The 57,671-nt window shown below is 38.1% G+C and carries 66 protein-coding genes and 1 pseudogene (2 of these 67 running past the window's edge); 66 read left to right on the plus strand and 1 reads right to left on the minus strand.

Features of this window, described 5'->3' with window-relative positions; translation table 11 throughout:
* From QPK24_RS11200 to QPK24_RS11335, 28 genes and pseudogenes are all read left to right on the plus strand, one after another.
* Window positions 1–418: the 3' portion of a GNAT family N-acetyltransferase gene (locus QPK24_RS11200; RefSeq protein WP_285748732.1), read on the plus strand. 68 nt of this gene lie to the left of the window's left edge; the window shows 418 of its 486 coding nt (coding positions 69–486); the start codon falls outside the window, past its left edge; its stop codon occupies window positions 416–418.
* A 327-nt stretch (window positions 419–745) separates the two neighbouring features.
* Window positions 746–1,660: an AraC family transcriptional regulator gene (locus tag QPK24_RS11205; protein WP_285748734.1), complete on the plus strand. Its 915-nt coding sequence runs from the start codon at window positions 746–748 to the stop codon at window positions 1,658–1,660.
* A gap of 229 nt (window positions 1,661–1,889) precedes the next feature.
* On the plus strand, window positions 1,890–2,429 hold the full coding sequence (locus QPK24_RS11210) for an ATP-binding protein (protein ID WP_285748736.1): 540 nt from the start codon (window positions 1,890–1,892) through the stop codon (window positions 2,427–2,429).
* 37 nt (window positions 2,430–2,466) lie between these two features.
* Window positions 2,467–3,213, plus strand: a pseudogene (locus tag QPK24_RS11215) (class I SAM-dependent methyltransferase).
* An 88-nt stretch (window positions 3,214–3,301) separates the two neighbouring features.
* Window positions 3,302–3,658 carry a VOC family protein gene (locus tag QPK24_RS11220; protein ID WP_285748738.1) on the plus strand — a complete coding sequence of 119 codons (357 nt, stop codon included), beginning with the start codon at window positions 3,302–3,304 and terminating at the stop codon, window positions 3,656–3,658.
* 49 nt (window positions 3,659–3,707) lie between these two features.
* Complete coding sequence (locus tag QPK24_RS11225) at window positions 3,708–4,325, plus strand: nucleotidyltransferase domain-containing protein (protein ID WP_285748740.1); 618 nt, start codon at window positions 3,708–3,710, stop codon at window positions 4,323–4,325.
* A gap of 47 nt (window positions 4,326–4,372) precedes the next feature.
* A complete protein-coding gene (locus tag QPK24_RS11230; RefSeq protein ID WP_285748742.1) occupies window positions 4,373–5,263 on the plus strand; it encodes a GNAT family N-acetyltransferase in 891 nt (296 codons plus the stop codon).
* A 47-nt stretch (window positions 5,264–5,310) separates the two neighbouring features.
* Entirely contained in the window at window positions 5,311–5,742 is a 432-nt protein-coding gene (locus QPK24_RS11235; protein WP_285748744.1) for an HIT family protein, read from the plus strand.
* A gap of 331 nt (window positions 5,743–6,073) precedes the next feature.
* The gene (locus QPK24_RS11240) at window positions 6,074–6,613 is read left to right on the plus strand and encodes a DUF4865 family protein (RefSeq protein WP_285748746.1); all 540 of its coding nucleotides are present in this window, start codon (window positions 6,074–6,076) and stop codon (window positions 6,611–6,613) included.
* Window positions 6,614–6,886: 273 nt separating this feature from the next.
* Window positions 6,887–7,375, plus strand: coding sequence for a GNAT family N-acetyltransferase (locus tag QPK24_RS11245; protein ID WP_285748748.1), 489 nt, complete (start codon window positions 6,887–6,889; stop codon window positions 7,373–7,375).
* 33 nt (window positions 7,376–7,408) lie between these two features.
* Window positions 7,409–7,831, plus strand: coding sequence for a 3-hydroxyacyl-ACP dehydratase FabZ family protein (locus tag QPK24_RS11250; RefSeq protein WP_407083011.1), 423 nt, complete (start codon window positions 7,409–7,411; stop codon window positions 7,829–7,831).
* 133 nt (window positions 7,832–7,964) lie between these two features.
* Window positions 7,965–8,474: an AAA family ATPase gene (locus QPK24_RS11255; RefSeq protein WP_407083012.1), complete on the plus strand. Its 510-nt coding sequence runs from the start codon at window positions 7,965–7,967 to the stop codon at window positions 8,472–8,474.
* Window positions 8,475–8,672: 198 nt separating this feature from the next.
* Window positions 8,673–8,846 (plus strand): hypothetical protein, encoded by a 174-nt coding sequence (locus QPK24_RS11260; protein WP_285748755.1) that lies wholly within the window; start codon window positions 8,673–8,675, stop codon window positions 8,844–8,846.
* Window positions 8,847–9,036: 190 nt separating this feature from the next.
* On the plus strand, window positions 9,037–9,462 hold the full coding sequence (locus QPK24_RS11265) for a YrvL family regulatory protein (RefSeq protein WP_285748757.1): 426 nt from the start codon (window positions 9,037–9,039) through the stop codon (window positions 9,460–9,462).
* A 778-nt stretch (window positions 9,463–10,240) separates the two neighbouring features.
* The gene (locus tag QPK24_RS11270) at window positions 10,241–10,741 is read left to right on the plus strand and encodes a GNAT family N-acetyltransferase (RefSeq protein ID WP_285748760.1); all 501 of its coding nucleotides are present in this window, start codon (window positions 10,241–10,243) and stop codon (window positions 10,739–10,741) included.
* Between the two features lie 21 nt (window positions 10,742–10,762).
* Window positions 10,763–11,698: a phosphotransferase enzyme family protein gene (locus QPK24_RS11275; protein ID WP_285748762.1), complete on the plus strand. Its 936-nt coding sequence runs from the start codon at window positions 10,763–10,765 to the stop codon at window positions 11,696–11,698.
* A 561-nt stretch (window positions 11,699–12,259) separates the two neighbouring features.
* Window positions 12,260–13,600, plus strand: a complete 1,341-nt coding sequence (locus tag QPK24_RS11280) for an MBL fold metallo-hydrolase (RefSeq protein WP_285748764.1) — start codon at window positions 12,260–12,262, stop codon at window positions 13,598–13,600.
* A gap of 15 nt (window positions 13,601–13,615) precedes the next feature.
* Window positions 13,616–13,828 carry a DUF3006 domain-containing protein gene (locus QPK24_RS11285; protein ID WP_285748765.1) on the plus strand — a complete coding sequence of 71 codons (213 nt, stop codon included), beginning with the start codon at window positions 13,616–13,618 and terminating at the stop codon, window positions 13,826–13,828.
* 312 nt (window positions 13,829–14,140) lie between these two features.
* Window positions 14,141–15,046, plus strand: a complete 906-nt coding sequence (locus QPK24_RS11290; protein WP_285748766.1) for a serine hydrolase domain-containing protein — start codon at window positions 14,141–14,143, stop codon at window positions 15,044–15,046.
* A 216-nt stretch (window positions 15,047–15,262) separates the two neighbouring features.
* The gene (locus QPK24_RS11295) at window positions 15,263–15,865 is read left to right on the plus strand and encodes a dienelactone hydrolase family protein (RefSeq protein ID WP_285748767.1); all 603 of its coding nucleotides are present in this window, start codon (window positions 15,263–15,265) and stop codon (window positions 15,863–15,865) included.
* A gap of 103 nt (window positions 15,866–15,968) precedes the next feature.
* Window positions 15,969–16,388 carry an HIT family protein gene (locus QPK24_RS11300; protein ID WP_285748768.1) on the plus strand — a complete coding sequence of 140 codons (420 nt, stop codon included), beginning with the start codon at window positions 15,969–15,971 and terminating at the stop codon, window positions 16,386–16,388.
* A 125-nt stretch (window positions 16,389–16,513) separates the two neighbouring features.
* Window positions 16,514–17,338, plus strand: a complete 825-nt coding sequence (locus tag QPK24_RS11305; protein ID WP_407083013.1) for a serine hydrolase domain-containing protein — start codon at window positions 16,514–16,516, stop codon at window positions 17,336–17,338.
* Window positions 17,339–17,432: 94 nt separating this feature from the next.
* Window positions 17,433–18,065, plus strand: a complete 633-nt coding sequence (locus QPK24_RS11310) for a hypothetical protein (protein WP_285748770.1) — start codon at window positions 17,433–17,435, stop codon at window positions 18,063–18,065.
* Window positions 18,065–18,331 (plus strand): hypothetical protein, encoded by a 267-nt coding sequence (locus tag QPK24_RS11315; RefSeq protein ID WP_285748771.1) that lies wholly within the window; start codon window positions 18,065–18,067, stop codon window positions 18,329–18,331. Before QPK24_RS11310 ends, QPK24_RS11315 begins: the two co-directional genes overlap by 1 nt.
* A 507-nt stretch (window positions 18,332–18,838) precedes the next feature.
* The gene (locus QPK24_RS11320; protein ID WP_285748772.1) at window positions 18,839–19,234 is read left to right on the plus strand and encodes a YobA family protein; all 396 of its coding nucleotides are present in this window, start codon (window positions 18,839–18,841) and stop codon (window positions 19,232–19,234) included.
* Window positions 19,235–19,307: 73 nt separating this feature from the next.
* Window positions 19,308–20,204: an AraC family transcriptional regulator gene (locus tag QPK24_RS11325; protein ID WP_285748773.1), complete on the plus strand. Its 897-nt coding sequence runs from the start codon at window positions 19,308–19,310 to the stop codon at window positions 20,202–20,204.
* Window positions 20,205–20,420: 216 nt separating this feature from the next.
* Window positions 20,421–21,254: an inositol monophosphatase family protein gene (locus tag QPK24_RS11330; protein WP_285748774.1), complete on the plus strand. Its 834-nt coding sequence runs from the start codon at window positions 20,421–20,423 to the stop codon at window positions 21,252–21,254.
* 72 nt (window positions 21,255–21,326) lie between these two features.
* The gene (locus QPK24_RS11335; protein ID WP_285748775.1) at window positions 21,327–21,797 is read left to right on the plus strand and encodes an NUDIX hydrolase; all 471 of its coding nucleotides are present in this window, start codon (window positions 21,327–21,329) and stop codon (window positions 21,795–21,797) included.
* On the opposite strand, the gene QPK24_RS11340 is transcribed toward QPK24_RS11335, so the two are convergent.
* Window positions 21,794–22,351 carry a 2'-5' RNA ligase family protein gene (locus QPK24_RS11340; RefSeq protein ID WP_285748776.1) on the minus strand — a complete coding sequence of 186 codons (558 nt, stop codon included), beginning with the start codon at window positions 22,349–22,351 and terminating at the stop codon, window positions 21,794–21,796. The two genes, QPK24_RS11335 and QPK24_RS11340, sit on opposite strands and share 4 nt — an antisense overlap.
* Window positions 22,352–22,572: 221 nt before the next feature.
* Here QPK24_RS11340 and QPK24_RS11345 point away from each other — a divergent pair, with 221 nt between their 5' ends.
* The 38 genes from QPK24_RS11345 to QPK24_RS11530 form a co-directional block, all read left to right on the plus strand.
* Window positions 22,573–23,043: a hypothetical protein gene (locus QPK24_RS11345; protein ID WP_285748777.1), complete on the plus strand. Its 471-nt coding sequence runs from the start codon at window positions 22,573–22,575 to the stop codon at window positions 23,041–23,043.
* Between the two features lie 85 nt (window positions 23,044–23,128).
* Complete coding sequence (locus QPK24_RS11350; protein WP_285748778.1) at window positions 23,129–23,695, plus strand: GrpB family protein; 567 nt, start codon at window positions 23,129–23,131, stop codon at window positions 23,693–23,695.
* Window positions 23,688–24,359 carry an HAD family hydrolase gene (locus tag QPK24_RS11355; RefSeq protein WP_285748779.1) on the plus strand — a complete coding sequence of 224 codons (672 nt, stop codon included), beginning with the start codon at window positions 23,688–23,690 and terminating at the stop codon, window positions 24,357–24,359. Before QPK24_RS11350 ends, QPK24_RS11355 begins: the two co-directional genes overlap by 8 nt.
* A gap of 13 nt (window positions 24,360–24,372) precedes the next feature.
* Window positions 24,373–25,131 carry a methyltransferase domain-containing protein gene (locus QPK24_RS11360; protein WP_285748780.1) on the plus strand — a complete coding sequence of 253 codons (759 nt, stop codon included), beginning with the start codon at window positions 24,373–24,375 and terminating at the stop codon, window positions 25,129–25,131.
* A gap of 146 nt (window positions 25,132–25,277) precedes the next feature.
* Window positions 25,278–25,475, plus strand: a complete 198-nt coding sequence (locus tag QPK24_RS11365; protein ID WP_285748781.1) for a hypothetical protein — start codon at window positions 25,278–25,280, stop codon at window positions 25,473–25,475.
* 154 nt (window positions 25,476–25,629) lie between these two features.
* Entirely contained in the window at window positions 25,630–26,172 is a 543-nt protein-coding gene (locus QPK24_RS11370) for a bifunctional GrpB family protein/GNAT family N-acetyltransferase (protein WP_285748782.1), read from the plus strand.
* Window positions 26,173–26,298: 126 nt separating this feature from the next.
* Complete coding sequence (locus QPK24_RS11375; protein ID WP_285748783.1) at window positions 26,299–26,787, plus strand: GNAT family N-acetyltransferase; 489 nt, start codon at window positions 26,299–26,301, stop codon at window positions 26,785–26,787.
* Window positions 26,788–26,884: 97 nt separating this feature from the next.
* Entirely contained in the window at window positions 26,885–27,280 is a 396-nt protein-coding gene (locus QPK24_RS11380; protein ID WP_285748784.1) for a group-specific protein, read from the plus strand.
* A 580-nt stretch (window positions 27,281–27,860) separates the two neighbouring features.
* A complete protein-coding gene (locus tag QPK24_RS11385; protein ID WP_285748785.1) occupies window positions 27,861–28,736 on the plus strand; it encodes a protein-tyrosine phosphatase family protein in 876 nt (291 codons plus the stop codon).
* A gap of 44 nt (window positions 28,737–28,780) precedes the next feature.
* Window positions 28,781–29,953, plus strand: coding sequence for an ABC transporter substrate-binding protein (locus QPK24_RS11390; protein ID WP_285748786.1), 1,173 nt, complete (start codon window positions 28,781–28,783; stop codon window positions 29,951–29,953).
* A gap of 52 nt (window positions 29,954–30,005) precedes the next feature.
* Window positions 30,006–31,859 carry an ABC transporter permease gene (locus QPK24_RS11395; protein WP_285748787.1) on the plus strand — a complete coding sequence of 618 codons (1,854 nt, stop codon included), beginning with the start codon at window positions 30,006–30,008 and terminating at the stop codon, window positions 31,857–31,859.
* Window position 31,860: 1 nt separating this feature from the next.
* A complete protein-coding gene (locus QPK24_RS11400) occupies window positions 31,861–33,009 on the plus strand; it encodes an ABC transporter ATP-binding protein (RefSeq protein WP_285748788.1) in 1,149 nt (382 codons plus the stop codon).
* Window positions 33,010–33,028: 19 nt separating this feature from the next.
* The gene (locus tag QPK24_RS11405) at window positions 33,029–34,447 is read left to right on the plus strand and encodes a phytase (protein ID WP_285748790.1); all 1,419 of its coding nucleotides are present in this window, start codon (window positions 33,029–33,031) and stop codon (window positions 34,445–34,447) included.
* Between the two features lie 103 nt (window positions 34,448–34,550).
* Complete coding sequence (locus tag QPK24_RS11410) at window positions 34,551–35,549, plus strand: LacI family DNA-binding transcriptional regulator (protein ID WP_407083014.1); 999 nt, start codon at window positions 34,551–34,553, stop codon at window positions 35,547–35,549.
* Between the two features lie 15 nt (window positions 35,550–35,564).
* Entirely contained in the window at window positions 35,565–36,464 is a 900-nt protein-coding gene (locus tag QPK24_RS11415) for a sugar phosphate isomerase/epimerase family protein (protein ID WP_285748793.1), read from the plus strand.
* A gap of 34 nt (window positions 36,465–36,498) precedes the next feature.
* Window positions 36,499–37,275 (plus strand): MgtC/SapB family protein, encoded by a 777-nt coding sequence (locus tag QPK24_RS11420; protein WP_285748795.1) that lies wholly within the window; start codon window positions 36,499–36,501, stop codon window positions 37,273–37,275.
* A gap of 54 nt (window positions 37,276–37,329) precedes the next feature.
* On the plus strand, window positions 37,330–38,130 hold the full coding sequence (locus QPK24_RS11425; RefSeq protein ID WP_285748797.1) for an HAD family hydrolase: 801 nt from the start codon (window positions 37,330–37,332) through the stop codon (window positions 38,128–38,130).
* Window positions 38,131–38,156: 26 nt separating this feature from the next.
* Window positions 38,157–38,954, plus strand: coding sequence for an inositol monophosphatase family protein (locus QPK24_RS11430; RefSeq protein WP_285748799.1), 798 nt, complete (start codon window positions 38,157–38,159; stop codon window positions 38,952–38,954).
* Between the two features lie 25 nt (window positions 38,955–38,979).
* Entirely contained in the window at window positions 38,980–40,854 is a 1,875-nt protein-coding gene (gene iolD / locus QPK24_RS11435) for a 3D-(3,5/4)-trihydroxycyclohexane-1,2-dione acylhydrolase (decyclizing) (protein WP_285748801.1), read from the plus strand.
* Window positions 40,855–40,898: 44 nt separating this feature from the next.
* Complete coding sequence (gene iolE, locus QPK24_RS11440) at window positions 40,899–41,831, plus strand: myo-inosose-2 dehydratase (RefSeq protein WP_285749273.1); 933 nt, start codon at window positions 40,899–40,901, stop codon at window positions 41,829–41,831.
* Between the two features lie 15 nt (window positions 41,832–41,846).
* Window positions 41,847–42,857, plus strand: coding sequence for a 5-dehydro-2-deoxygluconokinase (gene iolC, locus QPK24_RS11445; protein ID WP_285748803.1), 1,011 nt, complete (start codon window positions 41,847–41,849; stop codon window positions 42,855–42,857).
* Window positions 42,858–42,919: 62 nt separating this feature from the next.
* Complete coding sequence (locus QPK24_RS11450; RefSeq protein WP_285748805.1) at window positions 42,920–44,362, plus strand: CoA-acylating methylmalonate-semialdehyde dehydrogenase; 1,443 nt, start codon at window positions 42,920–42,922, stop codon at window positions 44,360–44,362.
* 217 nt (window positions 44,363–44,579) lie between these two features.
* Window positions 44,580–45,608 carry an inositol 2-dehydrogenase gene (gene iolG, locus QPK24_RS11455; protein WP_285748807.1) on the plus strand — a complete coding sequence of 343 codons (1,029 nt, stop codon included), beginning with the start codon at window positions 44,580–44,582 and terminating at the stop codon, window positions 45,606–45,608.
* A gap of 34 nt (window positions 45,609–45,642) precedes the next feature.
* Complete coding sequence (gene iolB / locus QPK24_RS11460) at window positions 45,643–46,452, plus strand: 5-deoxy-glucuronate isomerase (RefSeq protein ID WP_285748809.1); 810 nt, start codon at window positions 45,643–45,645, stop codon at window positions 46,450–46,452.
* 335 nt (window positions 46,453–46,787) lie between these two features.
* Window positions 46,788–47,771, plus strand: a complete 984-nt coding sequence (locus tag QPK24_RS11465; RefSeq protein ID WP_285748811.1) for a LacI family DNA-binding transcriptional regulator — start codon at window positions 46,788–46,790, stop codon at window positions 47,769–47,771.
* 200 nt (window positions 47,772–47,971) lie between these two features.
* Window positions 47,972–49,222: an MFS transporter gene (locus tag QPK24_RS11470; RefSeq protein WP_285748812.1), complete on the plus strand. Its 1,251-nt coding sequence runs from the start codon at window positions 47,972–47,974 to the stop codon at window positions 49,220–49,222.
* A gap of 12 nt (window positions 49,223–49,234) precedes the next feature.
* A complete protein-coding gene (locus QPK24_RS11475; protein ID WP_285748814.1) occupies window positions 49,235–50,716 on the plus strand; it encodes a glycoside hydrolase family 32 protein in 1,482 nt (493 codons plus the stop codon).
* Between the two features lie 220 nt (window positions 50,717–50,936).
* On the plus strand, window positions 50,937–51,650 hold the full coding sequence (locus tag QPK24_RS11480) for a metallophosphoesterase family protein (RefSeq protein ID WP_285748816.1): 714 nt from the start codon (window positions 50,937–50,939) through the stop codon (window positions 51,648–51,650).
* Between the two features lie 647 nt (window positions 51,651–52,297).
* Window positions 52,298–52,681: a hypothetical protein gene (locus QPK24_RS11485; RefSeq protein WP_285748818.1), complete on the plus strand. Its 384-nt coding sequence runs from the start codon at window positions 52,298–52,300 to the stop codon at window positions 52,679–52,681.
* A gap of 419 nt (window positions 52,682–53,100) precedes the next feature.
* A complete protein-coding gene (pyrE, locus tag QPK24_RS11490; protein ID WP_285748820.1) occupies window positions 53,101–53,658 on the plus strand; it encodes an orotate phosphoribosyltransferase in 558 nt (185 codons plus the stop codon).
* Window positions 53,655–54,143: a GNAT family N-acetyltransferase gene (locus QPK24_RS11495; protein WP_285748822.1), complete on the plus strand. Its 489-nt coding sequence runs from the start codon at window positions 53,655–53,657 to the stop codon at window positions 54,141–54,143. The genes pyrE and QPK24_RS11495 overlap by 4 nt, the downstream gene beginning before the upstream one ends.
* A 16-nt stretch (window positions 54,144–54,159) precedes the next feature.
* A complete protein-coding gene (locus tag QPK24_RS11500; protein ID WP_285748824.1) occupies window positions 54,160–54,732 on the plus strand; it encodes a GNAT family N-acetyltransferase in 573 nt (190 codons plus the stop codon).
* A gap of 32 nt (window positions 54,733–54,764) precedes the next feature.
* The gene (locus tag QPK24_RS11505; protein ID WP_407083015.1) at window positions 54,765–55,166 is read left to right on the plus strand and encodes a GNAT family N-acetyltransferase; all 402 of its coding nucleotides are present in this window, start codon (window positions 54,765–54,767) and stop codon (window positions 55,164–55,166) included.
* Window positions 55,167–55,283: 117 nt separating this feature from the next.
* A complete protein-coding gene (locus QPK24_RS11510; protein WP_285748828.1) occupies window positions 55,284–55,748 on the plus strand; it encodes a GNAT family N-acetyltransferase in 465 nt (154 codons plus the stop codon).
* Window positions 55,749–56,059: 311 nt separating this feature from the next.
* Window positions 56,060–56,593, plus strand: coding sequence for a DinB family protein (locus QPK24_RS11515; protein WP_285748830.1), 534 nt, complete (start codon window positions 56,060–56,062; stop codon window positions 56,591–56,593).
* Window positions 56,590–57,117 (plus strand): HAD-IIIA family hydrolase, encoded by a 528-nt coding sequence (locus QPK24_RS11520; protein WP_285748833.1) that lies wholly within the window; start codon window positions 56,590–56,592, stop codon window positions 57,115–57,117. The genes QPK24_RS11515 and QPK24_RS11520 overlap by 4 nt, the downstream gene beginning before the upstream one ends.
* 41 nt (window positions 57,118–57,158) lie before the next feature.
* A complete protein-coding gene (locus QPK24_RS11525; protein ID WP_285748834.1) occupies window positions 57,159–57,398 on the plus strand; it encodes a DUF3977 family protein in 240 nt (79 codons plus the stop codon).
* A 34-nt stretch (window positions 57,399–57,432) separates the two neighbouring features.
* A protein-coding gene (locus tag QPK24_RS11530) for a hypothetical protein (RefSeq protein WP_285748837.1) crosses the window boundary here: on the plus strand, window positions 57,433–57,671 show its 5' portion. Its footprint extends 16 nt past the window's final position; 239 of the gene's 255 nt are visible here — the first part of the coding sequence; its start codon is at window positions 57,433–57,435; its stop codon lies off the right edge, out of view.

Consider the following 57,671-nt stretch of genomic DNA (forward strand, 5'->3'; position numbering starts at 1 on the left):
TGCATATGATCTAACTGAGTTTAATAACACTGACATCGGGGAAGATGGACTTTTCCAAGTTACATTTAATTTTATGGATTGGTATAGTGAGCCGAATTACCATATGTATTTTATCCGATCAGATCGATCATTGGCTGGATTCGTAATCGTGAAGAAGATACAAGAAGAAAAAATATATTATTTAAATCATTTCTTTATACTTCGAAAATACCGGGCGTTAAAGATCGGGCAGCAGGCTGCATTCAAGGCATTTGATTCATTCAAAGGACATTGGCGAGTGAGTGAATTTGATTGGAATGTACCGGCACAGATTTTCTGGAAGAAAGTTGTGAGTCGTTATACGAGTAATCAATTTATAGAAACAAGAAGAAAAGATAACAAGGGACCAGCCCAAGAATTTACTAACCAAGTGCGTTAGTAAATGTTATTTGAAGTTGAGTAAACAACTTATATAGCAGGGGTGACAAGAAGTATTGATTATGATGTTTAGAGACTCTTTTTAAGAGGAGATTACCGTAATCATCTTTACAAATCAAGTGACGTTGCGGCCGAAGCTGTCGAACCTTTAAGTTAGCGATATGAATACGTTATAGAAAATCAGCTAGAAGAAATAGAGAAGGAAAATCGAAAGATGCAAAGAATTATTACGAAGTAATACTTTTCTAAGATCTGACATTTTTCTGCACGCAAAATCAGGCGGATTGATCTACCGAATGATATGCTCCTTTTGAAAGGAGGGATTGGCGTGGATTGGCTCCAGCGTATGAACCATGCTATTGACTACATTGAAGAAAACTTAGAAAGCGATATTGATTATGATCAGATTGCAAAAATTGCTTTATGTTCGGTTTATCAATTTCAACGGATGTTTTCATTTGTACTTGAAGTTCCTTTAGCAGAATACATTAGGCGCCGAAGACTTACACTTGCTGCCTTAGATTTGCAAAACAGACAGAATAAAGTGACAGATGTAGCTTTGAAATATGGATACAAAACTCCAGAATCATTTTCTCGAGCATTTCAAAATATGCATAACTTGACTCCTACATCAGCGCGCAATACCGGTTGTCAGTTAAAAGCCTATCCTCGACTCTCCTTTCAACTTATATTAAAAGGAGCTGTTGGGATGCATTATCGGATTGAGAAACGAGACGCTTTTCAAGTTTATGGGTTAGAAGATATATACAACTATGATAATATTGCGAATCAACAAGGAGAATCGATCCCTGAAGTCTGGCAAAACATAAACAAGAATGGTGAGCTCGATCGATTACTCCAGACGGTACCTGGAGATTGGCAGCACGAAGGCAATTTCAACAAAGAACTTGGAGCTGTTTTTGCATTCGATTCTTATAAGTTCACAAGCAATACGACTTTTCCTTATCTTATCGGGTGTTATCGATCGGAGAATAGCAAAGTTGATGGATATACCATTGTTGATGTTCCAGCATCTACTTGGGTAGTATTTTCAACATTAAGTGATGAGAATGAGAGTGGAAGATATGATTTGAGTACTTTAAAAAACAAAATATTTTCGGAGTGGTTACAAACATCAAAACTCAACATTTTAGATGGTGGAAATTTCGAAATGTATTGTACTAACAAGGACGGTTATGAGTACTGTGAACTATGGTATCGAATTGAGAGCAACAGTGAATAAAATAAGAAACAAATAAATCGCTCAGTTAATAAGCAAACTTGTATAATTTAAGTTAAAACCTCCCAAAAGAAGCAGTTAGATTGAAAAGCTTTTATGGGAGGTTTATTTATAATTTGCTATACACGAATTCACACCGAGGGCTATTACCTTTGATTTTTAAAAAGGAAAGTAGAAGTGGAATCTGACCGCTAGGCCTGCGAGTTTAAGCAAGTGAAGGGGTGAAGACGACATGAAGAATCGTATACATATTTTTGGTGCATCTGGGTCAGGAACATCAACATTAGGACAAGAATTATCAAAGCGGCTTCCACATGTCAACTTTGATAGTGATGATTATCTTTGGATCGAGAAATTTACTGAACAAAGAAAACCACCGGAAAGATTACACTCACTAACTCAAGATCTATCTGAGTATAATCAGTGGATTTTATCAGGTGCGATATGTGGTTGGGGAAACGCCTTGAAATCAAATTTCGATTTAGTAATTTTTCTCTATGTGCCTAAAGAAATCAGACTTCAAAGACTAAGGGAAAGAGAAATACATAGATATGGTAAAGATGTCTTACCTGGAGGATGTATGTACGAACAATCAAAGACTTTCTTAGAGTGGGCTTCCTTATATGATGAGGCTGGGTTAGAGGTAAGAAGTAAGAAGCTGCATGAAAAGTGGATGTCAGATTTAACTTGCCCCGTTCTAAGGATAGAAGGTAATAACTCTATTAGTGAGAGAGTAAACCTTGTTTTAGAATATTTGAATAATAACAAATGAGCAGTGATCAAAATTTATATAAGAGGAGTCCATCGGGATGAATAAGCATAGTGTTTATGAAACAAACAGCTCCTATTGGGATACAAAAGGAAATGTTTTTTTAGGAGCAATTGTACTTCCTTTTTATGGAGCATTTATCTCAGAAGAAAAATGTCAACTTTTTGGCGATGTATCAGGAAAAAAGATGTTAGAGATAGGCTGTGGTAATGGTCATTCTATGCAATATCAGGTGGAACGTAAAGCATCTGAACTATGGGGGATGGATATATCAGAAAAACAAATTGAAAAAGCTGATCAACATTTAACGATGTGCGGTCTTTCAGCGAAATTAATCTGTTCTCCGATGGAAGAAGAATGTAACATACCAGTGGATTATTTTGATTTTGTTTATTCGATTTACGCGATCGGCTGGACAACTGATCTTGAAGGTACTTTTCTCCGAATTGCTTCTTATTAAAAAAAAGACGGCATATTTATTTTCAGTTGGTCTCATCCCATACACAAATGTGTCGTTGAAGAAAATAATAGATTTGTTTTTAACAAGTGTTATTTCGATGAATCTTGGTACTCGGTATCTCCTGATTCTTGTCAAGGTGCGCTAACCTTATCTGATCGTAAATTATCAACTTATGTAAATGCGTTGGCAAAAGCAGGTTTTGTTATTGAACAAATGATCGAAGAAACTGACCACGAAATAATACAATTGCATGATGACAATAATGATTTTGTGAAAAGAGCAAAAATGTTTCCTGTAACCTTCGTTATCAAAGCAAGAAAACTATAAAATATGGAAGAAGTGGTCCTAGAGTTAGTTGCTTAGCGGCTCAGGAAAGGATGGCATCTAATAACAAGTTATTGAGGAGAGTGAAGATATGAATGTTATTTTAAGTAAGGCTGGAGCAATATTTATTCCTGTAACTAACATCATAGATGCACGAGAATGGTACTGTTCCATACTTAATCTTGAACCTAATTATGAAATAATCGCAGGTCATCTTTGTTGTATACCCTTCGATAACAATGGATTGAATCTTGTTCTTGACAGCCAGATATACAATGAAGAATCTATCTATAAGAATCCTGCTTTCCATTTCAATACTAATGACATACAAAAAGCTTATCAATTCTTAAGAGAACGCAAGGTCGAGTTTGTAACAGAAGTAGAGAACGGCCATTGGTTTAACTTCAAAGATCCTGATGGGAATTTATTAATGGTTTGTAAATGCTAGATTTGAAATCGGTCATCGCAGATACTAACAAAGAGAGAAGGAGGCCATTATGAAAGATAAGCTTTTCTTAGAAATTAAAGAATACTTAATATCTAAATATCAATGCCATACAGTTATTTTATATGGGTCGTATGCTACTGAAAGCTATGACGATGAAAGTGATGTTGACTTGGTTTGTTTTTATGATGAAGTAGAGAACAAGAATGATAACTCCTTTATTCTTAATAAACAGTTAGATGCATGGCTTTATAATACTGAGGAATTGAGTCACTCGGAGCAATTTTTGCATATTAGAGAAGGAATTCTTTTAATGGATGAAAGAGGACTAGGGAGGAAATTATTAGGGGAAATTGAACAACTCTATATAAAAGGACCTGACCCAATAAAAACTGATGAAGTCGAATTCTTAAAAAAATGGTTAGATAAAATGGTAAACCGCTCACTTAGAGGAGATTCTGAAGGGAATTATAGATTACATTGGTTGCTAAAGGACAGCCTTGAAATATACTTCAAATTGCAAAATAGATGGTATGTAGGTCCTAAGAAATCAATTCAGTGGTTACAAGAACATGACCAAAGAGCGTATACACTGTTCTCTAATGCTTTACATAGGAATGCTAGCAACAAAGATATCGAAATCTTAATTGATTATATTGTTAAAAACTAAATTTAGCTTATCAGTTATCAGCATCATTGTTGAAGGAGAGAACTTAGGTGGAAGATTTGGTAATTGAACTCTACAATCCTGAAAGGGACAGAACTTTAATAAAAGCGATGTTGAATGGAAATGAACAGTATGACGAAATTTTCAGAGCAAATGAAGGGGATTTTCAGGGGAATATAATTGTTGCGCGTTACAAAGGTGTAACTGTAGGTTTTCTTTCATTCGGTCCTTTTAGAAGACAAACCGTGACGACGATCTTTATCAGGCATGAATGTAGAAGAATGGGTATTGGCAGTGAACTTATGAAGAGAGCAAATCAATTGCTTTTAAAAAATGAGGAAGTAGAGCGTTCCATTGGAGTATGTGTGAATGGTGATCATTCTTCGCTGCAATTTATTTATAAGAATGGTTATTACATAAGTTATTCATCTTATATCATGGAACTAGAGGGAGAATTCCCTGCCGAAAATCAAGCTTTTATCAGACCCTATGAAGAAGATGACTACATTACATGTCATAATATTAGCGAATTAGCTTTTTTCAAAATGCATGAACATATAAATATGCTTCCGTCCTATTATTATCCTCCAAATGAAAGGGAGCGCCAGCGTTTTGCGGAAGACAGAACGAACAGATTCGTTATGCTGGTAGACGATGAAATTGTGGCAGTCGGAATAATTGACGGTAGTGAACTGAGTCATGTCTCCGTTCGTCCTGAACTTCAAGGGCGTGGATATGGAAGGACTTTTGTAACTTTTCTTGTTAACGAAATCAAGCGTCGCGGCGCAAAAACTGTGAAGCTTTGGGTACTCAAAGGTAATCCTGCAAAAAAATTATATGAAAGTCTTGGTTTTAGAGAAAAATCATTAAACCATTGGGTAACAAAATACTATAGACCCGACACCCGTTTAAGCAGACCTCCGAGTCACTTGTTGAGCTAATAGGTAAAAATTGAATTCGCCCATGTATCCTAAAGAAAGCGTTTTAAATGAAAGGGAGGTCAATGATGTGTTGTCTTGGATGCAAACTTGCAAATCATGTAATGGAAACAAATGTTGTCTATGAAGACGATTTAATTACTTGTATTTTGGACATTGACCCATTGAATGAAGGACATACGTTAATCTTACCAAAAAGACATTATAAAGATCTCGAAGAGATCGATAAGGTAACTATTATTTCCATCATGGACGCAGCAGTAATCATATCTATAGCTCTAAAAGAAATTTATCAACCTGATGGAATATCGACCATTCAAAATGGTGGGGAATTTAACGATTTAGATCATTATCACATGCATGTATTTCCAAGATACAAGAATGATGGATTTGGATGGGTAGAACCAATAAATAAATCTCAAACTCCATTGGACCAAGTAAAGGAAAGGATAGTTGATAAATTAAATGCAATTAGTATGTAAAACTGAAAGGAATTAAAAAATGAATCTCAGAATTCATTCAGGAAACGCACAGACAATGCGAATAAGTCTCTCTAACAATTGAAATAAGTAATAATCATGTCAAAAAGCTTTGTGAGAAATTAGGATTTGTTAATCAAAATATAGAGAACCAAGATGGCGAGATTATATATAAACTAAAGTTAAAGTAAACTATAAAGAACTTGTATTAGTTACTTTAAGAGGGCGTTACTCGTTCTTACGTCGTCGAAACTGCTCGTCAATCGCTACGGAATCTGTGACGTTGTATAACATAGTGAAGGCCGTGAAAATAATTCTGAGAGGATGAAGTAGGATGATAGCTATGCAATATAAGATCACATTACCAAGCGATTATGATATGGGGATAATCAGAGATAGAGTACAAAATAATGGTTATAAGACAGACGGTTTTGAGGATTTAAAGTCAAAACTATATCTTATAACAGAATTAGGAAACAACAAATGTTTACAAAATAGTTATTGCCCACTCTATCTTTGGAAGAATAGCAGCGGATTAAATAAATTCCTGTTTAACGGTTATTATGACAACATATTAAAATCCTTTGGATGGCAACATGTCAATATAGGAATCCCTTTGATCGACAATACTACTGATAAAATTAAAGAGAGTAAATACGTATTTGAAATTTCAAAAACAATACAGCCACAAGAAAGTTTGGATAACTTAACAGATATCATTCTAAATGAGATTCCTATGTTAGATCAAACAGAATATACAATAATATATAACCCAGATAAATGGGAGTATAGTGTGTTTTATTTTAACGAAGACGTTGATAAATTCGCCGATTTAAATGGAGTAGTGTATACCGTGCTGCATGTCTCTACATAGAATCTTCCTGTTTTATAAGCCATTAGGATTGTGGATTTAAGAACGTTATCCGAAAGTGACTAGAGAGATCATCATTAGTATATATTATCTTTCAGAAGCATTTGGAAATAGACCGAAGTACACTTCACTTATTGAACCTTGTATTCCTTTAGCCGCTGACATGCTCTATCGTATGGGAGTTAATAAGGAACATATTAATGATCTCAATACAGAAATATATAATAATGCAAGTATTAATATAACCGCAAAGAATACAATTCAAAGGAGAAATAAATGAGATATTCCATCAGACCTATAATAGAGAAAGATGTGCCTTTTTTATGGGATATGTTGTATGAATCATTATATGTTCCGAAAGGACGAGAACCTTTTAATAGAAATGTGATTAAGGAACCTTTTCTATCTAAGTATGTGGAAGATTGGGGTAGAGAAGGAGATCTAGGATACATTGCAGTAAATGATGAAGGATTGTCTTTAGGATCGATCACTGCTCGATTTTTTAATGAAGATAATAAAGGGTTTGGATATGCAGGTCATGATGTACCAGAGCTTGGTATGGCTCTGAAAGAGGAATATAGAGGAATAGGAATCGGAAAGGCACTGTTACAAATGATGATTGATGGGCTTAAGGAGAAGGAAATAAAGAAAGTATCATTAAGTGTAGATCCTGAAAATAGTGATGCAATGAAATTATATCGACGATTTGGATTTAAAGAAGTTGGCATGGTGGATACATCAATTACTATGGTTTTAGAGCTGTAATACAAAGAACGAAACAAATAACATGTAAGGAGCATACAGATGATCGATATTCAAAGCGTAATTCCACATCGATATCCATTTCTAATGATAGATCGAATTATAGAGATAGAAGAGAAAAGATGGGCTAAAGGATATAAGAATGTGACTGGGAACGAATGGTTTATTACTCAACCAAGTAATCGTATGCCAAGCATGATGATCGTGGAGGCATTAGCGCAATTAGGAGCATTTGCCTTAACCAGTAGAGAGAAGAATTTGGGTTTTCTTTCATCATTGAATGGTATAGAGTTCCTAGGTGATGCTTATCCAGGGGATCGAATTGAATTGTATTATGAAGTTGTAAAGAGTAGAAAAGGGTTTGTTTTGGGTAGAGGGGAGGCCGCTATCGGAGACCAAGTAATTATCAAGGCCGAAGAAATTATGATTTATATACAAACAGATAACAACATCAAATAACAATGTATTCATGCATCAAGGTTTCCTTCTTCTCAGTCTGAAGTGGAAAATTTCGAATGAGTATATACTAAAATAGGATACAACAGAAACTGAAAATATAACAAAGAGGGAATATTATGAAAAATGCAGTGTAATCTCTGGACCAGCCGGGGTAGGTAAATCTACAACATCGCGAAGACTTGTGGAGACGCTAAATAGAAGTGCATATATATCTGGAGATGCGATAAGTCATTTTCCAGTGAATGGTCGTGGTAAACCATGGCTTGATAAAAGTACTCTAGATTTAACATGGAAAAATATATTAAGCATAACTATGAATCTATTAGATTATAAATATGATGTTGTGATAGATTATGTCTCATTCCCTAAAGAAGTAAAATGGCTTGCATCAGGTTTGAATAATAGAGAAGTCAGAATTGTATATGTTGTACTTTTAGTAGATAAAGAAACGATAATTTTTAGGGATCAGTTAAGACCGGAAGAAGAGCGAATGGGAGAGCGAAGTTTGATTCTTTTAGATGAGTTTGAGAATGATTCTGAATTAATGGATGTTAACAAGCTCTATACACATGAATATAAAATAGAGCAATTAGCTGAAATTATAGATGGGATTTTGCAGGATGATAAATATATCCTTAGATAATTTGAAAAAGTAGATGTAAACAAGTTTGATATATGGATACAAAAACTTGGCAACAGCTATATTACGGCAGCCGATCAAAACGATCGGTTGCTTTTTTTGAAGCCAATAGGCAGTTTGAAGTAATTGAAAGAGTGAATTATGTTATAATATCCCAAATGATGTAAAAGGTAATATTTTTGAGCGAAGGGAGATAAATAAATGGAACATGATAAAGAAATTCAAGAGATTAAAGAGCGATTGAAAAATGTGGAGAGCCAACTCAAACAAAAATCACGATTTTCTGGTTTTTCTATTACTGTGCTAATCGGTATTGTCTTTGTCGTACTATTTTTAATAGCAGTAGGCTCATATCAATTTGTATCTGGAGGTTAAACTTTTATTAATAAAGTCTGTTATATAAGGCGTGAAAAGTCGTCAATAGGCGGCTTTTTTTATTTGATATACCCATTTGTATCCATGACAAATATATTAAATGTAATCTTGTTTCGACTCGACCATGGAATAATCCTTAGGGTATTAGTAGATCGGTATGGATAAGCAAGGAAGTAAGGGTGTGGGAAATATGAACAAGATGAAAAGAATAATGATTCCATTCGTTATTGTTCTCATTATCTTAGTAGGATTAACTATATTCGAATTTTTCGTTTTGCACTTGCTAGGTTTGCAGTATAAATCCGCTGGTGGTTTAATATTATTCTTTGTTCTATATCTACTCCTAGAAATACCTCTCTCATTGATTACAGATGCAATGCCTAAAGCATTAAAATCGGTGGGGATTATTAAATCAAGCAAAGGATGGTTACCCCTAACTTTGGATACAGGGTTGCCATTTATTTTAATCCTATTACTTGATGCCTTCATCAGCGATATAACGATAACATGGCAAGGAGCTATGATATTCTCATTAGTTACCGGAATCATTAGTAGGAAGGTAAAAGAGAGTGAAAAGGAGCCGCCAGTCTGGATAGTATTGAAATCGAAAAAATGAGAAGTGAAATAGAGTTTAAGGAAAAGTATTGATTATCATGATTAAAGCTAGGATTATTATCGAGTGAAAAGCGCTAATATGATCATAAATAACAAGTATGCTGGTCTACAATTCGAGGCTCTAGAATTCTCAACCTTGCGTTCTATTCCATCTTTTTTGTTTTCCATATGATTATGCTTAAAAATGTAACAAGAAATATACAGGCTAGAGCTAAATATAGGAATGAAAAGTCCCTGTTTTTAAAGTAACGAAATAAAAGCCCACCTCCGAATATTACAATACCCCCAACACTAACATGCATTAAATTATCGATCTTTTTCAATCTTTTACACTCTCCCCTAGCCTAATTATTTGTTCATTTGATCCATTATCTAATAAGATACTTTAAAATAGAAAGGTCGGATACCTTAGATATTAAGGAATTCGACTTTTTTGTTTAAATCTTTGGTAGGGCACATAGATTCTTTATAGAAAGAATCAAAAAACTCTATTAATTTTTATTCAACACATGAAAAATTCACAATAATATTAGCCGGAATCTAGATAACTTCCTACAAATCCAAAACTTTACGAGTATCTTGAAATGTATCAAATGCGATTTTGACAAAACCAAATATTGTAAAAAGACTGAAATGTAGTAAAATACTTATCAATACTCAGAGACACAAACGTTTCAGTCTCCCCCAGATACGAGTGTTTCTAACACAACTATTTACTTCGATGATCATGATCTAGAGGCTGCAGTGCAAAGACTATAAAACGAAAGAAGGATAACCGTATGCTTACAATTAGATTTGTCTCAAATGATGATATCCCACATATTCAATCGATCGCACGTGAAACATGGATTTTTACTTATGGAGACATTTACCCAATGGAATATATTGATCATTTTCTAAGTAAAGCTTATTCTTATGAGAATTTAAGCCTGTCGGTAGAGAGAGATCTTCACAATGCGAAACGGAGCTTCTTAATAGCGGAATTTAATAATGAAGTCGTTGGATATGCTCAAACAAGACAAGTGAATGAAGAAGATTATGAACTACTAAGAATCTATGTACGGCCTGGATATCATAAACAAGGAATAGGAAATGGATTCATTGAAGAATTTGTTCATGTTTTAAAACCGATAAAAAAACTATTTGCTTGGGTTGCGAAAGACAACCATATAGGAAGAGCATTTTATGAGAAAAAAGGATTTAAAGAGGTCGAAGAAAAGGTGGAAACAATAGATGGAAACAGTAAAATACAAACCAAATATGAATTGGAGATTAAATGATTATTAAGGAGGCTGTTCCTGATGGTTGAAAGATCTGTATTAAATCAGATTCTCGATTTATTAGGTTACACTTCATCAACGATTCGTTTGATTGGCGGATATTTTGACAACGTATATGAAATTGCTGCTGAATTTCCCTTGGTTATTAAGATCTTTAATAGGGAGATGAATAGCGAAGAAGATATTTTATCAGAGATTGAATGGACTCAGTTTTTAAGTAACCATGGTCTTAGTGTAATTGAACCTATATTAGTAAAAGGGCTTTACATAAACAATTTGTCCGAAAGTATGTTTTTCGTTGCTTATAAGAGAGCAAGGGGAAACCATATTGATATAAATAATAAAGAAGTATGGAATAGTAGATTATTTAACCTGTGGGGACAGGGAATGGGGACTATGCATTCTCTATCGAAGCTTTATAAAGGAAAGAGACCTGAATGGCACAAGCAAGAAATTTACCAAGTGAATTTGAAGGATCTAGATCCTAAGATTAATGATCTATGGAACAACTATCTTGCTGAATTAAAAACGATGAATACTTCTAAGGATATCTATGGAATCATACATGGCGATCTTCACCAACAAAATTTGCTATATGATAATGAGGAGGTAACATTTATTGATTTTGGAGATAGTGAATATGGTTGGTTTGCATATGACATAGCAATCTCCATATATCATGCTTCACAATCTATTGAAGAAAAAGAGAATAGATGTAAGTTTGCAACTTCATTTTGTCAATCATTCATTGATGGATATGCAAAGGTAAACTCTACGAGTGAAATAATCAATAAAATAGATTTTTTTATTAATTTTAGACATCTCTACTCTTATGTCTATCACAATCATTATTTAGATAAAACGAATATAAACATGAAACAATTAGATTATCTAGATAAAATGAAAAAGTCGTTAATTAATCAGACTTCATATTTTGAAAAATCGTTACTATTGTAGGCAGAAACACGTGATTTAGCAGCCATTGAATTCGGATAACATTATATACTTTTAATTTGAGACAACCTTCAGCGGATTAATTTATGTATCCAAAGCGTTATTTCTATACTAATAGGGATTGCGATAAAAGAAAGATTCGGTTCACATGACGAGGGAGTACTGTTTACAGATCATATATTTAGGAAATATCATAATTAGTGCTTATGTCTCTTTCCCCGAGATATAGGCATTTTTTTATGCAATGTCACTTTTATAACACAAACTAACACAGCAATTACGGAAAGTGTTTTTGTAAAAGATTATGCTACTCCTGCTGTTTCTGTCTGGGAGGATTAATAAAAAAGTGAAAGATACATACATTTTATATCTTGTAAAAAAATAAGCTTTAATGAAAGACTCTTCAAATTTTGAAGGGTCTATTTTATTTATCAATATTTCTTTGATGTGAAGTTATAAAATAACTACTTATTACAAACAGGTATGTAAATATTTAACTTACTTTTTTAAATTAAATATATAATAATCAGAATGTAACCAGTTAATAATGTATGGGGGATTTTTATGAGGAACATTGTATCAATTTTTAGGAAGAGTAATTTTTGTGTGTTCATTGTGTGTGCTGTCTTTCTATTTATTATCAGCGGTTGTGGATCTACAACACCACCAGAAGATAATAGCGAATCTATCTCACAGACAACAGATACACCAACAAGTATTGACGAGAATAATGAGCAAGTTAAAGATGATGATAAGAAAAAAGAAGAGACAGTCAACGATAAGGAACAGAGTTCTTCTTCAACAACATTAACAGAGGAAGATACTACAACAAAGAAGGAAACAACAAAAACGGAGACAACTACGCCTACACAAGCCGTTAAACCTACTTCAACCACTCCGAGTGGTAAGCTAACGGTTCACTATATAGATGTTGGACAAGGAGCATCGCAACTTATTCAAACACCTAGCGGCAAAACAATGCTTATCGATGGAGGCAATAACGATGATGAACAGCGTATGGTTAGCTACTTAAATAAACAGGGAGTAAAAAAAGTAGATGTTCTTATAGGAACACACCCAGATGCCGATCATATTGGGGGATTAGACGCAGTAGTGGATTCCTTTGATATTGGAAAAATTTATATGCCAAAGGTATCTTCTAACACGAAAACATATGAATCTTTACTGACTTCGATCAAAAATAAGAGTCTTAAAGTTACAACGGCTAAAGCAGGAATAAACATCGATTTGGATAATGAGATTGATATCAAAATGATTGCTCCTGTTAAGACGTATGATGATAAAAATGAAATGAGCGCTGTTGTTAAACTTACTTATGGAAACAACTCCTTTTTATTCACAGGAGACGCTGAGTCAGGCAGCGAAAGTGATATGATAAATAGCGGTGTAAACCTAAAATCAGATGTCTTGCTTGTTGGTCACCACGGTTCGAACTCATCGACTAGTCAAACGTTTCTAAATGCTGTTGATCCTACGTATGCTGTCATTCAAGTGGGTAATAATAGTTATGGTCATCCTACAGATAATATCTTAAACAGACTTAATAGTAAAAATATAAAAATATATCGTAATGATCTGCAAGGAACCATTATTTTTACGTCTGATGGGACGAACATTAAACCATCGGTAAGCGCGTGGAAATATACAGCAACAACTAATAAAGAAGAAACCCCTAGTGAAAGTACAAGTACTACAGTAACTAAAAAGGAACCTGCAGTATCATCAGACACGAAAACAGAAACAAAAACAGAATCGACTACAAGTGTTTACTATAAAAATTGTGACGCAGTAAGAGCGGCTGGAAAAGATCCGTTATACAAAGGTGACCCAGGATACAGTACAAAGCTTGATAGGGATAAAGATGGTATAGCTTGTGAAAGATAGATAGGAGGTCTTTACATGAAAGGTATCGTTGATCGGTTTGAAGGTGATTACGCGGTAATTGAGATAGATGGACAGACACATGATGTTTCTAAGTCAATTATTGATGCTTCTGTAAAAGTGGGGGATGTAGTTACTTTGGTAGAAGGAGTATGGAAACCTAATCCTACGGAAACAAAGCAACGAGAGAAGCAAATTAAGATGCTTATGGACGATGTTTGGGAAGATTAAACAAATATTTATAATTACAAATACTAACCCGATTTCATTTAGAAGTCGGGTTATTTGCTTTCAATGTTATCGGTAAAGAAACTATGTACTATATGAATTTTGAAGATAAAGAAAACCAAATATTGTTAAAACGTCAAACTGTAGTAAAATATTTATAGGTGCCTTTAGACATAATTCTCCAGTTTACAACTCGAGTCCATTATCTATGCGAACTGATTAGAAAGAGGACACGCTGGAGAATCTTCCCGATTCAGAGTTATGCTTCAGTGTTGTCCAATGTAGAAATATAATAATAAATGGAGGTCGAAAATCATGGCAGCACTAACGGATAAGTTTTCACCTTTAATTTCATATACAGAAAAAGCAAAAGTAAGGTTTGGGGCTTCCGCAGCATCTGTTGTGATCATCCAGGACAACAAAATTATAACGGAGTGGTATACTGGAGAACATCATTTTAAAAATGGAGCTCTCGTAGTAACAACGGATTCTATGTTTAACTTGTATTCCCTAAGGAAAACGTACGTTGGACTTGCGACAGCAATTGCTGTTGTAGAAAGTAGAGTATCTATTGACAGTAAAGTTTCTGACGTTCTAATAAACTTAACTGAATACGAGTTGGGGAACATCACAATAAGAGATTTAGCAACAAAATCAGGTGCCAAATATTTTGGATCGCATCGTGTTGAACGTGAGAAAGTAGCGTGTGATTTAATCAAAGAACTAACAGGATCTAATATTGCAGAACTAATTACAGAACGAATATGCAGACCAGCCGAGTTAACTAATACCGAGTGGGTTTCGATTCCTAAAGAAAAATTAGTTTGTGATTTTCAAGCTGCAGACGGCTATGCATCCGTTAGAATTGAGTCAAATGAAGGTCATGAAAGAAATCTGTATTCAAGTGCGAGAGACCTGGCAAGGTGGGGGGATTTGCACCTAAATAAAGGCTTTATAAATTCCAGTCAATTAGTACCTGCCACCGTATTTACACTCATTGAACAGTTGCGAATGGATACTGGAGACATGAAGCGGATTTTTGGATGGTACTATCAAGATCAGTGCTATTATGCATCAGGTGCAGCAGGTTGTCACTGTGTAATTGTGCCAGAGTTCAATGCGGTAGCAGTTCGGATGTTAAATAAATATACAGAAAACTACACACAAGATCAGAATTCGTTTAATGAAATCTTTTATAATTGCCTTCAAAGCATAAACTAGTTTATTTAGTTAGAAACAATCTAAGTTAATCTAAGGGAGGAATATTGGAATTTTGTGAGGACGATAAATAAAAGTCTACTATATTTATATATTACCTTTTCATAGAATCTTGGTCATAGTAACATATGTATACTGATTCATATAACAATGAATAAACGGTATTAAATATGCTTTATTGAAACCCCTTTCAAACCCTAGAGAAAGATGTGAAAGAAAATGAGCAGGAGAAACTTCGTCTCTAGCAGAGCTTTGGTCATTGTGCTTCATGAGATTTATGGAGTTAACGATCATATCCATTTTTTTAGTGAGATATTAATAAATGAAGGTTTTGATGTACTTATTCCAAACCTTATTCATAGGGATTCATTTTCTTATGATCTTGAGGATCTCGCTTATCAATATTTTATGAACGAGATTGGATTCGAGAAATCAGTAAGAGAAGTAGAGGAAATAATAAAAATAAATAAAGCGGAGTATGATCAGGTATTTATCATTGGATTTAGTATTGGTGCAACAATCGCTTGGATGTGCAGTGAATATGATATTAACGGAGTAATCGGGTACTATGGATCGAGAATTCGTGATTATAAAGAGATAGAGCCTAGATGTCCTGCGTTATTGTTTCTTTCCTCTAGAGAGAGATCATTTAATGTAATGGATTTAGAAATGGATCTGAAGAAAAAGAAGAATACGCTAATAAAGATTATTGAAGCTGAGCATGGTTTTATGAATCCATTCTACAAAACTTATGATTCCAATGAATGTAAGAATTGTGTTGAAATTAGTTTGGAATTTCTTAAGGCGAATGCAATTAGATAAAGGGAACCGGTTAAGAAAGTAAGTCTAATAAGAGAATACATATAACGAAATTGTATTGGAGACTACAAATGAAAATTTTCCTAAAGATGGAGTGATGCTGTATATGGAATGTTTGGGATGTAGGATCGCTAATAACATTGAACCTAATTTGAATATTGTTTATGAAAACCAACTTATTACTTGTGTGCTTGATATTGCGACCTTCAATGAAGGACATACCTTAATTCTCCCTAAAAAGCATTGCTTGGATATCGAAGATATGGAGCCAGAGACCGCTTATGCTATCATGGATGCTTCGAAAAAACTTTCAATTGTGTTGAAAAGCTTGTTTAAACCTGACGGTATAAGAATCTCTCAGGATGGAGGGAAATTTAACGATCTTACCCATTACCATATGCATCTCATTCCAAGATATGAAGGCGATGGATTTACCTGGGGCGAACCATTACACCCGCATGGAGCTGAAACACGATTAAGCTTAACCAAAGAAAAGATACTGAAGACATTAAGTGAGGAAGGATAAAAATTCTATTCCTTTAAAAGACAATCAATGTAGAAGTAAAGGAAAGTAGACAGAAGGAAGGTATCATCATTATTAACTTAGGTGAATTTGAAAAAGGGCTAAAGAAAAATAAAATTGAAAGTTGTATTGTCTACAAAGATAACTCCATATTATTTGAATATTATAGAAATCGAAAAATGAAAGATAAACAACACAAAGTAAATTCAATTACAAAGAGTGTTATGTCCGCATTGTTTGGAATTGCAATTCAGCAGGGTTATATCGAGAATGAAAACGTCCCAATATCGAATTACTTCCCTAACATTGATGATATAAAAAAAAGAATTACAATTAAACATCTGTTAACGATGTCCTCGGGGCTCAGGTGGCCTGGAAATGAAGCTATGATTCCAACAAAGAATTGGGTGAAGTTCATTCTTGAACAACCTGTTGAAACAGAGCCTGGAACGCAAATGAAATATAGCTGCGGAAATTCTCATCTACTTAGCGCAATATTACAGAAGGCAACCCAAATGAACACCGTGGTTTTTGCAAATAGAAACTTGTTTTTACCTTTAGGTATTCATGACTTTAATTGGTATGAAGATGCTCAAGGGATTGCAAAAGGCGGCTTTGGTTTGACGATGAAAATTGAAGATATGTTGAAATTCGGGGTCTTGTATATGCAAAATGGAAAATGGAATTCGGAACAATTGATTCCTGCTGAATGGATAGAAAAATCAATAACGCATAATCCTATTGCAGAATCATTGTACGGATATCATTGGTGGACAATGAACAGTAAGGAAGTCGATGGTGAAGAAGACAAAACGTTCTATGCTATGGGTATGGGAGGGCAATATATATTTGTTAATCAAAAAAGACGATTAGTTACCATATTTATAAGTAACTTATCTGATCATATCTCAAGCCCATTACAGTATTTTGAAAATTATATTTTGAATAAATAAGAGATTGATAAGTAAGTCAAAGAAGGCTTGCCAATTATATAACTCTAGAATGGATAGTTTTAGTTTATAACTTTTTAATTAAGGAGTTGTTGTATTGTCACATATAGATAAACTAGTTACTCAAGTTCTATTGGTCGTTAAAACTTTTGGATTAGAAGAAATTACACCTGTTATTCTAAGTAATGGAGGCAATCTGATTATTCATTTGGCTCCCTATCCCATTGTTGCCCGATTAGCCAATGTTATTTCACAGGAAGAAGCAAATATCGTATACAAGAGACTTAATCGTGAATTAAAAGTAGCACATCACCTTCAAATCAAGAACGTTCTCGTGATGTTACCTACTGAACTTATTGATGCAGGACCCCACAATGTTAATGAGACATGGATGACGCTTTGGAACTATGTACCTCCTATCGAGTTACAACGACCATCACCAAGTGAAAGCGTTGAACTCGTAAATAACCTTTCCATAGCAATGAAGGACTTTCTTGAAGAACTTCCTGTGCTTGGTGTTTGGGAACGGACTCGTCGATCGGCTGAGAGATTGATGAAGAACTCTGACCCACGTATACAATCCTTACTTGAAATGTTTCATGAAGTAGATAAAAAGATGGTATTAGAAACAAGTGTTTTAATACCATCCCATGGAGATGCCCACGTTGGAAATTTACTTCCAAGTGCGGAAGGCTGGATCTGGACGGACTTTGAGAGGATGTATCATTGATGCCCGCTTACTGGGACCTAGCATCATTTGTAGGTAATCTCGCCTTGTTTAATGGATTTCAAGATCCGACTTTTAGTTACATGTTGAGTAATAAAAAGGTTATTACGGATCCGAAAGCGTTTACTTTCGCCCTGACCGCCCGCATATTGATGTCTACACTCGGCAATCTAGATTACGCTTTAGAAGGTTATGGTAATTTGGAATTTGCTACTCAACAACTAGAACTCGCGGGTGATTTCATTAGTCAATTAGACCAAATTACTTGAAATTTATGATAAATGAAACGATTGAAAATTTGCTCCATTAATTAAATCTCCAACAAGGTTTACTTTAATCCCAATTTCGTAAAACCACTGATCGCTCTTTTAATTTTTTGTAATCATAATAATTGCCATCGACCATATTGTTAAACTGAAACTAAGAGAAATAAATATTCTCCTTGCTTGAGGCTGTTTTCCATCAAGTAAAAAGTAAAAAGAAATGTAAAGAAAAATAGGCAAAAGACATAATGCAAAAACGACTGCTGCGTTTACCAAAAAAATCATCCTTATCTAATTAGAATAAAGAGGTAATAGTACAGGAATTCCCTTTAAGAGTCCATGATAAATATGGAAAGGTAATTATAAAAAATAGATTACATAAGGAAACGAACCAGATGGAGATGGAGACGCTGCAACATTGGCGCTGATTAATTAATTAGTAATTATGTATATGGAGAAGTGCAGGAAATTGATAGTGCTAGTAAAAAGTAAGAGAAGGTGGTGATTCTCCATATGAAGAAATTCGTTGTTACTTTCTTGTTAGTACCCCTATTATTAAGCGGATGTTCATTAAATGAAGAATCCAGCAGTGAAGGCAGGCCAGACTCAACCAATGAGGAGGCTACTAGTCCTACAAATGCTACCATTATAACAGGATATATTATTGATAAAGAAAAAGAGCGGCTACTTGTTGTTGAAGGATTAGATGAGTCAGAATTTGATATCACTCAGCAGACAGTGGAGGAAATATTAACAATTGCTGATCCAAATGCAACTTGGGTTTCAATCGGAGATAATGAATACAATGACTTTAGCATCGGTGAACAAGTTAAGATCACAGTAGATGGGGGAGTAAACACATCGTTTCCTGCGCAAGCATCTGCTAAGAAAATTGAAAAAGTTAAATAAACTTTTTTGGGCATAAATTGTTGCGAAGTCTTTTTTCGCCTGGTCTATGATTTTATTTGAGAGGAGGGAATAGATGGAGTGGCTTGAGCGGATGAATCGTGAGGTAGACTATATTGAAGCAAATCTGGCAGGAGAGATCAAAATGAGCGAGGTGGCTCGCGTGGCCTGCAGCTCATCTTACCAGTTCCAGAGAATGTTTTCATTCATCACAGAAGTTACATTAGCCGAATACATTCGGCGGAGACGGTTGACGCTTGCGGCGCTGGAACTTCAGCAGGACGGAACAGCAAAGGTGATCGATATCGCGGTAAAATATGGATATGAATCACCAGTCTCATTTGCGAGAGCTTTTCAATCACTACATGGCATCACACCTGCAATGGCACGTCACGATGGGATTGAGATGAAAGCCTATCCGCGTCTTTCCTTCCTTATCACAATTAAAGGGGCAGAGGCAATGAATTATCGGATCGAGACAAAGGAAAGTTATGAAGTGTTTGGCATTGAAGGTATTTTCCGTATCGAAGGGGATGGTGATGCACCGCAAACGCCGGCTAAGTTGTGGGAGCAGAGCCATGCGAACGGAGATGTAAAGCGATTAGAATCTTGTGCAGGAGAACTACCGATGTTTGTTAGTAGAGATCTTCATTCGGTGCATGCCTTATGTAGTTACCGTAAGACGGGACCGGACACTTTTCCATACATGCTGTGCGCATTTAAAGATGAATCTAGCAACACGGAAGGGTATACCTCAGTAACTATTCCCGCGCTGACTTGGGCCATCTTTCCGTCAGATCCACATCCGTGGGACCAGTTTAATGAAACGATTGAGAAACTGTACCACCGTTTTTACACTGAATGGCTGCCGTCCGCAGGCTATGAGCAAGTTAAGGGAATGGAGTTTGAAATGTACGGTGAAAAAAATGGTCTTAACTATATCGAGCTATGGTTTGCGGTTCGTAAGGTGTAATTGAGGAACAGATGAAATGAGACGGATCATTCGTAGGATACTTTGCCTAGAAAGTTTCGAGCAGCCGCCTATTGGTAGTCACTAAATGATCCGGTGCGGGGATGGATTTGCAAGATGGATTTCGAAAAGGGATTAAGGATTATGCCCCTTCGGGGTCCGCTTTTTACCTAGATGATAGGAGCAAACTGCTGAAAATTAAAATGAATGAGGTGCATAATGGATTACAAGATTATTCAAAGTGCAAAAGAATTGTCAGAAAGAGTAATTCGCCAAGCAGGCCTGATTTCAAAAGAGAAATTTGATCATTTTGTAGAGCTTAGATCCAAAGATGAATTTGGAGATGTGGTTACTGAAGTAGACTACATAACGGAAGAAATTATAATCAAACAAATTGTTGCTGAATTTCCAAAACATCAGATTCACAGTGAAGAAGCAGGGATCATTGGTTCGGAAAGCGATTGGTTATGGTTAATCGATCCGTTAGATGGAACCAATAATTTTGCAATTGGCCTGCCCATTTTTACTACATCAATTACCTTAATGTACAAAAGAGAGCCTGTTCTTGGCGTGGTTTATGAACCATTAACAGATCGATTGTTTGTATCCGTCATAGGTAAAGGAACAACTTGCAATAATCGTCCAATCCAAATGAGTGCTATCTCAAATATATTTAAAGGAAATATAGGCTGGATTCAAGGTCATAAAGTGCAAAACGAGAGTAAGGCAGTCCATTTAAGACAATTCATTGATGTCAGGTTTAAGCGGATGATGAGGTTGTGGGCACCCACACTTCAATGGTGCATGCTTGCAAAGGGAGACATAGATGGAATTGTTCTTTACAATTCAGAAGGGGACGATCTGTATTCCGGCATCTTAATGGTAAAGGAAGCTGGAGGAATCGTAGTCGATTTTGATGGGAATCCATTTGTCGGCATGAATGAAGAACCATATATCATTGCTTGTCACCCAGATCATAAACAAGAACTATTAAGAATAGTAAGGGATGGGTTAAATTCATTCGAAAAAGGAACGGATATCGTTATTGGATAATAGAGTTTAATCAAAACGATTAAGAAAAAACGTAAAAGTCATATTGATCTAAAAAGAGGAGGCTCATATCATATGGGATATGTTGAATCGCTGAGAGAAATCGTTGGTAATACACCGTTAATTTTGGTTAGACCGAGTATACTGATCCTGAATAAGACGGGTGAGATTTTACTTGTCCGGTATCAAGATAACACATGGGGTGTGCCGGGAGGATTAATGGAACTAGGGGAATCAGTAGAGGAGTGCGCCAAGAGAGAAGTGGAAGAAGAAATCGGGTTACAAATAAAGAATCTTACATTGTTCGGTGTATTTTCAGGGAAGGAATTATATACAAAACTAAGAAATGGACATGAATATTACAATATTATTATTGGATATATCTGTACGGACTATGAAGGAGAAATTAAACCCGACGGAGCTGAAGTATTAGAAGCGAAATTCTATAACCTAGCGGCATTGCCTGATAGAATAGACCCATTTATAAAGAGCAAGATGAGTGAGTACGTAGGAAAAATTCAGAATATATTGAAATCGAAATGTTAGATAATGTCCAAAGTTTTCGTATGAATAGATGGTGACTTTATACATTTGTTATTCTCGTATATAGCGCTGGTTACTGATACTTCAACGATCATAGCAGTTATGTTTTTGATTCTTTTAGTACAGTAAATCATCGCTTCTTTTAATTTCTCATCGTTTAATCTATTTGCTATGGTACAGTGAGGTACCCAGTTATTAGGAAGATAGGGGGACTCAGCATTCAGTCGATAGTTTTCAAAAAAACGGTGATGATTAGCATGGAACGTTAAAAGTTCTATGGAAGGAACAGGGGAAAAGAATAAAATCCCTGTATTCAAAAATGTCCCTATTGAGTTCATCGTGATTGAAAGTTGTTTTTTAGATTCATAAAAGCAGTCAAAATCGCTTATGAATTGATCGATATCTATGTCAGAATCATAACCTGCGATCGTAATATGAGGTCGTCTATCTTGTACTTCTTCTGCATATTTGGAAATGGCATGATCGCTCAGCTCTTTCCAAACTTGCTTTATATAGAGCTCTGTATCCTGGTCAAAATGAGCAACTACACCGTACATCCCTATACCCCCTCAATACTACAATTCCTGCAATAAAGGAGTATTCAACAGCTCCACATAGCAATCCTGCCCGTTTAAAATGATAAGCAGAAAGACGAGGTTTGGCGTTCGTGTCGATCTTATTACCTGGAGTATAAAATCAAACTAAATCGAAAAACTAACCGTTAATCCTAATAAGAACCAAAACTTTCCTTAAGAAAAGACGGGAGACATAGATATCAATGAGTGAAGAATTTAATCATATTATCAATAAAAAATACCAAATCAAAATACTTAAAGCGGAGTACATACAAGTAACTTATAGTATTTTTTTAACTATTATGGTAGTGTTCACTTTTGGAATAAATGACTTATTAGGTGCTTTTTTTGTTGTTTTCGTACCTTTATATACCTTACTAAATATAGTGATGCTGTTAATGAAGATTTTAAGAAAAAATAATGAGCTGCAAATTAAAGAAGATGGAATTCAAATCAATCACATTGAAATACCAAAACAGAAAATCGAAAAGATTATCATCCAAGGCTATTTTGTACAGAGTGTCGGTATTAAGCTATATGGCAGAAAATTTGTTCCAATGAAGTTCCATTTTAGATTCAAGGCTCATGAAGAAGTTAGCATAGAAGAATTAAAACAGTGGGCGAGTATGAACCAGATAAAAGTAACTAGCGGGAAAATCTATAGACTGATCTAAATATCACTGGTATCAGATAACATAAGCCGTGATTACGGAACGAAATAAGAAATCTTCGCAGATACTAATGTAAAGGAGAATTTTGATGCTGAATCCAAAACCAGTAATTATTGAAGAATACAATGCAGAATGGCCAAAAGCATTCAAACAAATAGAATCAGCAATATCTGACGAAATGGATGATCTAGTAATACGAATCGAACATGTGGGAAGCACTTCAGTACCGGGTCTTGCAGCTAAGCCAATTATTGATATTGATGTAGTAATTAAATCTATGGACTACCTGCCAAAAATAATCAAAAAGTTAGATGTACTAGGATATCTACATGAAGGTGATCTAGGTATTAAGAATAGAGAAGCATTCGCAAGAAGAGATATTTATGTACCCTACAGTAGTGAAGGTAATGAGAAGTATGAACATCATTTATATGTATGCGATGAAGAAAGTGAAGAACTAAATAGGCATATTATATTTCGAGATACATTAAAAAATAATCCTCTACTAGTTTCTGAATATGCAAATTTAAAAATCAAACTGTCCAATAAATATACAAATAATCGCAAAGCTTATACCGAAGGTAAGACTGAGTTTGTAACGAAGGTAATGAAGGAATATGTTACGCCATATACCAAAGGAAGATTAGATGATTAAAGGAATTTTATTTGATTTAGATGGAACTTTGCTGGATCGGGATACGTCTTTACTTCGTTTTCTTGAAAACCAGTATGATCGTATTCATGCTTTTCATAAAGTTGAAAAACATATTTTTATAGAAAGATTTGTTCAACTGGATCAAAAAGGATATGTATGGAAAGATAAAGTTTATCAACAGCTCATAGAAGAAATAGGAATAGATTTAAGCTGGCAAGAATTATTAGAGGATTACGTAGAATCATTTCAAAATCATTGCATTGGTTTTTCAGGGCTATTTGAAATACTTGATTTCTTAAAAGAAAAGAACCTGAAGCTAGGTATTATTTCAAATGGGTATAGTCGTTTCCAGATGAATAATATTACAGGACTTAAGATTGGTCATTATTTTGACGAGATATTAATTTCTGAAACCGAAGGGCTAAGAAAACCGGATATTAGAATTTTCAAGACAGCATTAGACCGTTTACGATTAGAACCTAAAGAATCAATATTCTTAGGAGATCATCCAATTAACGATGTTGAAGCGAGTAATAACGCTGGTATGCTAGGTATATGGAAAGTAGATGACTTTTATGGAAGACCATCAAGTGAACATAGATCAATAAAAAGCTTGTTAGAATTAAAAGATATCCTCGTAAGCATTTCGAATGGATTAATATGATAGGAGGGTTTATATGAAAACCACAGATGCATTTTCGAAATCAGTCAATCAATATATGGACTACACTAAGATGCCATGGGGACAACTATTTTATCAAACAGCGTGGCACCAGATAGATAAATTTTTTATTGAACAACCACAATCCATTTTAGATATTGGTTGTGGTTTTGGGATATCTTCTAATGAGTATGCCCTAAGAGGCAATAATGTAACTGGAATTGAACCTACCATGCATATGATGGAAATCGCAAAGCAAAACTCACAGTCAGTCAATTATATATGTGATTCATACGAGAATATGGTTGGTAAAATCGGAAAATACAACTGGATCTTTTGTCACAATGTACTTGAATACGTTGAACAGCCAAGTCATTTTTTCCAGCTTATAAGTAATTGTCAGAGTGAAAATGGATTGCTATCATTAATAGCTCATAATCCAACAGCTAAAGTAATGAAAGAAGCAATTATCAATAAAGATCCTAAGAGTGCATTAGCTACTATTGGGAATGACAAGGATTACAGTAATGTTATACAGACGGATATCACAATATATACTTATAATCAGCTTTCATCTTGGTTATCCGAATCAGGATATGAAATTGTAGGTCGTTTTGGAATACATAACCTCTATGGATATATTAAAGATAATGATATAAAACAAAGTGAAGAATGGCATAACAAAATGATAACCCTAGAATTTGAACTTAGTTCCCACAGTCCGTATAGAGATATTGCCATATTTACACACATTATCGCAAAAAAGATAATTTGAATTATCTCTTAGATATAAGTGACTTCTACTAATAACCAATTCTCACGTTCTAAGTTGTTTTACTTTGAGCCTGCAGGAGTAATCGGTGAAGTTCACACTATTATTGTGTCGAAGGATGTTTTTTGAATAAAGGAGGAATCAAGATTGTGATTAGAGACGGTGAGAAAATAGTAGAGGTAGGGAAAGTCACCTCGACGACTGTGTTCAAGGTAAGTCCGGAACAGAAGGAAATACTCGAACGTCAGTCAGAAGTAAAACTCGAAAAGGCCTATAGTGAAGCGTTGACGAAAATTCGGGAGAGATACAATCAACGTATGAATGAAATTCGGAAAAACAATAAATGAATAAGGGATGGATAAAAAAGGAGAAATAGACGGTCCTTAAAGGCCTTTCTCTATGAGTCTTAAGAGATCGTGGATACAGAAACATTATCGGAATTCAAAGCAAATTGGATTGTAGGTATATTTCAAAAAGTTAATTCTAAAGGAGCATGTGTTAATGGAAGATCAATGGACAATTGCGAAATATAATTCGGAGTGGAAGCCGACATTCCTAACACTTGCGATGAAATTAAGAAATGTACTTGGCGAAGCAGCAGATCGTATTGACCATGTTGGTTCTACTTCGATTGAAGGAATGGATGCGAAACCTATAGTCGATATTCAGATCTCAGTCACAGACTTTGATAATGAGTCATTATACCGAGAACAGATTGAGAGTTTAGGGTTTGAAATGAGAAGAGAGAATCCAGACAAGAGGAAGAAATACTTTCGTGAACTCCCTGGAGAAACTAAACTGTGGGGGAAGGGAATAGAATTCAATGCTTCACTACATATGATTGGGTATGGAGCAAAGCAGTTAGGAATTACTATTTTTTACGCAGAAACACACGAAACAAATACACGAAGTAGAAGAATGCTCGAAAAGTTAGGATTTGAAGAAATAAGTAGAATTGGTTTTGAAGAATACTTAGGTAAGAATGAACAACTTATACAGTATCGATATGATATTTTAGATCATAAGAGTCAATTAGTATTTTAAAATTCTGAAAACGAGAAAAGCAATGACCGACTGCTTTATTATAGTGGAATTATTTACAGTAGTTAAAACAACAAACAAATTTATCTATCTACATGATATATAACTAAAAGCGAAAGAAGGAACAATATGATATCAATACATAGAGCTGAATATCATCAAAAAACAACGTTACGAAACTTAATTGAATTATATAAGTATGATTTTAGTGAATTTGATCCGGAGGATGTCAATGAGAATGGACTTTATGATTATATGTATTTAGATCACTACTGGACAGAAAAAGATAGACATCCTTATTTTATTCGAGTTGAAGGACTGCTTGCTGGATTTGTTTTGATAAGAGAAGTAGGACAGATTGACAGTACAATAATTTATTCAATTGCTGAATTCTTCGTAATGAAGAAATATAGAAAACAAGGAATTGGGCAATATGTGGCAGTTGAATTATTCAATAAGTACAAAGGATTTTGGAAGGTAGCTCAGATTGAATCAAATATACCCGCTCAAATATTCTGGAGAAAGACAATTGAGAGATATACAAATAATAATTATCAAGAAATTAGAGAAGGTGATTGGGAGGGACCGATCCAAACCTTTTCAACAGTAATCAAATAAAATCGAAGATGAAAGTATATTAATATCGGTACAAAATCTAATGAAGATATTTAGTAGATTAGATCATTTAATTCATTTATTCGAATCAGGAGTAATCATGAAAAAATTTTATATTGCATCAAGCTTTAAAAATATTGAAACCGTACGCACGGTAAGCGAGCGATTGAGACAAGAGGGATTTACTCATACATATGACTGGACTATTAATAACAATGTCAATTCAATTGAAGAACTTAGAGACATAGGAAAAAAGGAAATGGATGCAGTGATGGGTTCTGATTTTATTGTGGTTTTATTTCCAGCAGGTAAAGGAAGTCATGTCGAACTTGGCATCGCACTTGGGAATGGGATTAAAGCTTATCTCTATTCACAGAATGATGAGATTAACGACTTAGACAAGACAAGTACGTTTTATCATGTAGATGGAGTTTGTAAATGCAACGGAACCGTAGAAGAATTGATTCAAACAATATTGAAAGAACAATATAGATGAAAGTTACGAAACAACGATGTTAGCCTTCCTAAATGATCTAACAATTTATTAATGCACTAGACATGTTCTAAGTAAGAATGATGATAACAATATTATATTTAGTTATGTGAGAAGAAGGAACATTACCTCTGCTTATAAGCTCTTGTGCTCGTTCTGCTCAAAACATATCGGGGAAGCTAAATTAATGACAGGTAATCTATAAGTTAACTTATATAGTTACCTGTCATTAATTCATTTAAAAAACTTTCTTTATTTAATTATATTTGCGACAAAAATCATTGATAATTAGGTATTGACACATAAATTTCATGAATATATAATAGCAATAACAAATTGGTAACGTTACCGATATCGTTACCAGAACTTTGAGGGAGGTGCAATTTCAATTTAGAAACGTGTATCCATATGAAACAGGAAAATATATCGATAAAATGTAAGCGTTTTATCAATGTGCACATCTCTTCTGATACTCCCACTCCTTACGTCTTAACACTCATAATTTCCTCAAATGAAAAACTCGCTTAGGAACGAACATAAGATTAAATCATTGCCTGATGAATTATAAAAAGGGGTGACATGATTGTCTGAACAGTTCGATTTACAAGCAGCACGAGTTCTCAAGTTAATTGACAATGATAATAAACAAGGCACTGACCAACCTCCCAAAAGATTCCGCATGTGTATCGATCAAGCTGAACACGATTCAAATACCGCAGGACTGCATGAGTTACGAGCGTCAGCAAGCGGACAATTCTCTTTAAACGGTTTGAAATATATGAAGTCTGTAATTCCGAGCGATACCTTTACCGTCGTGGACCTAAGACAGGAATGTCATGGTTTCGTAAATGGAATGGCGATTAGTTGGTACGGCCCCTATAATGATTCGAATCGAGAACTGTCGCCTCAAGCAGTGATAGAACTCGAACAACAAAACTTAAATGAACTCAAGAAGGCAGATACGGTTGAGTTCGATTATTTAGAAGGCAAATCTTTTCAACTAGAAATTCCTCTAACAGCTCCTTTGCAAGTGTATTCCGAAGCAGAACTTACCTCCTTAGAAGATATTGGATATATTCGTTTTTGCGTAACAGATCACCATAGACCACCGGATGTGATAGTAGATGAGTTTATTTCTTTTGTGAAAGCGCTATCTCCTAGCGAATGGCTTCACTTTCACTGCCGCGGTGGTGTAGGTAGAGCCACCTCATTTATCTTAATGTATGACATGATCCGGAATGCTCATCAAGTAAGCTTAGAAGATATACTGCAGCGTCAGCAAAAGATTGGTGGCAGAGATATGTATCGCTTAAATCCGGAGCAAGGAGAACATATTCGTAAAGCTGCGCTGGACAGATTAGACTTTATTCATACATTTTATGACTATTGTGCGAGTAGGCAAGGAGACTATGAAATGTCTTGGCAGGATTGGCTGCAAACTCAGCAAGCTTCCAACTAGCGACTTATTGAATTGATATGAACCTTAGGGAGGTTATACATGAAATGAGTAACAGAAAATGGCTGAAAATGTTCATCCTTTCGGTGTCTATGGTAACGGTATTAGCTGGTTGCGGAGAAGCTGAATCAACCAAAGTAGGTGCGAGTGCGAACTGGGCAGCTGAACAAGGACTTGATAAAACAGAAACGGTCGATGAGTTGTATGCCAAAGCGAAAGAGGAAGGCAAGGTCGTTATTTATTCACAATCAAGCCGGATTAAAGATGTTAAAGCATCCTTCGAAGCAGAATATCCCGGCGTGACACTTGAAGCATTTGATATGAGTACGAATGAAATCGTTGAGAAGCTTGTACGTGAGTACGAATCGAAAGTATTTAACGCAGATGTGGTATATGTCAAAGATACGCTCGGAGTCGTATCCTCTGATCTTGTTGAGCGAGGGATTTTACACGGCTACAAGCCAGCGGATATTTTAGAAACATTATCTCCAGAGTTTCAAGATTTACCAGGCATAGTGACCAATGCTACGGTTCGCACCGTTTATTACAATACAAAAGCATACAAAGAAACGCCTGTTACGAACTGGTGGCAATTAACAGAACCTGAATGGAAAACGCGAGTGCTTATTAATGATCCGCTCGAATCTTCGGATACGATGGAGTTGTTTCTCTCCATGATTCAGCACTCGGACGATATGGCGGCGGCTTATAAAGAATTATACGGAAAAGACATCGAACTCACAGAGGAAAATGCTGGTTATGAATTTATGGCCCGTTTACTGAAGAATGACCCTGTTCTAGTCAAATCGAGTGATGATGTTGTTGAAAACGTGGGTACGAGTAGTCAAGAGAAGCCTCCCATCGGTATTGGTGCATCAAGTAAATTACGTAATATTGAACAAAAGGAATTATCCATTAGCGCTAACTTTGATATGAAGCCGAAAATATCTGTGCTTGGACCTTCCTATTTATATGTAGTTGACCAAGCGAAACACACTGCAGGAGCAAAGCTGCTGATTCGGTGGATGATGGGCGAATTGGGAGGAGAAGGGGAAGGATTAAGACCTTTCAACGTATTAGGATCTTGGCCGTCCAATCCGTCTGTATCACATAAGAATCCAATCAATTTGGATCAACTAAATATATGGCAGTATGATGGCAAGTACTTCTACAACAACTCTATTAAATTCCGTGAATTTTGGATCAAAAATATTAAATAACTTATAACGTACTTGTAGAGGTTTGTTTCTGCAAAGAAGGAGTGTATGTCAAATGAGCAATACCGAATACACAACTAAGAAGCAGCAGAAGAACCAGCAACCAAAATTCAATAAAGCTCGATTTAAAAATCGATTTGTATCGTTTCTAACGAATCCGATGCATGTGATCAGCATGGTTGCGATTATCTTTCTAATCTATACCATCATTATTCCATTAATTCAGATGATATCGAGCACCGTAACTTGGAGCCATGACGATGTTCGAGCCTATTCTGAAGCTGTTCCCGGTAAATTCACTTTACATCACTGGTTCTATATGATTGCTGGTGAGATTAGTAAGAACGTTTTTTATCAGCCAATTCTGAACTCAGTAAATATTGCAATTTGGGTGTCTGTGTTATCGGCCATACTTGGGGGCACTCTAGCTTGGCTCGTTACGCGCTCAGACATTCCATTTAAAAAAACAATCGCATTTATGGCGATCATACCTTACATGCTTCCTTCCTGGATGAAATCAATGGCATGGTTGGTTATCTTCAAAAACGATCGCATTGGCGGGAGTAAAGGGTTGATTCAAGCGATATTTGGCATTAGCCCTCCAGATTGGTTGTCTTATGGATTTCTGCCGATTGTTATCGTGTTAGTAGGTCATTACTTTACATTCTTCTATCTATTGATTGCTGTTGCACTGAGTTCGATTAATAGTGGCCTCGAAGAAACAGCAGATATTCTTGGTGCCAAGCGTATTACCATTTTACGTAGGATCACCTTCCCCTTGGTATTGCCTGCGATTCTATCCGCATTTATTCTTACTTTCTCCAAATCAATGGGGACATTCGGACCAGCCGCTTTTCTAGGTTTGCCGATCAAGTATTATACGATTGCCACCATGCTTTATAGCAGCATTCGCGGTCGTATGACATCTCAGGCATATATTCTTAGTATCGTCTTGATTTTGATCGCCGCCATTACGATCTACATCAACCAGAGAGCAATTGGGAAACGAAAAGGGTACACCACCGTTGGAGGGAAAGATGCTCGTAAGTCGTTAACGCCTCTAGGACGCTGGAGAATTCCGATTTTTTCGGGAGTTATGTTCTTCATGTTCATCGCAGGAATATTCCCACTACTTATGTTATTCTTACAATCTTTCATGCTCAAAGAGGGAGTCTACACATTAAACAATTTTACAACACATTTCTGGGTTGGCGCTTCAAATCCGAATATTGCCTCGGGTGAGGTCGGTGTCCTAATGAGCGACAATATTCGTATGGCACTTAAAAACTCCTTAATCGTTGCTTTAGGTGGTGCAGCTTTATCGGCTTTCCTCGGTATTACGCTCGGCTATATCGTTGCCAAAGGCAGAAAATCGATCACTACTCGAGTCATTGAGCAGCTTACTTTTACACCATATTTGATTCCAGGTATTGCATTTGCGGCTATATATCTGTCTATCTTTGCTAAGCCAGGCTTCCTGATCCCTGCTTTATACGGTACACTCACCATCATTATATTAATTACGGTAGTGAAGGAGCTTCCGTTTGCCACCCGATCCGGAACGAGCAGTATGATGCAAATTAGTGGAGAACTGGAAGAAGCAGCGAAAATACAAGGAGCTTCGTTCTTTAAGAGATTTACGAGAATTATGCTGCCACTTACAAGAAAAGGTGTCATCAGTGCATTCTTACTCGGTTTTATCAGCGGAATGAAGGAGCTCGATTTGATTATATTATTGGTCACTCCGAAGACAGGAACACTAACGACACTTACATTTCAGTACGCTGAAAGCGGATTCCAACAATTCTCGAATGCCATAACTGTTCTGATTATCACAATCATTATCGTAACGTACTTTATTGCCACCAAGTGGGGCAAAGCAGATCTAACGAAAGGAATAGGTGGCTAAAATGAGCAGAATTGAATTAAAAAATATCAACAAATATTTTGATCATAACCATATTTTAAAAGATATAAATTTTGTTATTGAGGAAGGCGACTTCATGACGCTTTTAGGTCCTTCGGGCTGCGGGAAGACGACAACACTACGTGTGATCACAGGACTTGAAAACCCAGAAGAAGGAATCATTACCATTGGAGAAAAGGAAGTGGTCAATGGTGATAACCGGTTTTATGCCCCTGCTTCAAAACGAGGATTAAATCTTGTGTTTCAAAGCTACGCATTATGGCCGCACATGACAGTGTATGAGAATGTAGCGTTTGGCCTAACGCTTAAGAAGATGAGCAAGCAAGAAATTCGTACAAAAGTGGAAAGTGCTTTAGAAAAGATGAGAATCCATCCGTATAAAGATCGCTATCCTTCCGAATTGTCTGGTGGACAGCAGCAGCGGGTTGCGATTGCTAGAGCGATCGTAACTGAGCCTAAAATCTTGCTGCTAGACGAACCTCTATCGAATCTAGACGCTAAGTTAAGACTTGAAATGCGCGCAGAATTAAAAAGGTTACATCGCGAACTGAATACAACGATTATTTATGTAACGCATGATCAAGTGGAAGCCTTAACAATGTCTACCAAAATCGCTGTCTTCTTTGAAGGTAATTTGGTTCAGGTAGATACACCACGTGGTATTTATCGTCATCCGGCTGATTTAAGGGTAGCTGACTTTATTGGAAATCCGACGATTAATTTTGTTGATGCTTCGTGTACTTATCAAGGCGGATGTCTGTTAACCGATTCAAGCTTAGGCCGAGTTGCTATTCCTTGTGAAACACAGCATACAGGGGAGGTGGTGCTAGCGATTTACCCGGAGGATATCACGATAAATTCAGAGCAAGTGCAAGATGCTATTAGATGCAGTGTATCATCCGTACTCCCAGCAGGATCAGAAACACTTGTTCAGTTAACATTTGATGATACCACAACAGTATTAGTCAAATATATGGGGGAGACGGACTACGAGATTGGGAGTCATGTTTGGATTACGTTCCCGAAAGAAAAGGTCAATGTATATGACAAAGCAAGCCAACAGCTGATCACAATTACACATAACAAAGAATCAGCAAAACCAACACGTTTAACAGCAGCAGTGAACTTATAATTTGAGGAGGTATTCTACGATGTTATCTCTAAAAAAATCGCTAGTGTTCCTTACGAGCGCGGCTCTTTTGTTACAAGTATCTTCGGTAGCCATCGCAGCTGAAGAAGAGATTGAATATGTTCCCTTGCAAGAAGAGGTTCTCAATCCTCTAGGTGCCGCTTCGGTATGGGATGCCAGTACCCAGTCGATTTTGTTCAAATTACGCAATGGACTAACAGGAAAAGTCACGGTTGGCAGCGATAAATACGAACTGGGTACACAAGTGGGCAGCTTTCCCGCCTCTGTTCAATTGGATGGAACAACAGCAATGATTCCCGAGGATGAGGATTTTATTAAGACTGTCAATTTACAGAATGCCAGTGCCAATATTTTAGATATTGCGCATCAGCCACCTGCATCAACCATTAAAGTGAAAGCAACGCTAGAGACAGAGGCTTCTGAACAAAAGGGAGATTCGATTGATGATCCTTCGGTATGGATTCACCCAGAGAACGGGAACAAAAGTTTAATTATTGGTGCCAACAAGAAAGCCAATCCTGGTGGAATTGAAGTTTATAACTTGGAAGGTAAACGGATTGGAGCCTACGGTGTTGGTAAAATGAATAATGTCGATGTAAGGTACAACTTTAAGCTGAATGGAAAAAAGGTGGATATCGCTGCATCAACCAATCGTACGACGAATACGATCAATATTTTCGTGATCAATCCACAAACCAGTGAACTGACGGAAGTTACGGGAAATTACCTGGAATCGAACATGGAAGAAGTGTATGGATTTAGCTTATATCAAAGCCAACGCTCCGGCAAAATGTACGGTCTTATCACCGGTAAAGAGGGTGAGTTCGAACAATGGGAATTATACGATAACGGGAATGGCAAGGTGGATGGCAAGCTTGTTCGTGAATTAAAAATAGGCAGCGTGACAGAAGGAATTGTAGCCGATGATGAGTATGGAAAATTTTATGTAGCAGAAGAGAATGTTGCGATTTGGAAATACGATGCTGAACCAAGCGGTGGACTTCTTCCTGAAGCAAAAATAGATACAGTTGATGGCATTCGACTTACCGAAGATGTGGAAGGAGTAACGATTTACTATGCAAAAGATGGCGAAGGATACTTAATTGCTTCCAGCCAAGGAAGTGATCGTTACGTTATTTATGATCGGAAGAGCGGGAAATACGTTACGACCTTCATGATTGAGGATGGAGTTATCGATGGAACCTCTGAGACGGATGGAATCGATGTACAATCATTTGGCCTTGGTGACGAATATCCCGATGGTATTTTTATTACGCAAGACAACACGAATGTTGAGCCTGATGGCAGTATAGCGAATCAGAATTTTAAAATTGTACCTTGGGAAGATATAGCTGAAGGTGCCAAGAAAAAGCTGAAGATAGAAAATCAAAATCCACGCCAATTGAAAGCGAGAAAATAGGTAAATAACACTTGAAATTTAAAATTTGCTAATTTACAATAGTTGGTAACGTTTCCGGTAACGTTACCAACCAAGATTTAAGGAGTGGAGACCAATCGCAACGATCAAAGATGTCGCTAAAAAATTAGGTGTTTCTGTCTCAACTGTATCTAGAGCGATCAATAATCATCCCGATATTCGTCCAAAAACGAAACAAGAAGTTCTTGAGGCGATGAAGGAATTAAATTATACACCAAACGCAGTCGCAAGAAGCTTGATCCAACGAAAGTCTTTCACCATTGGATTAATGCTGCCAGATATTACAGATCCATTCCTTTCATCAATGGCTCAGGGAATTGAGGAGGTCATATCCGATAGTGGTTATCATCTGGTCTATGGGAACACATCGCGAATCCGTGAAAAAGAAGAAAGTTTCTTACTGAGTGCGGCGCAAAGGAAACTAGATGGCCTAATTATTACTTCGGATTATATGGACGGAGAAATGATGCAGGTACTTCGAAATTTAGAGATACCTATTGTATTCCTACGCAGGAGACCACCAGCAGAGCTCGATATGCCGTTCGTGGATGTAGATCACTACAAAGGTTCATGTAGAGCAGTGGAATATTTGCTATCCCTTCATCATCGTCATATAGGATTCATCGGGATGCCTGACTTCTCTTATACCGGTCGTGAACGCTATCGTGCTTTTTGCGACACCATGCAAAAAAATAACATTCCCATTGCTGAGGGCGCAACCATCTTTGGGGAAAGATCCTATCAAAGCGGATATGAATCTATGCGCGATCTTACAGCATCCTATCCAGAGATGACGGCCGTCTTTGCAGCAAACGATATTCTAGCTATTGGAGCGTTAGAATGGTTGGCGGAACAAAATATTTCTGTACCTGATCAAATGAGCATCGTCGGTTTCGATAATCTGGAAGTGAGTAACTTACACTGGATTAAATTAACGACGGTTGCCCAGCCCCGTAAAGAAATGGGGATGAAATCAGCCGAATTGCTGATGACAATGATTCAAGAAAAAGATTCCAAGGCAGCATCTATTCTTTTTGATACCGAACTGATTATTCGTCGAACCTGTGCACCGATCAACTTATAGTTTGGGGGAAATGTCATGATCGGATTTTCAATTCAAAGTCCTGTATTTCTTGGTAATCTTAGCAACCAATCGAATCACGATTTGATAGGAAATTGTGAGAATGTTGATCAGTTCCTTGCCATTTTAAAAGAAAATGGTGTGAGATCGATTGAAATCAGAATCCTTCCTCGGCATGCGGATCATGAAGCTTACACGAATGTCATTCAGAAAATTTGGAATGCTGGACTTCAAATTACGATTCATGGACATGTAGAAGGGGAGATGGAGGGAAGCAGATTTGAAGATGTCTATCCTTCCATGCGTACCATTTTACGTCATTTTGATCGGTATCAACCTAATTTGATGATGGCGATTCATGCCTTTGATGCGAAGAAAGGATCTGAAGCCGATTTATTACGCCGTACCGTTCATTTGTTTAGGCAGTGGACGGCTATGGTAGAGTCAGAGAAACTTCCACTTCATTTTGCGCTGGAGAATAATCGCCAGAAATCATCCAAAGTAGACCCAGGTGATACAACAAGCGGAGTTATGAAAATGGTGGAGCTCATCGATAGTCCACATATGGGGATCACTTGGGATATGGGACATTATTATTCAGATTTAATTAAACCCACACACAATAACCTTCTAGAACAACCATCCATGGCACTGCCAACCCCCTTCTTCTTAGAACGAGTCATTCACACCCATATTCATGGCATTGTCAACCTTGGAACTCATCACCCGCTAACGACGATGGAAAGCCTTCCTTTAGAATTTTACGTCAAAACGTTACAAGCCTTGAACTATCAAGGTGTTTATAATTTAGAGCTTACGCTTCCTAAGTTTGAAAGCGATCGAACAATTCAGGAGCATGTTTGTGCATCGATTCAGCGTTTACGCTCCGCTGTCCAGCCATCTCGTTCTCATGCATAACATGCACTACCTTTGAAAGGAGAACTGAGCCTGCATGCCAACGTCAAGTATTTGGGTGATCACACCCTGGGAACTAATTCTGCGCATGCTATTGGCGGCGGTCCTCGGTGGATTGATTGGTTTTGAAAGAGAATGGAGTAATCACGCAGCTGGATTTCGAACCCATATTCAAGTTTGTCTCGGTTCTGCAAGTATCATGCTGCTATCCATCTATGGTTTCTCTCAATTCGTCGATGAAGTGAATGTCAGAATTGACCCTGCTCGATTAGCTGCACAAGTAATTAGTGGCATTGGATTCCTCGGGGCAGGAGCAATACTGCGTAACGGAAATATGATTAAAGGTCTGACAACAGCTGCTAGTATATGGGTTGTCGCAGCCATCGGGTTATGTGTAGGCGCTGGATTTTTCTTAGGTGCGGTTATGTGTACACTGATCGTTCTCATTAATTTATTTGTTTTTAACAAGTGGGAACGGATATGGGTGAAGAAGCGCCGGTATCATGATATTGAAATGGTTATACAAGATCAGCCTGGTGTAGTGAGTGCAATTTTATCCAAATTTCAAGAGTACGACATCCGAATTACAGATATCAAAATGCAGCACGTGGATATCTCAGAATCAGATGAAACAGATCTAGACCGTATGAACCTCAAGTTAAATGTTCTTGCACCCCATGTAGAAACATGCCTGAGGGCATTAGAGGAAATTATGGTGATGAGCGAGGTTGACTCGATTGAAACCAGCCTGAAAAGAGAAGCGCTCAGCAAAGTGAACCATAAAGGTACGAACAATCAATCAGTATCAATGTAATTTAAAAGATCAATGTAATCAAAAGCGATTGAGGGAAGACAGGTGAACATAAAATTGAAAAATATTTTATTTGTAAGTGATCTTGATGGGACCCTACTAACCTCTTCACAAACCATTAGCCCAGAGAATGTAGAAGCAATACGTCGTTTCGAGGAACAAGGCGGATTATTCACATTGGCAACGGGACGTACGGAGCAAGCTGTTGCCAAATTTATCGAGCAACTGAACATAACAACCCCCTTAATCCTTTATAATGGTGCAAAAATTTACTGCCCTGTTACTAAGCAGGTACTCTATGAAAACAAGTTTGACATTCCCATCGCATTCTGGAATTACCTTATATCGCAATTATCTGAGAATCTAGCATTACTCGTTTATCGTAACAGTAACGTATATTCACCGCATCGGAGTGAAATATTAGAGCGCCACGAGAGCAAAGATGGTGTTGTAAGTTTAGATTTAACAGAAGATATGCTACATCAACCAATAACCAAATTGCTCCTTATTGCGGATCATCCTGAAGATTTAAAAATGATTGAGGAACAGGTACTTGCTATAGGACTTGAAGCCGAGCTTGTATATTCCGAACATAATTATCTAGAAATTTTGCCGCCTCATACTTCCAAAGGAAATACACTTCGAATTTTACTTCAACTATTACCTCACAAAGACTTATATACAATTGCAGTTGGAGATCAATTAAATGACCTTACGATCATACAGCAAGCAGATGACGGATATGCCGTTGAAAATGCTCATCCGACCTTGAAAATCCACGCTAATAAGTCAACCGTTCATCATGAAGATCACGCCATTGCTGACATTATCGAGAAACTGATGAAGCAAGAAGTATGAAATAAAACAGAGGAAGTGAATCTTTAATGGAATTCATTGCGTTAGCACAATCCTTAGCTCGCTCAGCTGGTGCATTAATTCTTTCACGAATGGGCGAACAAGTGACCGCTGAAGAAAAATCCTCTGCCTTCGATGTGGTTACCCAGGTCGATAAAGACTGCGAACAACTCATTCGCGAAGGGATCTTATCACAACATCTGGATCACGAAATTCTGGGAGAAGAGGATACGTTTCTAGCCCAGAAATCTTTAGAAGAGGTGTTGTCGGCAGTCAAGAAAGATACTTATCTATGGATTGTCGATCCGATAGATGGAACAAGTAACTTCGTTCAGGGAATTGCCGGATTTACCGTGTCTATCGCGCTTGCCTACAATGGGGAGCTGCTGTTAGGTGTGGTCTATGATCCAAGCTGTGATGAAATGTTCTCAGCAGTTAAAGGTGAAGGTGCATTTCTCAATGGAAAGCCAATTCATGTATCCAATAAGACAGGACTCCATACGAGTGTGATTGCGACGGGATTCCCATCTCAAATGGATGCAAGATTAGCAGTTTATAACGGGCTGGGTAAGCTGATTCATGAATGCAGAACCATACGTTCACTCGGATCTGCAGCTCGCCACCTTGCTTATGTGGGGGCAGGGAGACTTGATGGATTTTGGGAAAATGGACTGAAAACATGGGATGTTGCGGCGGGTGTACTGATCGTGCAAGAGGCTGGAGGGCAGGTCAGCGATACAAATGGTAATTCCTACAGCTTGAACACGCTGCATATCGTATCCACCAATGGTCTTGTTCATGAGTCTTTACTAGATTGCTTGAAATAAGACAGTGCAGGATAGGGAGGGGAAAATGATGAGAGCGACCACGATTAGGTTAACAATGGCGCAGGCGCTCCTGCGCTACTTGGATCAGCAATATATTCGTATAGATGGTCAAGAAACGAAGTTTGTGCGTGGTGTGATGGGGATATTCGGCCATGGAAATGTTACAGGCATCGGTGAAGCGTTAGAGCGGGAGAACACGGAGCTCATGTTTATCCAAGGTAAAAATGAACAAGGCATGGTTCATGCTGCAACAGCTTTCGCAAAGCAAAGAAACCGTCGTGAAATCTATGCCTGCACCACATCAATTGGACCCGGAGCACTCAATATGGTCACAGCAGCAGCAACGGCAACCGTCAACCGAATTCCTGTTCTACTGTTACCAGGAGATAATTTTGCTTCAAGACACCCTGATCCAGTATTACAGCAGCTAGAGGTCGTGAGTGATTACAATATTTCCGCAACCGATGCCTTTAAGTCGGTAAGTAAGTATTGGGATCGGATTGTTAGACCAGAACAACTGATGACAGCTCTGGAGCAAGCGATGCGTATTCTAACAGATCCAGCGGAGACAGGGGCAGTCACGTTAGCTTTACCGCAAGATGTGCAAGCAGAGGCGTATGATTATCCAAAGTCTTTTTTTGAACGGAGAGTTCATGTGGTCGATCGGAGGCCACCGGCAAAGGAAGCCCTAATCCGAGCCGTGGAACTCATCAAAGGAAAGCAGAAACCGCTTATTATTGCTGGCGGCGGTGTGTTATATGCATCAGCTGAGAAGGATTTAATCGGATTTGCTGAAGCGTTCGGTATCCCTGTCGCTGAAACACAAGCAGGTAAAAGCGCTCTGCCCTGGAATCATCCGTTATATGTAGGTGCAATTGGGGTAACGGGTTCCCTTGCAGCTAATAAGCTTGCAAAGGAAGCGGATTTAATCATTGGTATCGGGACTCGCTATTCTGATTTTACGACAGCTTCGAAATCTGCCTTCGCAAATCAAGATGTCCAAATATTAAATATTAACATCAATGGGTTTGATGCCGTAAAGCTGAATGGACATAACCTTGTGTGTGATGCGAAAGAAGGATTACAAGTGCTAACTTCTGCATTGAAAGAAGCCCATTATCAAGCTACTGATCAAAAAGCACGGATACAATCACTCAAAGAGGATTGGGATCGTGAAGTAGACCGTCTATATGCAGCAGAACATTCAGAGGGGCTTGCTCAGACGAACGCACTCGGCGTGATCAATGCATGGATTGATCCTACGTCGATAATTATATGCGCTGCTGGCAGCTTGCCGGGTGATCTGCACCGTCTATGGAGAGCTGTTCATCCAAAAACGTACCATATGGAATATGGATTTTCCTGCATGGGATATGAAGTAAGCGGAGCATTTGGAGCAGCGCTTGCGGAACCAGACAAAGAAGTCTACGCCTTTGTAGGAGACGGCAGTTATCTTCTTCTGCATTCTGAGCTCCTAACAAGTCTTCAAGAGGGTCAAAAAATAACCATACTTTTATTTAACAATCATGGCTATCAGTGCATTCATAATCTGCAGCGTGAACAGGGTAGTGACGGTTTTGGAAACGAATTCAGATATCGGAATCCGATAGATGGTAAGTTAAGCGGTGACTTTATTGCACTTGATTTTGTGAAGCACGCACAAAGCTTAGGTGCTGCAGCCTATCGTGCGACGACAGCAGAAGAACTTAAGTCCGCTCTTGAGCTTGCACGCAAAGAATTAATCTCGACTTTAATCGAAATCTCAGTTGTACCAGGAACGAACACTGCTGGATACGAATCCTGGTGGAACGTAGGTGTACCTGAAGTATCCACAAGCAATAAAGTGGTCAAAGCACATGAGCGAATGAAACAAACCATAGATGGGCTTAAATCGCGATAAGTGCGGATCTATAGAGGATTTCGAGGGGGCGTCAATTGATGGATATGAAATCATTACCCTTTAGACTAGGGATTCATCCGATAAATTGGGTTGGCGAAGACGTTAAGGAATTTGGCGATGAGACGACTTTTGAGCAGATCATAGATGACATTCAGGCATTAGGACTAACGGGTACAGAAATGGGACGCAAGTTTCCGACTGATCAAGTTGTTCTTAAGCGCGAACTAAATGCCCGAGGCATTCAGCTTGTATCCCAGTGGAAATCGGTATTGTTATCGGATCCAAGCTATCGAGCATCAGAGCTAGAACAATATCGTAGACATGCTGAGTTTTTGAAAGAAATGGGAAGCGAAGTAATTAGTACTTGTGAAGTGGGAGGTTCGCTTCATTTTGATCCTCGTCGTACACCGAATGAAAAAGAAGTTATTCGTCTAGATGCAGAGGGTTGGGCCCACTTAGCGGAAGGATTGAACCAAGCAGGTGAGATCGCGAAACAAATAGGATTGAAGCTTACGTATCATCACCATGGCGGGACGGTTGTGGAGTCACCAGAAGAAATTGATCGATTGATGGAGATGACGGATCCTTCGCTTGTACATTTACTATTCGATACGGGACACTCCTACTATGGAGGAGGAGATCCCCTGCACCTTTTACGTAAACATCGGGAGCGAATTGCCTATATTCATCTCAAAGATATTCGGCTTGAAGTTTTGGAAAAAGCTCGCAGCGAACAATCAGACTTTGTAACTTGTATTCGTAAAGGCGTCTTTACAGTCCCGGGAGATGGATGCATCGATTTTGCTCCTATTTTCGGCGAGCTGCTCGGAACGAGCTATACCGGTTGGGCTTTACTAGAAGGTGAACAAGATCCTTATCAACATCCAGCTAGATTGTACGCCGAGCGGTCGCTTCAGTATATAAGTTCTTTAATACATCAACAAACTCATGGTGCATCAAACTTGAGTTTGAATTAAAGGGGGCACGATACCATGTCTTATGTATCCTTTCATACTGATCGACCGACTGATTTCGTTGCCATTGGGCGGCTTTGCATCGATTTGAATGCCAATGAAATTAATCGTCCCATGGAAGAGACCATGACATTCACGAAGTATGTTGGAGGCTCACCGGCTAATATTTCGATTGGGATGTCTCGGCTGGGTCAGAAAACTGCATTTATCGGAAAAGTAGCCAATGACCAGATGGGTCGATTCATTGTTGACTACCTGAAGCGTAACAACATCGAGACTTCTAATGTGGTAACTGATCAGACAGGGGCTGTGACAGGACTTGCTTTTACAGAGATCAAGAGCCCTGCGGACTGCAGCATATTAATGTACCGGGATCAAGTTGCAGACTTGCTGCTGGAGCCTAGTGAAGTACAGGAAGAACTTATTGCACGTTCGAAAATGTTATTGATTTCCGGTACAGCACTAGCCAAAAGTCCTTCTCGAGAAGCCGTATTTCTAGCACTGCAGTATGCCAAAAAGCATGGTACAGTAGTTGCTTTTGATATTGATTATCGTCCATATACTTGGACTTCCGAATCAGAGACGGCAGTGTATTACAATCTAGCTGCGGAGAAATGCGATATTATCATCGGCACTCGAGAAGAGTTCGATACTATGGAACGCTTTGAATCAAATGCAGAACATGCTGATCAAGTGACTGCAAAGAAGTGGTTTGATTACTCAGCAAAAATAGTCGTTATTAAGCATGGAAAAGAGGGCTCAATTGCGTACACACAAGATGGGCTAAGTCATCAAGCGCAGAGCTTTCCTGCGAAAGTGATCAAAACATTCGGTGCGGGAGATTCCTATGCAGCAGGATTCCTATACGGAGTCATGCAAGGATGGACATTGGAGAAAAGCATGGAATACGGCAGCGCAGCTGCAAGTATTGTCATATCCAGTCATAGCTGCTCTGATGCAATGCCAACGAACCCACAAATTCAAAAGTATATGGAGCAGTGCCGTCAAGGTGAGATTGCCACTTCCTAATATTAAATACGAATCAAATTTTCATAATACGATTTTTATAAGGGAATAAGGAGGATAACGGCATGCAAACCTTACAAAATTGGATCAATGGGAAATGGATTGAGTCAAAATCTACAAAGACCGAGCCTGTATATAATCCAGCGAATAACGAAGTGCTGGCACAAGTTCCGATTTCTACTCGGGAAGATTTAGATCAGGCTGTTAGAATAGCAAAAGAAGCGTTCAAGTCTTGGAGTAAGACCCCTGTGCCGAAGAGAGCACGAATTCTATTTAAATATCAGCAACTACTTGTGAACAACTGGGAAGAGCTTGCTGAAATTGTAACTCGTGAGAACGGAAAAAGCCTGAGCGAAGCATACGGAGAAGTGCAGCGCGGTATTGAATGTGTGGAGTTCGCAGCAGGCGCACCATCGCTCATGATGGGCAAACATTTGCCAGATATCGCTTCGAATCTAGAATCGGGCATGTATCGGTATCCGATCGGCGTTGTTGGGGGGATCACTCCGTTCAACTTTCCGATGATGGTGCCTTGTTGGATGTTCCCGCTTGCTATTGCCTGCGGTAATACCTTTGTTCTGAAACCTTCTGAACGCACGCCGATCCTGGCAGGACGTCTTGCTGAATTATTTAAGGAAGCGGGGCTCCCAGATGGCGTATTCAATATCGTTCATGGTGCCCACGATGTCGTGAATGGGATTCTCGAACACAAAGATATTAAAGCGGTTTCTTTCGTCGGATCGCAGCCTGTTGCCGAATATGTATACACAAAGGCATCTGCTCATGGTAAAAGAGTGCAGGCACTAGCTGGCGCTAAGAATCACTCAATCGTATTGCCAGATGCGAAACTTGATGTAACCGTAAAGGAAATTATCAATGCTGCATTTGGTTCAGCCGGGGAACGCTGTATGGCATGTTCAGTTGTTGTGGCTGTTGGTGATATAGCTGACGTACTCGTTGCTCGTCTTAAAGAAGCGTCCGATAAAATCAAAATCGGAAACGGTATAAATGAGGGGGTCTTCTTGGGCCCTGTTATACGAGATCCGCATAAAGCACGTACGAAATCTTATATTGAAATTAGTGAGCAAGAAGGGGCGGAAATCGTCCGCGACGGGCGCACTGATGCAGCTGCTGAGGGTGAAGGATTCTTCATCGGACCGACGATATTTGATCACGTACAAGTTGGGATGAAAATATGGCAGGATGAAATCTTTGCACCTGTACTTGCAGTCATGCGTGCGGAGACACTCGATGAAGCAATCGCTATTGCAAATGCTTCTGAATTTGCAAATGGAGCTTGCTTATTCACGCAAGATGGCAGCAACGTCCGTTACTTCCGTGAAAATATAGATGCTGGGATGCTTGGGATTAACTTAGGTGTTCCTGCTCCTATGGCGTTCTTCCCATTCTCAGGATGGAAAAAATCATTTTATGGCGATCTACATGCCAACGGAAATGATGGCGTTGAGTTCTATACACGTAAAAAGATGGTTACAGCCCGCTGGTAACTGTGTCGAGAATTGAAGGAACATAGTGGTATTCTCTTGCTTGTATCAATCATGAAAATGCTGACGTTATTTCACAGAAGAAGTTTGCTGATTCTTAGCACTCCATCCGACTATATATGACTCTAAACCGTACTGGATTTCAGTCAAAAGTCACTGACGCGGTGAAGAGCAAAATCAAATTATTCGGTAGCTCCTGTAAAGCGAGAGGTGAAAAGGAATGGATAGCGTAAAAATTGGGATTATCGGCGGAGGACGCATTGGGAAAATCCATGCAGATCATGTACGAAGATTGCCGAATGTCGAAATTGTAGGCATAGCTGATTTATTCGGTGGGGAGCCGCTTGCTGCTTGGTGCTATGAACGAGGCATCCCGTATTATCCAAGTGATGGAGATAACTTCATCTCAAATCCAGACATCGATGCCATCTTCATCTGCTCACCAACGGATACTCATGTCTCCTTAATCCGTAAAGCAGTGAAGGCGGGCAAACATATTTTTTGTGAGAAGCCTGTAAGTCAGTTGTTACTAGAAACGGAAAAAGCAATGGAAGAGGTTAGTCAGGCGAATATCAAGTTTCAGGTCGGATTTAATCGACGCTTTGACCATAACTTTTTGCGATTGCGAGAACATGTCCAGCAAGGAACGATTGGGGAACCACATATTATTAAAATAACTTCTCGTGATCCCAATCCACCGCATCTTGATTACATCCGCTCATCGGGCGGGATTTATATGGATATGATGATTCATGATTTTGATATGGCACGTTATGTGAGCGGTAGCGAAGTGGAAAGTATATATGCACAGGGCAATGTACTAATAAATCCGGCGTTTCGAGAATGTGGAGATGTAGATACAGCGATCGTGACGCTTCGTTTTGAGAATGGCGCCCTTGGTGTGATTGATAACAGCCGCCAAGCGGTGTACGGTTACGATCAAAGAGTCGAGGTATTCGGATCAAAAGGCAGTGTTGCGGTAACGAATGATCACCCGAATACAGCCATTATAAGTACAGCGGAAGGAGTGATGTCAGATAAGCCATTACATTTCTTCCTTGAACGATACGAGAAAGCTTACGAGCTTGAGGTTCGCATGTTTATTGATAGTATCATTCAAGACACGCCCGTAACGGTGAATGGTTATGATGGACTTCAAGCAGAAAGAATTGCATATGCGGCAAAATGTTCAGCCCGTCTTGGTCGTCCCGTGCGAATGGATGAAATCTATCAAATTACAGAAGCCTAATATAGTAGCTTTGGTCAAAGAGAGGAGAACATCCATGTCTGAGCTTATTATCAAGCCAAGTGCAGAACCACAAGAGGATGGGGTCATTATATCGGTAACACCTGCTTCTGCAGGTTGGGAGTATGTGGGTTTTCAAGTGGTGACCTTACAAGCTGGTCAGAAATTTCACCGTGATACACTGGGTCAGGAGGTATGTCTAGTACTCATCAGCGGGAAAGCAGATGTGAAAACGAAGCAATCGGAATGGGTCGGCATTGGTGAGCGCATGTCTGTGTTTGAACACATTCCTCCCTATTCAGTCTATGTGCCTAATCAAGATCAATATGAAGTGACTGCCATTACCGAGCTAGAGCTTGCCATTTGTTCAGCTCCCGGCAAAGGTAATTATCCTGCAAGATTGATTCCACCTCGCGCGGTAGGTGTAGAAACGCGGGGGTATGGTTCACTCGAAAGGCAAGTTCATAATATTTTACCGGAGTCGGAAGAAGCAGATAGTTTACTGGTGGTAGAAGTGTTTACACCTGCCGGACATTGGTCTAGTTATCCCCCTCACAAACATGATCGAGATGCTCTACCAGATGAATCATTTCTTGAGGAAACCTACTATTTTCGTGTAGAACCAGAGCAAGGTTTTGCTATACAACGGGTGTATACAGATGACCGTTCATTAGATGAAACTTTAGTCGTCGCTAACGGACAAACCACGCTTGTTCCCAAAGGGTACCATCCTGTATCTGCACCACCAGGGTATGAGGTATACTACCTGAATGTAATGGCAGGACCTACACGAACTTGGAAATTCCATAATGATCCAAACCATGCTTGGATTATTAACTCCAAATAAAATAATACAGAAACAAAATTTCGAACCTGCCCAAAGCTTTGAAGCCGAAGGTAGGTTCATTTCTTGTCGTCATTTACATATGCAATCATACTCGATGTAAACCTTCATGAACTGGGAAAAATCAAGGTGAGGATAGAAAACTGGAAATACCAAACTGCCTAACAGGCATTGTTATTTGCCCCAAGATCATAATTACCGTCATCTCAAATGTACATCTTAATCTAGTGCTGTACGAACCTATACTTATACTGGAACATGTCCTTTCATGTGTAAGCATGTTAAAATAGAAAGGATAACGAGTACATAAGGCATGGAGAAAAGGCAGGGAGCAATCTATGAAACCTAAACTTAATGATGTTGCAAAATTAGCTGGAGTTTCACCGACGACGGTTTCTCGGGTGCTTAATAATCGGGGTTATATTAGTCAGGAGACGAAGGACCGAGTTCAGGAAGCGATGCAGCAACTGAATTATTTTCCTAATGACGTTGCCAGGTCGCTATTTAGCAAACGAACGAATTTGATAGGTTTAATTATACCGACAACAAGTAACCCTTTCTTTGGGGAGCTGACTTTTCATATTGAAAATATCTGTGCGTCACTCGGCTATAAACTGCTGATTTGTAACAGCTTAAATCAGCTGGATAAAGAAGAAGCTTATGTAGATATGCTGATGCGTAATCAAGTGGACGGTATTATCGTAGGAACACATAACCGAGGTATTGTAAATTATGATCAGAAAAATATAGCGGTTGTTGCGATTGATCGCTTCTTATCGAATACCATTCCTGTTGTTGGATCAGATAACTATATGGGCGGAAAAATGGCTTCAGAGCTGCTAATTGATAAGGGATGCCAGCATATCTTGCACATTAATGGACCTGTGGAATTGGAAACACCGGCAAGCTTACGAAGAAAAGCTTATGAAGATGTGATGGCGCAGCATGGCCGGGAAGCAATTACCTATGAAGTTCATGATCCTTTCAATCAACAAAACCATTATCAACCCATTCAGCGTTTGCTTGATGAGCACCCTGAGGTGGATGGGTTATTTGCAAGTAATGATTTGGTTGCTGCATCTTTTATTTCACAAGCCAAAAAACGGGGCAAACGTGTTCCTGAAGACATTCGAGTCATTGGATATGACGGTACAGATACGACACGAAACTTACTCCCTGAACTAACAACGATTCAGCAGCCTATTCAGGAGATTGGAAGAGCTGCAGTCGAGCTGCTTATCAAAGAAATTGATGGACAATTCAGTGACGTCCCACGAGAAACGTACCTGCCTGTGAAACTTATCGAAGCTAGTACGGTTTAGAACGAAGGAGAAGCATAACAGGAGTAAGTTGTTAAAAGAACTTATATCATTAGTGAAATAAAGATAAAAGGAGAACACTCCTTTTTCTTTTTAAATAATATGTCAATCGGTTGACATATGAAAGCGGTTGACATATAATCGATTTGTAAGCGTTAACGTGTTTACATCACATTATTGGTCAACTTAGAGGAGCGTTCGATATGAGACATTCAAAGAGCATGTACTGGAAACTAAGCGCCTATTTCTTCTTTTTCTTCTTTACATGGTCAGCCAGTTATTCATTGTTTTCGATTTGGCTCGGGCAAGAAATCAATCTGAATGGTGCTGAAACAGGTATTATCTTTACTGTAAACGCTGTCTTTGCATTATGTATGCAACCGCTTTATGGATTTATCTCTGATAAAATTGGACTTAAGAAACATATTTTATTTTTAATTAGCGGTTTGCTCTTAATTGTGGGTCCATTCTATATTTTTGTATACGGACCATTGCTTCAGTACAATGTATTTCTTGGCGCCATTGTAGGTGGATTATACTTAGGTGTTGCTTTCTTGGCGGGGATCGGTGCTATCGAATCTTATGTGGAGAAAGTCAGCCGTAAATATGACTTTGAATACGGCAAATCTCGTATGTGGGGCTCGCTAGGTTGGGCAGCAGCAACCTTCTTTGCTGGACAGTTCTTTAATATCAACCCAAACATTAACTTCTGGATTGCATCGGTATCAGCTGTCATTCTATTCTTCATCATGATGTCAATTAAAGTGGAGATAACAGAATCCGACATAGAACAGGCTGAATCTATTAACTTTAGGCAAGTTGGTAAATTGTTTACAGATAAGCATTTTTGGTTCTTTATTGTATATGTCCTTGGTGTAACGTGTATTTACAATGTGTATGATCAGCAGTTTCCGATTTTCTTTTCATCGGCATTCGCTAGCGTTGCATTAGGCAATCAGGTGTACGGTTACTTAAATTCCTTCCAAGTGTTCTTGGAAGCAGGAATGATGTTCTTAGCTCCGTTTGTTGTTAATAAAATTGGTGCTAAAAAGGGCCTGATATTGGCAGGGTTTTTAATGTCATTCCGTATTATGGGCTCCGGGTTAGTTGTTGGACCTTATGGCATCTCAGCTATGAAATTGATTCACGCACTCGAACTGCCTATCATGCTGATCTCTGTATTTAAGTATTTGGCTGCTAATTTTGACACGCGTTTGTCATCCATCTTATATCTGGTAGGGTATCAGTTTACGAGTCAGGTAGGAGCTTCGATCCTTTCACCCATTGCCGGTGTGCTTTATGACATTAGAGGGTTTGCGAACACCTACTTGTTTATGGGTATAGTCGTACTTGCCTTTACAACAATCTCAATCTTCACCTTAAAGAGAGATCCCAAAAAGCCTGATCATCTGGAACCACAAACTCAAACTAATTCAAATATGGAAATAGCGTAGGAGGATGACTTTATGAACACATATCAGAACAATACGAAGCAAGCGGATAATGCTTTGAAAAAGGCAGAAGCGAAAATGAACAAACGTTACCGTTTAGGGTATCATATTACGGCACCAGCAAACTGGATTAATGATCCAAACGGACTGATTCAATATAAAGGTGAATATCACGCTTTTTATCAGCATCATCCTTATGATGAGAACTGGGGACCCATGCACTGGGGTCACGTTAAAAGTAAGGACCTTGTACACTGGGAGCATTGCCCGATTGCATTAGCGCCGGGAGATGCATGTGACCTTGATGGCTGCTTCTCCGGAAGCGCTGTAGATAATAACGGCGAACTGACACTCATCTACACAGGACATCACTATATTGATGAACCCAATAATATCTTCTTCCAGAACCAAAATGTGGCCGTTAGCACGGATGGTATTCATTTTACAAAAATAGAACAGAATCCTGTAATCGCTGAGCCTCCGGCTGACAGCTCCCAGCATTTCCGCGATCCAAAGGTATGGAAACATGAGGATACCTGGTACATGATCCTAGGGAATAGCACAAAAGAAGAACAGCCGCGTGTTATTCTTTATACTTCGCCTGATCTTAGAAAGTGGACGTATCACGGTGTGCTTCTGCAAGGAGACAAGGATATGGGCTTTATGTGGGAGTGCCCAGACTTCTTTGAACTAGACGGCAAACATGTATTTATGTTCTCCCCGCAAGGTATTGATGCTGAGGGAGATAAGTACAATAACTTATTCCAGACGGGGTACTATGTCGGCGAGTATGATTATGACACGAATGAATATAAACATGGCGAGTTTATAGAGCTTGATAACGGTCATGACTTTTATGCAGTACAAACCTTCCTTGATGATCAAGGTCGCCGTATTGCGATCGGTTGGATGGATATGTGGGAATCCGAGATGCCGACTAAAGCAGATGGTTGGTGCGGTGCGCTGACGATTCCACGTGTACTTACACTCGGTGAGAATAACAAGGTTCTCATGAACCCTGTTGATGAAATGAAGCTGCTTCGTCAAAGTGAACATGTTGTACTCCAAGATCAAGTTATTTCTGTGAGCTCATTGACGGAAGTTGAAGCCGATCTGCTAGAAGTGAAGGTTGTGTTCGACTTGACGAAAACAAGTGCGGATCTCGTAGGCTTGAAGCTTCGTGGTACTGATCATGAGGAAACAGTGATCACTTATTCAATCCCGGATCAGAAGCTTATGCTTGATTGTTCCAAATCAGGTAAGAAAACAGATGGCGTTCGCCGTACAGCTTTAAGTGCTGAGGGTCAGCTGACATTGCATGTATATGTGGATCGCTCATCGATTGAATTGTTTGCGAATGAAGGACAAGCTACGATGACAAGCCGCATCTATCCGAGTGAGAAGCTATTAGGCATTGAACTCGTAACTGAAGGCGGAGAGGCTAAGGTAAATGGATTAACCTATTGGAATTTGAAAGATATCTGGCAAGCTGAATAACGATGAAACAAAAGACTGCTTTTCTGAGCCATTACAGTGACTCGAAAGCAGTCTTTTTTGTTTAGCGATGTAGTTATCAGCATATTCTTTTATAGAGCTAAACCATAAATAAAAACCTAAAATGGAGAATCTTAAAACTTTTATCGAGTGAACACGTTTAAAGCTATATTAGGATAAATAATGCTAGAGGAATTTAAAATGGACAGGAAGTAGTGATCAAATGAAATCTTATGCCATTATTACAGACATCCATGGAAATGCCTCTGCTTTAGCAGCGGTTCTTGAAGATATAAAACAACGAAAAGCGGATCATATTTTTTGCCTAGGAGATATGGTAGGAATAGGACCGGACAGTAATGAAGTGATGTCAATGTTATTAGAAACTCAAAACGTCTCGTATGTTCTAGGGAATCATGAACTAGCTGTGGCGGCAGCCTTTAGAGGCGAAGATCCACCTCTCGGGCATCATAATGAAAGAGCACATCATCAATGGTTGGCTGATCGAATAGATAAGCACTATATTGAATTTATAACCGATCTTCCTAAGAAGATAATATATGAGGTTTTAGGGTATACGTTTTATTTTGCTCATTATCATTTAGATATGACAGACCATTACCTTACAATTGAGAAAAATCCATCAATAGAACAACTGGATTCTTTTTATTCAAGTTCTGATTATGACCTCGTTTGTTTTGGACATCATCATGTTATTCACCATTTAACGTCAGATCGGAGAGTATATTTTAATCCTGGCTCTTTAGGTTGTAATCATAAACCTATTGCAAGATATGGTTTTGTAGAAGTAAGTGAATCAGGCATAAATGTGGAGAGCATTCAAATTCCATATGATAATACTGATTTTTTGAATTCATACGAAAGACGTAAAGTTCCAGACAGAGAATTTATACTGAAGATATTTCATGGAGTTTAAATATAGTGAATCCCATTTTTTGAACAAAGAACTAATGATGAATTAGAAGTAAATGAGCGCGAAAGTGTAGATATAAATTGAGGAGAAAAAGACCTCACGAAACACCTAACGAGTAATCTCCATCCATCTTGTGTTTAAGTTAAGGATTATCCGGATTACAAGGAGGCGGGGTTCTGTATAACCTAAAACGACTACTGCTCGTTGTCATGGTATTCATTGTGACTTCATTTAACACAGGAGAGGCATTCGCCGAAAGCTATCCTCGTGCAATCGCTCTAAATAACTCTGTGTACCTAGTTTCTGATGTAAAGATAGATATAAACAATATTGGCAAGGAGATTGGGAAGATTGAGCGCCAAAGAGCTCCCATGCCAAAGAAAAACGGTGAATCAAATGATTTACCCGTGGGAAGTCTGATTTTTGAAATTAAGGATATCAATACTCAAGATGCGGTAGCAGTTAAGATGGATAATAAGTTTTACTTCGCATCTCAAAAAAGTTCAATACAGAGTGCCAGCGGAAAGACGTTACTACCAGTTTCAATTATTAGTCTTACGGTTCTTATAGTCATCATGTTTAGGATCAGAAGCAGAAAGCATTAATTCGATGTTGTAAAAATAATACGGCTCATAAGAGAGGGTTATCCTATGAAACGAAAAATACTCATTAGTATAACGACCGTTCTATATTTATCCATTCTCATTGCATGTCAATCTAATCAAAATGCCGAGCCAAATGATATAGGTAACCAAATAGAGAGAAACTTGGTGTCCATCATGGATAACAACAGTGCACTTGTATCAAGTAACCCTGCCGCCTATATTCAGGACAATCAAAATTTATATGACGAGATATTAGCATCCGGAGATAAGGGTTTGGAATTTTTACTTAACGAGCTCAAGAATAGTAAGGAAGATGGATTAAAGGAATGGATCATGGCAAAAGCATGTCAAGACATATTAAAGGATGAAAACCAGGTCGGAGGCTGGAGTACAGGGAAAGAATGGCTTACCAAATACGAAAGTCTATGACCAAGCAAGGATATCGATAACGTAAGCGTATTCATTCCCTATATAGGCTGAAGGAAAAGCAGAATGAAAGAGGCAGTATGGAGCTTATAGTTCTATACTGCCTCTTAATGTTGCGCTCAACAAAAATTTAAGAAAGTGGAATGGCAGGAATGAACCATAAAGTTATCGTCCTCCTATCGTTCGTCCCCATTCGAAGAAACAATCATCTATTACAATGGAAGCTCGCTTGAAAGGCTATCGCCTTTTAGTAGAAAACTGTATAATATTGGAATAACAAAGCCGAGCTATCATCGAGATGAGAATTCATAGGAACATAAACATCGGATAACAACAGTTTGAGCATAGGTTAAGTTTTCTGAAAATACAAACTAAAGATAGAAATCACGAAAACTATTATACCAATACTTGGAGGTCATTTTATGAAGGAATTAGCTAAAGAAATTTATGAAGTATCGCATGTAACGGGAGAATTTCTATTAAGATCAGGGAAAGTTTCAAATGAATATTTTGATAAGTATTTATTCGAAGCAAAACCTGAGTTGTTATCCAAAATTGCTTCAGAGCTGGAAAAATTGATACCCCAAGGCACTGAAGTGCTTGCAGGCCTAGAACTGGGCGGTGTACCGGTAGCGACGGCACTTTCCTTGAAATCAGGTATCCCCGCAGCATTTGTAAGAAAAAAGGCTAAAGCATATGGTACTTGTAAATTAGCTGAAGGTATGGATGTGAAGGGAAAGCGAATTTGTATTGTTGAAGATGTGGTAACAACAGGCGGTCAAGTAATATTAAGTGCTAAGGACTTAAGAGAAGCCGGAACCATTGTAACAGATGTTGTGATTGTAATAGAAAGAGACATAGAAGGCAGAAAGAGACTAGAAGCAGAAGGACTTACATTACATTCATTATTTAAGATGGAAGAATTAGTGGAGGCAGCTCAAGACGCAAGTGACTTGAATTTGATAAAGGGGAAGGCATGAAGTACGTCTACAGAAGTCTAGAAGAGAAAGACTTGAGCGCAATCTCTACATTTCCACAATCAGAAGAAGAATTGAAGTATATAAGTCCTGCATTTATTTACCCTTTAACACCCAATCAAATAGTAGATTTATTGAAGGATCGGTTAGAACCTACTGTAATCATAGAGCAAGCAACGGAAGAGGTGATTGCTTACGCGAATATATATGGATATGACTTAGCAAAAAGTATCTGTTGGCTCGGTAATGTAATTGTCTCCCCTAAGTATAGGGGCCACGGTGCATCCGCATATCTACTTAATGTCATGTTTGAAAAAGCTAAACATCATTTAGCAGTGAAAACAATGCGATTAGCTTGTCATAATACAAATTCAAGAGGGTTAGCATTTTATTCGAAGCATGGATTCAAACCTTATGATTTAAAGATCGTCAATATAGACGATAAGAGAATAATCTCGATCCATATGAGCAGGGAACTTACTAAATAATGAATCCTAGTAAAGGGTGATTCCGATAGAAGCAATACAGATAAAACCGATACATAAACACACGGATAAAGAACAAAAGAATCTTGGGGAATTTGGATATGTTACAGATTCTAAATATAGAGTAAGCAAAACGGAAACGAAAGAAAGAACGGTAATCGAAATTGAATTAGCTGAACTTGAAAGCAGGATTTATAAATCCTATACAAATAGTGAAGAAGATTATGAGCGTTATAGCAAGATCGCTTCAACAGGATTTTCCTTAGGGGCATACATAGGAAGTGATTTGGTCGGGGTAGTGATCGCTGAAGAGATGCAATGGAATAATACATTATTGATTTGGCACTACCAAGTCGCAGAAGACTGGAGAAGGAAGTCTATAGGAAAGCAGCTAATGAATGAATTAAAGTGTCTTGCTGAGTCAAACGGAATTAGAGCAATCAATTTGGAAACGCAGAATACGAATATGAATGCTATATGCTTTTATAGAAAATGCGGATTTGAAATAGAGGGGGTTGATTTGTCTTATTATACAAACAGTGATGCTTTTGATGGAGAAGTCGCGATATTCATGAAGAGAAAGTTAGGATGAACCTTAGGAAAATATCACCTTAAAATAGTAGCATTTTAGAGTATGGATTACTCAATTTACTTACCAATCCTGAATTTTATCGATGGGCTATCGTGTTTGAAAATGAAGTGATTGGATCAGTCCATTTTCCTGAGTTATCTAATAAACATTCGAAGTGTGAGATTGGCTATTATATCGGATCAAAGTGGTGGGGGAAAGGATTTACTAGTGAAGCTACGAAAGAAATTGCAAGGTACGCTTTCGAAGATATAAACGCTCATAAGCTAAAAGCATGGCACCATTCAGATAATATCGCTTCAGGTCTTGTTCTGCAAAAACTCGGAATGATTATAGAAGGGGAATGTAAACAGGAGATGATCCTTAAAGACGGCACGTATAGTGATATTAAAGAATATGGACTGTTAAAAGATACTTGGGATCATCTTCATCGATAACAATCACTAGGTTTTATTAGATAATCTTTAGAGTTGTGGGCGGGTTGTAATCCCAATTTCTCCTCTAACAACTTATCTTCGCTTACGAGTTTGCTTCATATTCTGGGGGGACTACTGATGATAAGAACAGCCACTAAGGAAGATATTGATCAACTCATTCGGTTGAGATGGGATTTTACCATGGAATACGATGTTGACGGCAAACTTAAAAATGAAAATTATGATGATTTCTACATTGAATGCAGAGGTTTTTTATTAGAACTATTTCAAAGTCGTAAGTGGTATGTTTGGATCGCGGAGGAAGACGGAATTATTTTATCAAATATATACATAGAGCTTATACACAAAGTCCCAAGACCAGGAAGAATCACGTATCCTTTTGCATACATGACCAATGTCTATACTAAACCTGATTATCGAGGAAAAGGCATTGGTAGTAATTTAATATCGCATATCAATGATTGGGCTAAAAAAAGTAAATATGAATTTATTATCGTATGGCCAAGTGATGAAGGAGTGGATTTTTATAAAAGGAATGGATATGAGCATTGTAAGGAGCCAATGGAATTGAATCTAGACTGATTCTTTCAACAAAGAAAGGAGTAGAGGATTATGCGCTTTTGGATGACCTCCTTACTTTTATTAATTAATATCGGATGTTCAAGCACTACTCCGACTGAGGAATTGACTCAAATAGAGCCTGATCAGGCTTTCCAAACTCAGACCGAATAGTAATGGTGAGCTTTATGTTTCGATGTTAAACCCTGAGAGATTATTTGAGGGCGCTGAGGAAATGCGAATTGAAGTTACGGCTTTCGGTCAAAAAGAAGTGCTAAAATCATTCCCTTTTCAATTATATGATATGAATTAGTTAAATAAGGGGGAGTCGCAGGGTGATCTATGATTTACAAGGGCAAGCTGGTATGTCACCTGTTGTGGGTATGTTATATTCCGCTGTAAGAAAGAACAGCCACCGACTTATGAGTATTACAGATGGGATGTCACAAGAAGAAGTAGATTACAAAGGACCCGATCATAAATCGAACAGTACTGCTCAGTTAATCAAACATATCACCTATGTGGATCTGAACTGGGTTTATAGAATAAAAGAACTACCACTCCCTCAGTCATTATCAGAACAATATGGTCCCATGATTGACGAGAATAATAGGCTGCCCAAGGTAAAAGGGATGTCGTTAAGCACGCTAATGTATAACTATGAACAAGTATTAAATAGGTTGGAGACAGTATGTATGCAATTAACCGATGCGGATCTAGACAAAGTTGTTAATTTTGGACATGACAATGAAAAACAAGCAACAATACGCTGGGGGATATGGCATATGGCTGACCATAGCCGCTATCATCAGGCTCATATTAACCAGCTTAGAAAGTGGTCAACGTTAAATAAGGAGGGGATTAGATGAAGGACTTTCAAGCTGTATTTATCGACCGTGATGGAACTATAGGTGGCACTGGACATTTTGTACATCCAAGTAACTTTAAACAATATGAAGGTGCTCAGGAAGCGATTAACCGTTTAAAGCAAGCAGGGTACAAGGTGTTTGCTTTTACGAATCAGCATAGAATCTCACGCAGTGAAGCAACCATAGAAGATTTTAGAGTTGAATTTGAAAAATATGGGTTTGATGATTCTTTTATCTGTCCTCATAGTGAACAAGATCTTTGTAACTGTAGAAAGCCTAAACCTGGGATGTTGCAGGAGGCGGCATTAAAGCATCAATTAGACTTATCTAAGTGTGTAGTAATTGGTGATGTAGGGGATACCGATATGCTAGCAGCTCATGCAGTAGGTGCAACTAAAATTATGGTGAAAACGGGTTGGGGGGCATCATCTCTGTCGGATTACAGACATAAATGGCAAGAAACCGAACCTGATTATATAGCGGAGCATATTAATGATGCAGTGGACTGGATATTAAATACTTAAATACACATGTCTAATATTAAACTCTTGAAGGAGTCATATCTTTGAAGAAATATACCGAAATCGGAATCGGGAATACTTGGTTTGTTAGAACAGAGATTGAACACGACGATGGGTCGGAAAGTGAAATGAAAGGGTTTATAAAACCATTCAAAATGAAATCAGCATATATTCGGGTATGGATAGGTACGAATGTGTTGATCATTGATTCCAAAGAAGGCATGAAGTTCATTAAGAAGGATAGAAGGAAATTCAAACTAATGATTGGATTCTTTGGGTTATAAGGATGCTTCAATTGATCTCGGCGGAGGTGATGAAGTGAAAAGAAAGTATGCAGACCGATTAGACTGGCATCGAGTGCTTGATCGAAATTTTGTGTGCAAGTATTTTCGCGATAATGAGTTTAAAGGTTATGCTACCTTAATTACAATTCATCAAGTGAAGGAACCACTAACTACCGTAATCAACGGGGAAGAAGTTCTTATTGTTGATGATGGCTACTATTGGATGCAACATTTTCCCTTGATGTCGAATTACTGTGTTACAACGATGTTTAA

Origin of the sequence: Paenibacillus polygoni (genome assembly GCF_030263935.1) — a bacterium.
GTDB lineage: Bacteria > Bacillota > Bacilli > Paenibacillales > Paenibacillaceae > Paenibacillus > Paenibacillus polygoni.

Bases quoted from the DNA above. Each gene is read 5' to 3' on its own strand.
- QPK24_RS11390 (WP_285748786.1), top strand. From the start codon at position 28,781: ATGAGTAACAGAAAATGGCTGAAAATGTTCATCCTTTCGGTGTCTATG.
- QPK24_RS11370 (WP_285748782.1), top strand. From the start codon at position 25,630: ATGGAAGATCAATGGACAATTGCGAAATATAATTCGGAGTGGAAGCCG.
- QPK24_RS11285 (WP_285748765.1), top strand. From the start codon at position 13,616: ATGAAAGGTATCGTTGATCGGTTTGAAGGTGATTACGCGGTAATTGAG.
- iolC (WP_285748803.1), top strand. From the start codon at position 41,847: ATGTCTTATGTATCCTTTCATACTGATCGACCGACTGATTTCGTTGCC.
- QPK24_RS11270 (WP_285748760.1), top strand. From the start codon at position 10,241: ATGCTTACAATTAGATTTGTCTCAAATGATGATATCCCACATATTCAA.
- QPK24_RS11475 (WP_285748814.1), top strand. From the start codon at position 49,235: ATGAACACATATCAGAACAATACGAAGCAAGCGGATAATGCTTTGAAA.
- QPK24_RS11315 (WP_285748771.1), top strand. From the start codon at position 18,065: ATGCCCGCTTACTGGGACCTAGCATCATTTGTAGGTAATCTCGCCTTG.
- QPK24_RS11335 (WP_285748775.1), top strand. From the start codon at position 21,327: ATGGGATATGTTGAATCGCTGAGAGAAATCGTTGGTAATACACCGTTA.
- iolB (WP_285748809.1), top strand. From the start codon at position 45,643: ATGTCTGAGCTTATTATCAAGCCAAGTGCAGAACCACAAGAGGATGGG.
- QPK24_RS11330 (WP_285748774.1), top strand. From the start codon at position 20,421: ATGGATTACAAGATTATTCAAAGTGCAAAAGAATTGTCAGAAAGAGTA.
- QPK24_RS11415 (WP_285748793.1), top strand. From the start codon at position 35,565: ATGATCGGATTTTCAATTCAAAGTCCTGTATTTCTTGGTAATCTTAGC.
- QPK24_RS11325 (WP_285748773.1), top strand. From the start codon at position 19,308: ATGGAGTGGCTTGAGCGGATGAATCGTGAGGTAGACTATATTGAAGCA.
- QPK24_RS11470 (WP_285748812.1), top strand. From the start codon at position 47,972: ATGAGACATTCAAAGAGCATGTACTGGAAACTAAGCGCCTATTTCTTC.
- QPK24_RS11405 (WP_285748790.1), top strand. From the start codon at position 33,029: ATGTTATCTCTAAAAAAATCGCTAGTGTTCCTTACGAGCGCGGCTCTT.
- QPK24_RS11355 (WP_285748779.1), top strand. From the start codon at position 23,688: ATGATTAAAGGAATTTTATTTGATTTAGATGGAACTTTGCTGGATCGG.
- iolE (WP_285749273.1), top strand. From the start codon at position 40,899: ATGAAATCATTACCCTTTAGACTAGGGATTCATCCGATAAATTGGGTT.
- QPK24_RS11225 (WP_285748740.1), top strand. From the start codon at position 3,708: ATGAAAGATAAGCTTTTCTTAGAAATTAAAGAATACTTAATATCTAAA.
- QPK24_RS11265 (WP_285748757.1), top strand. From the start codon at position 9,037: ATGAACAAGATGAAAAGAATAATGATTCCATTCGTTATTGTTCTCATT.
- QPK24_RS11400 (WP_285748788.1), top strand. From the start codon at position 31,861: ATGAGCAGAATTGAATTAAAAAATATCAACAAATATTTTGATCATAAC.
- QPK24_RS11465 (WP_285748811.1), top strand. From the start codon at position 46,788: ATGAAACCTAAACTTAATGATGTTGCAAAATTAGCTGGAGTTTCACCG.
- QPK24_RS11420 (WP_285748795.1), top strand. From the start codon at position 36,499: ATGCCAACGTCAAGTATTTGGGTGATCACACCCTGGGAACTAATTCTG.
- QPK24_RS11360 (WP_285748780.1), top strand. From the start codon at position 24,373: ATGAAAACCACAGATGCATTTTCGAAATCAGTCAATCAATATATGGAC.
- QPK24_RS11220 (WP_285748738.1), top strand. From the start codon at position 3,302: ATGAATGTTATTTTAAGTAAGGCTGGAGCAATATTTATTCCTGTAACT.
- QPK24_RS11210 (WP_285748736.1), top strand. From the start codon at position 1,890: ATGAAGAATCGTATACATATTTTTGGTGCATCTGGGTCAGGAACATCA.
- QPK24_RS11275 (WP_285748762.1), top strand. From the start codon at position 10,763: ATGGTTGAAAGATCTGTATTAAATCAGATTCTCGATTTATTAGGTTAC.
- pyrE (WP_285748820.1), top strand. From the start codon at position 53,101: ATGAAGGAATTAGCTAAAGAAATTTATGAAGTATCGCATGTAACGGGA.
- QPK24_RS11430 (WP_285748799.1), top strand. From the start codon at position 38,157: ATGGAATTCATTGCGTTAGCACAATCCTTAGCTCGCTCAGCTGGTGCA.
- QPK24_RS11520 (WP_285748833.1), top strand. From the start codon at position 56,590: ATGAAGGACTTTCAAGCTGTATTTATCGACCGTGATGGAACTATAGGT.
- QPK24_RS11300 (WP_285748768.1), top strand. From the start codon at position 15,969: ATGGAATGTTTGGGATGTAGGATCGCTAATAACATTGAACCTAATTTG.
- QPK24_RS11510 (WP_285748828.1), top strand. From the start codon at position 55,284: ATGATAAGAACAGCCACTAAGGAAGATATTGATCAACTCATTCGGTTG.
- iolD (WP_285748801.1), top strand. From the start codon at position 38,980: ATGATGAGAGCGACCACGATTAGGTTAACAATGGCGCAGGCGCTCCTG.
- QPK24_RS11240 (WP_285748746.1), top strand. From the start codon at position 6,074: ATGATAGCTATGCAATATAAGATCACATTACCAAGCGATTATGATATG.
- QPK24_RS11345 (WP_285748777.1), top strand. From the start codon at position 22,573: ATGAGTGAAGAATTTAATCATATTATCAATAAAAAATACCAAATCAAA.
- QPK24_RS11495 (WP_285748822.1), top strand. From the start codon at position 53,655: ATGAAGTACGTCTACAGAAGTCTAGAAGAGAAAGACTTGAGCGCAATC.
- QPK24_RS11280 (WP_285748764.1), top strand. From the start codon at position 12,260: ATGAGGAACATTGTATCAATTTTTAGGAAGAGTAATTTTTGTGTGTTC.
- QPK24_RS11290 (WP_285748766.1), top strand. From the start codon at position 14,141: ATGGCAGCACTAACGGATAAGTTTTCACCTTTAATTTCATATACAGAA.
- QPK24_RS11340 (WP_285748776.1), bottom strand. From the start codon at position 22,351: ATGTACGGTGTAGTTGCTCATTTTGACCAGGATACAGAGCTCTATATA.
- QPK24_RS11350 (WP_285748778.1), top strand. From the start codon at position 23,129: ATGCTGAATCCAAAACCAGTAATTATTGAAGAATACAATGCAGAATGG.
- QPK24_RS11235 (WP_285748744.1), top strand. From the start codon at position 5,311: ATGAAAGGGAGGTCAATGATGTGTTGTCTTGGATGCAAACTTGCAAAT.
- QPK24_RS11320 (WP_285748772.1), top strand. From the start codon at position 18,839: ATGAAGAAATTCGTTGTTACTTTCTTGTTAGTACCCCTATTATTAAGC.
- QPK24_RS11480 (WP_285748816.1), top strand. From the start codon at position 50,937: ATGAAATCTTATGCCATTATTACAGACATCCATGGAAATGCCTCTGCT.
- QPK24_RS11295 (WP_285748767.1), top strand. From the start codon at position 15,263: ATGAGCAGGAGAAACTTCGTCTCTAGCAGAGCTTTGGTCATTGTGCTT.
- QPK24_RS11380 (WP_285748784.1), top strand. From the start codon at position 26,885: ATGAAAAAATTTTATATTGCATCAAGCTTTAAAAATATTGAAACCGTA.
- QPK24_RS11395 (WP_285748787.1), top strand. From the start codon at position 30,006: ATGAGCAATACCGAATACACAACTAAGAAGCAGCAGAAGAACCAGCAA.
- QPK24_RS11245 (WP_285748748.1), top strand. From the start codon at position 6,887: ATGAGATATTCCATCAGACCTATAATAGAGAAAGATGTGCCTTTTTTA.
- QPK24_RS11260 (WP_285748755.1), top strand. From the start codon at position 8,673: ATGGAACATGATAAAGAAATTCAAGAGATTAAAGAGCGATTGAAAAAT.
- QPK24_RS11450 (WP_285748805.1), top strand. From the start codon at position 42,920: ATGCAAACCTTACAAAATTGGATCAATGGGAAATGGATTGAGTCAAAA.
- QPK24_RS11485 (WP_285748818.1), top strand. From the start codon at position 52,298: ATGAAACGAAAAATACTCATTAGTATAACGACCGTTCTATATTTATCC.
- QPK24_RS11375 (WP_285748783.1), top strand. From the start codon at position 26,299: ATGATATCAATACATAGAGCTGAATATCATCAAAAAACAACGTTACGA.
- iolG (WP_285748807.1), top strand. From the start codon at position 44,580: ATGGATAGCGTAAAAATTGGGATTATCGGCGGAGGACGCATTGGGAAA.